A 57545-nucleotide genomic window follows, 5' to 3' on the forward strand; every position below is an offset into this window, starting at 1 on the left:
GACCACGAGGTTCTCTTCTGCATGGCGGACCTTCGCGGCGAGGTCCTCGGTACGGCGCGGAAAGAAACCGAGCGACTGCTTGAGCGCCCCGATCGCCGCACGGTAGTCGACGTGGCCCGACGCGGCCTGGACGTCGGGTGGATAGGATGCCTTGACGATGCCGCGCGCGAGCTGCGGCAGCGCGTCGTCGCACGCGGCCGCCTCGCCGCACCACCACGAATGCACGGCCGGCAGCGTCAGCGTTTCGCCGAGCAGCCCTTCCGCGAGACGCGGCATGAAGCCGAGCATCGCCGGCGATTCGAGGAAGCCCGAACCCGGCGCGTTCGCGAGCAGCACGTTGCCCGCGCGCACGGCCTGCAGCAGACCCGGCACGCCGAGCATCGAATCGGGCCGCAGTTCGAGCGGATCGAGCCACGCGTCGTCGACGCGTCGCAGGATGCCATGCACGGGTTCGAGCCCGCGCAGCGTCTTCAGGAAGACGCGGTTGTCGCGCGCGGTCAGGTCGCCGCCTTCGACGAGCGTGAGGCCGAGGTAGCGCGCGAGATACGCGTGCTCGAAATACGTCGCGCTGTGCGGCCCCGGTGTGAGCAGCACGATCCGCGAATTCTTGCGGGCCGGGCTGAGCGCCTGCATGCTCTGCAGCAGCGCGCGGTACGCGGACGCGAGCCGCTGCACGCGCAGCCCGCGAAACCCGCGCGGAAAGAGCCGCGACACGATCAGCCGGTTTTCGAGCAGGTAGCCCAGGCCGGCCGCGCCCTGCGTGTGCTGCGCGACGATCCGCCACTGCCCGTCCGGGCCGCGCGCGAGATCGAACGCGACGACGTGCAGCCAGGTATCGCCCGGCACGCGCGCGCCGCGCATCGCGCGCAGGTAGCCGGGATGCCCGGTGACGAGCGCGGGCGGCAGCAGCCCGCGCGCGAGGATCGTCTGCGGGCCGTACAGGTCGGCCAGCGTCGCGTTGAGCAGCCGCACGCGCTGCAGCACGCCGCGCTCGATCGCGACCCAGTCCTCGGGCGTGACGATCAGCGGCAGCAGGTCGAGCGACCACGGGCCGGCCGCGCCGTCGCCGGCGCGCTGCTCGTGCAGTTGATAGAACAGGCCGTTCTCGCGCATGCGCCGGTACAGCGCGTCGGCGCGGCGATCGAGATCGGCCACGCCGTCGCTGCCGATCGATGTGAAGAAGCTGCGCCACGCGGGCGCGAGCGCAGGCGCGTTCAGGCCGGCCGCGCTGCCGCGCAGCTCGTCGTAACGGCCGGCGGCGGCCGGCGCCGCGAGCGCGGCGGCCAGTTCGGCGGCGTCCGGCTGCGCGCCGGTATCGAAAAGCGTGGGCATCGCGTCGGGGGCGGCGAGATGATCGGTGTCAATGGGCGGCACGATGTCGTTCCGTCGTCAGGGTGCAACCGCGCATGCGCGCCGCCGCACCGGCGGCAAGCTGCAGCGGCGCGCGGCCGCAATCTGCCCGCATCCTAGCATTCCGGCGGGGCCGCCAGCGACCGCCGCACCCGGGTGTCGCGAACCGCGCATGGTCGCCCGTCCTGTCATCGTCCGGTCACGGCCGCCGCAGGTCGAGCGTGAACGGGAATTCGCGGCTCGGCGCGGCAGCCGCGACATCCATCCGCCCCGGCGTATGCCCCATCTCGACGAAGCGTGCGAGCCGGCGGCTCTCGGCTTCGTAGGCATTGACCGGGAACGTCGCGTAGTTGCGCCCGCCCGGATGCGCGACGTGATAGCGGCAGCCGCCGAGCGAGCGCTGCAGCCACGTATCGACGATGTCGAACGTGAGCGGCGCGTGCACGCCGAGGGTCGGATGCAGCGCGGACGGCGGCGACCACGCCTTGTAGCGCACGCCCGCGACGTATTCGCCGACGGTGCCGGTCGGCTGCAGCGGCAGTGCGCGGCCGTTGACCGTCACGACGTGCCGGTTGTCGTTCAGCCCCGTCACGCGCACTTCGAGCCGTTCGACCGACGAATCGACGTAGCGCACGTTGCCGCCGGGCGCACCCTCCTCGCCCATCACGTGCCACGGTTCCAGCGCGCCGCGCAGCGACAGCTGCATGCCGTTCACCGCGATCTGGCCGAACAGCGGGAAGCGGAATTCGAAGTGCGGCGCGAACCATGCCGGATCGAACGCGAAGCCGGCGTCGCGCAGTTCGGCCAGCACGTCGTCGAAATCCATCTGAAGAAACGCGGGCAGCATGAAACGGTCATGCAGCGCGGTACCCCAGCGCGTGAGCGGCGTCGTGTACGGCGCGGCCCAGAAACGCGCGACCAGCGCGCGCAGCAGCAGTTGCTGCACGATGCTCATCCGCGCATGCGGCGGCATCTCGAACGCGCGCAGTTCCAGCAGGCCGAGCCGGCCGGTCGACGAATCGGGCGAATACAGCTTGTCGATACAGAATTCGCTGCGGTGCGTGTTGCCGGTCACGTCGATCAGCAGGTTGCGCAGCACGCGGTCGACGAGCCACGGCGGCATGTCCTGCCCGAACAGCAGCTTGTTGCGCTGGATCTCCGCGAACGCGATGTCGAGCTCGTAGAGCTGGTCGTTGCGCGCCTCGTCGACGCGCGGCGCCTGGCTCGTCGGCCCGATGAAGAGCCCCGAGAACAGGTACGACAGCGACGGATGGTTGTGCCAGTACGCGATCAGGCTCGCCAGGAGATCCGGGCGGCGCAGGAACGGGCTGTCGGCCGGCGTCGCGCCGCCGAGCACGAAGTGATTGCCGCCGCCCGTGCCGACGTGACGGCCGTCGACCATGAACTTCTCGCTGCACAGCCGCGACTGCCACGCGGCGTCGTACAGGAATTCGGTGTGATCGACCAGCTCGTCGAAATTCGCGGCCGGATGGATGTTCACCTCGATCACGCCGGGATCGGGCGTCACCTGCAACAGCTTCAGCCGCGCGTCGCGCGGCGGCGGATAGCCTTCGAGCACGAGCTTCACGCCGAGCGCGTGCGCGGTCAGCTCGATCGCGCCGAGCAGGTCGAGATAATCCTCGAGCGCGGCAAGCGGCGGCATGAACAGGTACAGGATGCCGTTGCGCACTTCGACGCACAGCGCGGTGCGCGTGATCCACGCCGCCGATTCGAAACGCTCGGGGAGGCGACTCGGGTCGCGCGCGGCCGGCCGCCCTTTTCCGGCCGTGCCGTCGTCGCGCCACTGCATCACGGTCTGCGCGGCCGCCTCGCGATGCACGCCGGACAGGTAGCGCGGCGCATCGGCCGGGCCCGCGTAGCGCGCGCGGATCGCGGTGGCGTCGGGCAGCACGTCGCGCGGCGCGAACGGATCGCGCTCGACGAGGTACGGGTAGTCGGCGCGGCTCGCCCACGGCAGCGAATCGAGCGGCAGCCGATAGCCCATCGGCGAATCGCCGGGCATCAGGTACATCCGCTCGTCGCGGAAGAACCACGGGCCCGTCTGCCAGCGCGGGCCGTCGAGGCCCGGCGCATCGTCTGCACGCTTGACCGGCAGCACATAGCCGACCACGCTGTCGAGCTGCTGCTCGAACACCTTGCGCAGCCGCGCGCGTTCGAGCTCGTCGTCGAGACGCGAGTCGAACGGGTCGACGTTGACCGGCAGCCGGCGCTCGCGCCACAGGTAGTACCAGACGTCCTCGTAGCCGGGCCGGATGAATTCGCCGGTCAGGTTCAGCCGCGCGGCCAGCGCGTCGATGAAGCGCTTCGCGTCGCCGGTCGTATAAGCGGACGGCTCGCGCTCGTCGGCGAACAGCGACGGATCGTGCCACACCGGCTGGCCATCGGCCCGCCAGAAGATCGACAGCGCCCAGCGCGGCAGTTGCTCGCCCGGATACCACTTGCCCTGCCCGAAATGCAGGAAGCCGCCGTCGCCGTATTCGGCGCGCAGCCGCTGCACGAGCTCGGTTGCGTAGCCGCGCTTGGTCGGGCCGAGCGCGTCGGTGTTCCACTCGGCGCCGTCGCGATCGTCGATCGACACGAAGGTCGGCTCGCCGCCCTGCGTGAGCCGCACGTCACCGGCCGCCAGCGCGCCGTCGACCTGCGTGCCGAGCGCCAGCACGGCGTCCCATTGCGCGTCCGTATACGGCTTCGTCACGCGCGGCGATTCGTACACGCGCGTCACGCTCATCTCGTGCTCGAACGACACCTCGCACTCGTCGATCAACCCCTCGACCGGCGCCGCGCTGGTCGGCTGCGGCGTGCAGGCCAGCGGAATGTGGCCCTCGCCGGCGAGCAGGCCCGAGGTCGGGTCGAAGCCGATCCAGCCGGCGCCCGGCAGATAGACCTCGCACCACGCGTGCAGGTCGGTGAAGTCGACCGACGTGCCGCTCGGGCCGTCGAGCGACTTCACGTCGGGTGTGAGCTGGATCAGGTAGCCCGACACGAAACGCGCGGCGATGCCGAGATGGCGGCACAGCTGCACGAGCAACCATGCGCTGTCGCGGCACGAGCCGGAGGCGAGTTCTAGCGTCTGCTCGGGCGTCTGCACGCCCGGCTCCATCCGCACGAGATAGCCGATGTCGCGCTGCAGTTGCTGGTTCAGCGCAACGAGGAAATTCACGGTGCCGGCCGGCGTGAGGTCGACACCGTCGAGATACGTGCGGAACAGTTGCGACGCGCTCGTCTGCGGGTCGCACACGAGATACGGCGCGAGCTCGATCTTCAACGCGTCGTCATAGCTGAACGGGTATTGCTCCGCGCTCGCTTCGAGAAAGAAGTCGAACGGGTTGTACACCGACATCTCGGCGACGAGATCGATCGTGATCTCGAAGTGCTCGGTGCGCTCCGGAAACACGAGCCGCGCGAGATAGTTCGAGAACGGGTCCTGCTGCCAGTTGATGAAGTGCTGCGCGGGCTCGACCGTCATCGAATACGCGAGGATCGGCGTCCGGCAGTGCGGCGCGGGCCGCAGCCGCACGACCTGCGGGCCGAGGTTGACGAGCCGGTCGTAGCGATAGCGGGTGGTGTGATGCAGCGCGACGTGGATGGACATGGGAGCTCGGTTCGGGTTGGGCCCGCCGCGCGCCGCGTCGCGCTCGATGCGACGCGGTGGCCCGGCCTGGCGGATTCGGCGAAAGCGTGCGTCGGATCAGACGAGTTCCGGCGTCTGCACGACGCTGATCTCGACGCCGACGGCCGTCGCGCCGAGCCCCGTCACCGGCTGCGCGTCGCGATAGTCGAGGCCGACCGCGATGCGCACGTAGCGCTCGTCCGGGCAGCGATTCATGAACGGATCGAACCCGACCCAGCCGAGCCCTTCGACATAGGCCTCGGCCCACGCATGGCCGGCCGGCTGCTGCATCAGCCCGGCCGCTTGCGGCTGCGCACCGTGCGCCGGCTGCGGCATCCCCTGCGACTGCGATTGCGCGGCATGCGACGCGCCGAGCACCTGCTGCATGCCCTCGCCGCTCTGCAGCGCGAGCGCTTCTTCCTCCTCGTTGTCGCCCGCGTTCTGCTTCGCGTCGGCGATGCGCTGCATCGCGCTGTCCGCCAGCACGTAGCCCGAGATATAGCGCGCGGGAATCTTCAGCACGCGCGCGGCTGCGATGAACGCATGCGCATGATCGCGGCTCGTGCCCTCGCCGCTTTGCAGCGCGGTTTCCGCATCGACGGGCGCTTCGGCGGCCAGGTTCGGCGCATACGCGATGCGGTCGTGCACTTCCGTCATCAGCCAGTGCAGTGCATCGAGGCTGTGCGGCTCGATCGGCAGCGCTTGCGCGAGTGCGCGAACGGTGTCGCCCGCCTTCGTGAGCGCGGTCTCGCGCTCGAAGATCCACGGCGGCGCATAGCCTTCAGGATGACCGAGTATGCCCGCGCGGTCCTGCGTCTCGACGACGCCGGCCGCGATGACGACGATCTCGGCCTTCGCGCCGCGGTCGTGCCGCACGAGGTCGATCCGGTTGCCGAGCCCGTCGGCATAGGACAGCGTCGGCTCGACGCCGTCGATCGTGACCTGCCACGCGCGCACCGTCTGCCCGGGGCCCGACTGCGGACGCAGCCGCAGCCGTTGCAGGGCGTGGGTGGCTTGATCGTCGAACTGATAACGCGAGATGTGTCGGATGGCGAGTCGCATGGCAAGTCTCAGTCGAAGTTGTAGGCCTGGGCGATTTCGAGCCCGAGGCTGTTGTTGCGGCCGATGAAGTCGGTCAGGAACTCGTGCAGGCCGCTCTTGAAGATCCGCTCGACCGAGGTGTCGGACAGCATCTGCAGGATCTTCGCGGCCGTGTCGTGACACGGATGTGTCACGCCGTAATCCTTCGCGAGCAGGTTCAGGCTCGACACGACACGCCCGTAGCAATAGCGCAGCGAGCGCGGCATGCGGCCGTTCAGGATCAGGTAGTCGGCGATGTTCATCGGCTTGTACTGCACGTCGTACACCCAGCGGTACGAACGGTGCGCGGCGACGCAGCGCAGGATGGTCTCCCACTGGTAGTTGTCGAGGATCGTGCCGACGTGCGACACCGACGGCAGCAGCAGGTGGTATTTGACGTCGATGATCCGTGCGGTGTTGTCCGCGCGCTCGACGAACGCGCCGATCTGCGCAAAATCGAAGATCTCGTTGCGCAGCATCGTGCTGTAGAAACTGCCGAGGATCAGCGCGGTTTCGCGCTTCACCTGGTCGAGCACGGCCGGCAGCTCGCTCTCCGGCACCGGCTGCGCGAGTGCGCGGCGCAGCGCGAGCCACGCGCCGTTCACGCTCTCCCACGCCTCGCGCGTGAGCGCCGTGCGCACCATCCGCGCATTCGAGCGCGCGGCCTCGATGCACGACAGCACGCTCGACGGGTTGTCGCGGTCGCGCAGCAGGTAGTCGGTCACGGTATCGGCCGCATACGCATCGTATTTCTGCCGGTAGCCGTCGTCCGTGCCCGAGCTGACAAGCACCGACGACCATTCGGCCGGCGCGTCGGACGTGCGCGTGAGCGCCATCCGCAGCCCGGCATCGACGATGCGCGCGATGTTCTCCGCGCGCTCGATATAGCGGTACATCCAGTAGAGACCGCTTGCAGTACGTCCCAGAAGCATCTCGTGTCCACTCCGTCTTCGTTCGGTTGGCGCGCCGGTTCCGGCGCGCGCGGTCGCGTCCGGCTCAGTCGGCCAGCACCCAGGTGTCCTTGGTGCCGCCGCCCTGGCTCGAGTTGACGACGAGCGATCCCTCCTTCAGCGCGACGCGCGTGAGCCCGCCCGGCGTGATGCGGATCCGGTCCGACACCAGCACGAACGGCCGCAGGTCGACGTGGCGCGGCGCGAGGCCGGCTTCGGTCAGGATCGGCGTCGTGGACAGCGCGAGCGTCGGCTGCGCGATGTAGTTCGCGGGGCGCGCGCGCAGCTTCGCGGCAAAGGCTTCGAGCTCGGCCTTCGACGCGCATGGCCCGACCAGCATCCCGTAGCCGCCCGAGCCGTGCACTTCCTTCACGACCAGTTCGTCGAGATGGTCGAGCACGTACTTCAGGCTGTCGGTCTCGCCGCAGCGCCAGGTCGGCACGTTCTCCAGCAGCGCCTTGCGGCCCGTGTAGAACTCGACGATCTCCGGCATGTACGAGTAGATCGCCTTGTCGTCGGCGATGCCGGTGCCGGGCGCGTTCGCGATCGTGATGTTGCCCGCGCGGTAGACGTCCATGATCCCCGCGACGCCGAGCACCGAATCGGGACGGAACGTGAGCGGATCGAGGAACGCGTCGTCGACGCGGCGGTACAGCACGTCGATCGGGCGGAAGCCCTCGGTCGTGCGCATCGCGACGCGGCCGTCGATCACCTGCAGGTCGCTGCCCTCGACGAGATGCACGCCCATCTGGTCGGCGAGGAACGAATGTTCGTAGTACGCGGAATTGTGGATGCCGGGCGTGAGCACGGCGACGGTCGGGTTGTCGGCATTGCCGCCCGGCGGGCACACGGCCGCGAGCGACTGGCGCAGCATCTGCGGATAAGTTTCGACCGGGCGCACCTTCACCTGCTGGAACAGCTCCGGGAAGAGCTGCATCATCGTCTCGCGGTTTTCCAGCATGTACGACACGCCGGACGGGGTGCGCGCGTTGTCTTCCAGCACGTAGAACTCGTTCTCGCCGGTGCGCACGATGTCCACGCCGATGATGTGCGTGTAAACGTTTCCGGGCGGCCGGAAGTCGATCATCTCCGGAATGAATGCTTCGTTGTGCGCAATCAGGTGCTTCGGCACGATGCCCGCGCGCACGATTTCCTGGCGATGGTAGATGTCGTCGAGGAACGCATTGAGCGCCATCACGCGCTGCTCGATGCCGAGCGACAGCCGGCTCCATTCAGCGCCCGAGATGATGCGCGGGACGATGTCGAACGGAATCAGCCGCTCGGCGGCCTCCGCGTCGCCGTAGACGGCGAACGTGATGCCCGTCTTGCGGAACACGCCTTCCGCGTCGTGGGCTTTCTGGGCGAGGCTCGCGGGATTCTGCGTGTCGAGCCACTGCTTCAGGCGCGCGTAGGGCGCCCTTACCATGTCGCCGGATTGCAGCATTTCATCGAATGGCTTCATCGATCTTTTCTCCATCGATCGTTTTCCCCGGCATTGCGCATGCCGGACCGGCGTAACGACTGCGTCGCAAGGAACGTGCCTTGCGCGATCCCCTCGATAATCCCCCCTTTTTGCGCCGCGCCAGGCACGCCTGCGCGGCATGACGCACCACGGCGGTGCAGCGCCCGACACGACGGGCGACGACGGTGCGTCGCAGGCGCGCGTGCCCCATGCTGCGCTGCGACTTTCGAACATAGTTCCCCCGCGTGTCACGAATGTGCAATCTGCACTGCACAAAAAACGGCCCGCCCGGGCGCGGAAACGCGCCGCAACGAAAGGATGGGAAGGCGGGCCGGTACGCGCACGGCGCAACCGGCCCTGGGGGGAAGTACCGTCTGCGGCCGCACCGGCAGTTCGACGCGATGAACTGTCCGGTTAGCCGGGTCCGGCACCTCAACGCTATGCAGCCGTAATCCCGCCGACAACGCCCATGCATATTTCGACTGACACCCATCGAAAAAAAACATCGGGTCGCCGCATGCGAGGCGCGGTACGCTAGAACGTTCGTGCAGCGAAGCGGCGCCGCCCTTCAGGCGCCCGACTATAAAAAGCGAAGATCGAAATGGAAGCAAAGTGGCTGGAAGATTTCCTGAGCCTTGCGGATACCAAGAGCTTTTCCCGGGCCGCGCGTAACCGGCACCTCACGCAATCGGCATTCAGCAGACGAATTGCCGCACTCGAAACCTGGATGGACGCGAAGCTGGTCGACCGGAGCATCAACCCGATCACGCTGACGCCGGCCGGCCAGATGTTCCGCGGGCTCGCCGCGGACATCCTGCGCAGCATGTATGCGGCGCGCAATCTCGTGAACGGCTACGACCAGTTCGCGGCCAGCGATCAGGTCGTGCGTTTCGCGGTTGCCCATACGCTCGTCTTCACGCTGTTTCCCGAATGGCTCAAGCAGCTCAACGGCGAGGTCGGCCACGTGACCGCGCGCGTCAACGCGGTGAACGTGCCGGAAGGCGTGCAGCAACTCGTCGAAGGTGAATGCGACCTGCTGCTCGGCTATCACCATCCGCAGTTGCCGATCGTGCTCGACCCGAACCACTTCCCGTTCGTCAGCCTCGGCGTCGAACGGATCCTGCCCGTGTCGACGCCCGACGCGCGCGGCAAACCCGTGTTCCAGTTGCCGGGCACCGCCGATGCGCCGCTGCCGCTGCTCGCGTATTCGTCGGGCGCGTTTCTCGGCAACATCGTCGAGATGCTGCTGCTGAATGCCACCGAGCCGTACGTGCTGCACCGGTGCTTCGAGACGCACATGTCCGAGGCGTTGAAGGGCATGGTCGTGGCCGGGCACGGGATCGGCTGGCTGCCGGAAAGCTGCGTCGCGAAGGAACTCGCGGAAGGCACGCTCGTGTGCGCGGGGGCCGGCGACTGGATCACCGAGCTCGAAATCCGCCTGTACCGGTCGGCGCGCAAGCGCGGGCTCGCGGCCGAGCAACTGTGGACCTACATCATGAACCGGCCGCGCGCGGCGGTCGACGGTGCAGTCGGCGCGACCGAATCAGCGGCCGCGCCGGCGATGCGCATCGCGCGGCGCAGCGCGGGCGGCAGCCGCTGATCTTCGCGTTCGCGTCGCGCCCGTCGGCGACGCGAATGCGGGTACGATTTGCAGTGATCCGAATGCGCATGCATCGACGTCGCGTCGTCTCTCAGCGAACGCGCCCCGCTCTCCGGTAGCAAACCGCGATCCCGCTATCGCCTGAAAAATTACCGCGCCAGACCCGGAATCGATATCAGACGAATCGCAAACGTTTGCACTACCGAGATGAATTCTTTACGCCCGCGACAGTGTCCCGGCATTTTCCGTCTGATTATCAGGACAGAAATACCCTGTTACAGAACAAATTAAAAGTTTCGATTTACCTGTAACAATCTAAAATACCAAAAACTCCGCCCCCTCATTTCACATCGTGTGACCTGTATCCGGGACGATATCAATTCTCCTGAAACACAGCCGCAAAAATTCCTTTTGTCAGTCGTTATTTTTCGGCACGAATGTCGATACCTCCGACATGATTCAATCCGTGCTGGATCATCGCTACCGAATAGCAATAATCATATTCGGCAATAACGACTTTCTTCTGCGTCAAGAGAATCATACGAATCCGTCGTTATCCTATTTAAATAGGATATTTCACCGACGTGCCATTCCGGCCACACGCGGTTGTTGGTTCAAAAACCATCGTGTATCAATAGCGTGTCGCAAAAAGAACGCTGGCAAATCTGACTCGGAATAAATGCTCGTCATTGATTCCGGACGGGAGGTTGCAATGTCTTCCTCGTTTCGACAGCATGCTCGCCCTTACCTGAGCGCATTCATCTCCGCGCTCTGCATGAATGCGATGGCCCAGACGCTCGCGTCCCAGCCACCCGCCCCCGCCCCTGCCCCGGCATCCGACCCGGGTGCGGGCCGCTACGTCATTTCGTATATCTGCGGCGATGCGCGGATCGACGGTACGGCACCGCTGCCCCCCGACGGACGGCCGTACAACCTGGGCGTGTCGTTTGCTTCCGCCAAGACAGGGCAGCCGCTCGCCAACGTCCAGGTGCGCCTGCGACGACATGGTCGCGTACTCGTCGAATTCAATGCATCGGGGTCGCGCTGCCTGTTCAGCGTGCCCGATGCGAGCTACCGGGTCGAAGGCACCTATCAGGGCGCGACCCAGTTCGCGATCGTCGAAACGGGTGCGCTGACCACGCAGTTGCGATGGTGAACGCCACCTGACCCCGCCCGAATCGCGACTTTCACCGCAACGTATCGAATCGAGGAGCTTTGCATGACTCGTGGAGAACGACCGGACGGTTCGCCCGCCCACCCGCCGAAACCCTCCTGGGGGCCCGGAAAGAACGCGGCGCTCAGCTTCGTCGCATTCGCCGCGATCTTCGGCATCTTCGCCTATGTCGAACGGGACACGACAGTCAGCCATGCAAGCGTGACGCACGACATCTCCGGTGTGATCAGAACCGCCGTCGGGAAAACCCGCCACGCAATCGTAGCCGCCACGGCGCGCGCAACCAGCGCGTCCGGCGCGCCCGGAACGTCGACCGCCTCCGACCCCGCCCCCATGCCTGCGCCGGCGCTCGCGCAGGCCACGCCCCCCGTCACACCGCAGCCATCCGCGTCGGAAGCGCTCGCGGTATCGACGGTGCGCCCCGTCACGCTCGCGGTCGAGCCGGAAGCGGCGCCACCGGCACGGCCCCACGCCGTCGCGAAGCACCGGCAATCGTCGCATGCATCGCCCGTGATGCTGGCGGCCAACTCGCGTGCCGCGCCGGCCCACAGCCGCGCCGCCATACGGCCCGGCGCCGCGCATCGCGCACCGCGAACCGAAACGCTGGCCGGCACGAAAAAGCGCATGGACCTCGCGCCGAAACCGCAGTCGTACGGACCCGATTCGGCCCGCATGCAGACGGCAAGCGTCACGCGCTCGGATCTGGAAAGTGCACGTGCGCTGGCGAAGGCGCGCTCGTGCGCGGTGATCGACGAATGGAACTGTGTGGAACAAAACGCGAGCCGGGTGCTCGCGATCGACCCGAAGAACAGCGAATCGCGCGCGTTGCTTGGGCAAGCGATCCGCAACCGGCTGTAAGCCGGATCCGCATCGCCGGGCACTCGCAGCCCGGCCACGCGATGCGCGCCGACGCGCGTCGTCAGGCGTGCAACCGATGTGATCGTTTCGAAAGGAGGACACCTCGTGGACAACAATCGTAAACAACAATGCACCACCGACGCTCCGTCCAACCGGCGGATCCTCCTGCATGCGCCGCTGGTGTTGCTGCTCGTCGCGTCCGGCCCCTGCTTCTCCGCCGACGGCGATACGGAAGCGGGCGGCGTCAACGCAATCGCCGGGACCCACGGCGCGCCGGATGCGCCGCCGCGCGCCATGCAGCCCACGGTCGTGTCGATCCAGATTGCCGACGCTGCGGGCGCCCCGCCCCCTCATGCGCCGACGCCGATCGCGCAGGCTTCCGATGCATCGATGCAGATCGCGCAGGCATCGAACCCGCAGCAGCCGACCACGGTCGTGGTCGAACCGGAGGCGCCGAAATCGAGCGACCCGGTGCCGGTCGCGCGAACGCCGGATACGCCGACGACGCCGAATACGCCGGCACCGGTCGCGCAGACACCGGACACGCCGATGCTGCTAGCACAGGCCACGACCGCCCGGCCGCCCGATGCGCCGACGCTTCCTGCCGCGACGACGTCCGACACGCCGGCATCCCCTTCGCCAGCACCGATCGCGCCCACGCCGGACGCCCCGCCGACAGTCGCACAACCTGCGCCCGCCGTACCGTCGAATACGCCGACGCAAACCGCGCAGGCCTCCGGCACCCCGATGCCGAACTCGCCTGCGCCCGTTCCCCAGATGCCTGGCGCGCCGCCGCCGTCGCCCCCGGCGCCGAACGCGCAGACGCCCGGCGCCCAGCTACCCGACGAAGGGACACAACGATCGCAAGGGCCCGACGTCGAGACCCCGAATGCCCAGGCACCTAATCTGAGCACCGCCGACGTCGCGACCGTACGCAACGACGTGTTCGGCCTCGCGGCGAGCGGCGGCGCGATCAAGGCGCTCGACGAAGCCAAGGCACGGCCCGACGCGTTCTCCGCCGTCGATATCGCGCAACTCGAAGAACTGGCGATTCGCCAGCAGGTGCGCGGCGGACGCGACAAGTCGCGCTCGATGACGAGTTCCGACCGCTTCGACGGGATCGACAACGCGCTGCGCGCGGCGGACGACCTCGACAAGCGGATGCCGGCCACGCCCGAGTACACGCCGGTCCGGACGGCGCTCGCGGGCGACCGCACGGTCGCCTACGCCGCGCGCGGCGACATGAAGCAGGCCGTCTCGACGTTCGAGACCATTCCGTCCAACGCGGAGATCTCGATCGACGCGCTGTCGGCCGTCGGCGATGCCTACCTGTACCTGAGCGAGCCGGGCAAGGCCAACGCCGTGTACCAGCGCGCGCTGAAGCAGGCAACCGCATCGCCGACGGACCGCGCGACCCGAGGCTTCCAGTACGGCGCACGCACGCGCCCGATCGAACTTCGCGAAGGGCTGTTCTGGTCGTACGTCGACCAGGGCCGCGCGGCGGACGCGAAACAGGTGCTCGATGACATGGGCGCATCGCTGCCGCCGGCCAAGGAGGTGCAAACCGTCGGCCCAGGGGAAAGCGACTATCTGCGCTACTACCGGCTGCGCGCGCAATACCTGATCTTCACGGGTCACGTCGATCAGGGGATCGCCGCGCTCGAGGCGCTCGAGAAGCAGGTGCCGTTCAACGCGGAGATCCGTGCCGCGCACGCCGACGCGGTGTCCGGCCAGTCGCATCCCCGCCAGGCGATCGCGATGTATCACGCGTCGCTGACCGACCACCCGGACAGCGTCGAAATGCTCGCGGGCCTCGGCCGCGCATCGCTCGCGGCGGACGACTACGCGACCGCGAAGAACGTCGACCAGACCCTGGACAACACGTTCCCGGACAGCGGTGCCGTGCGCAGCTTCAAGCGCGACTACAACGCATACCGCAGCCCCGTGTTCACGACCGACCTGAGCTACGAGCACGGCAACAGCGCACTGGCCGACAACAGCTTCACGTCGGACAGCTATGTGTATTCGCAACCGTTCGGCGACAACTGGCGCGTCTTCTCGCACACGTTCTTCGGCTATGCGCAGACCGACGCCGGCAACCTCAGCCGCACGCGTACGGGCGTCGGCGGCGACTACCGTCACGGGCCGCTCACGGTCCAGGGCGAAGTCACGCGCTCGCTCGGCTCGGACGGCCGAACCGGTGGCCGCGGGTCGATCGCGTACGCGCTGAACGACTACTGGACCGTCAGCGGCTCGCTCGACACCAACGACAACGCGCTGCCGTGGAAAGCGTATGCCGCGCACATCTGGGGCCGCACGGCGAACGTCTCGGTGGTGTATCGCCAGAACGACCGGCGCGAGGTCAAGCTGAGCTACGGCGTGAGCCGCTACAGCGACACGAACCTGCACCAGGAAATTTCGGCGACCGCCACGCAGCGCGTGTACACGACCGCCAACCAGCAGGTCAACGTCTCGCTGGATCTCGGCACCGACAGCAACACGCGCCAGAACGCGCCCTACTTCAACCCGGGCCGCGACTATGCGGCCGCGGCGACCGTCATGCACCAGCTGACCCTGTGGAAGAAGGGCGACATGGGGCTGCAGCAGCGTGTCTCGGTGTCCGGCGGCGTGTACAACGAGCGCGGCTTCGGCACCAGCCCTCTGTGGAGCGCGCGCCTCGAGCACGCGTGGACGTTCAAGCACGACATCACGCTGAGCTATGGCGTCGAGGTCAGCAGCCACGCGTACGACGGCGAGCGCGAACGCTCCGAAACCGGCTTCATGTCGGTCAACCTGCCGTTCTAGCAAGGAGATCGGGTAATGCAATCCAGACGGACCTTCATGTGCGGATGCCTCGGCACGTTTGCCGCCTGTTCGCTGTTTCCTGGCGTGACCAACGCCAAGATGATCGACCTGCTGCCGCCTTCCGACCCGGCCGACGGCAAGACGTTTCGCGTGATCTGCATGCATGACGTGCGCGACAACCTGATGGCGTCGTTTTCGTCGCCGTCGACGTCGGCGTTGATCGATCCGTTCGCAGTCGATACCGGCACGCTGACCGCAATCTTCTCGTGGCTGCAGACCAACAACTACCACACCATCACGGTCAAGCAGATCGAGGAGTCGCGGCACGGCGGCAAGCCGCTGCCGCCGCGCGCGGTGCTCATCACGTTCGACGACGGCTTTCGCAGCCACTACACGAAGGTGCTGCCGCTGCTCGAGCGGTTCAAGTATCCGGCCGTGATGGGCATCGTCACCGCGTGGATCGATACCCCGCCGGATACGCCGATCCGCCTCAGCGACAAGGTCCAGGTGCCGCGCGACTACTTCATGTCGTGGGACGAGGTGAAGCGTCTCGGCCAGTCGCCGTTCGTCGAACTCGGCTGCCACACGCACAACCTCCATCACGGCGCGATCGCGAATCCGCAAGGCAACGAATTGCCGGCGACCACGTCGCACCTCTACCTGCAAGACGAGAAGCGCTATGAAACCGACGCCGAATTCGAAGCGCGCGTGCACAACGACCTGCAGACATGCGTGCGGCAGATCCACGAACACACCGGCATCGTCGCACGCTCGATGGTGTGGCCATACGGCGCGGAAAACCAGCCGGTGCGCCAGATATCGACGTCGCTCGGCATGGACATCCAGTTCAGCCTCGATTCCGGCCCGAATACGCCGGACGTGCCGCTGGACCGGCTGCGGCGGATCCTGATGATGTACGACGTCGACATCGGCGGGTTCGAGCGCTCGATGCGCGAGCCGGCGTCGAACCGCGGCGACGTCGACGTGCCCGAGCGCACCGTGCAGGTCGACCTGGACCAGGTCTACGATCCGGATCCCGCGCGGCAGGAAGCGAATCTCGGCAAGCTGATCGAGCGCATCTACCGGATGCAGCCGAAATCGGTGTACCTGCAGGCGTTTGCGGACCCGAAAGGCACGGGCGTGGCCGAAGCCGTGTATTTCCCGAACCGGCACCTGCCGATGCGCGCCGACCTGTTCTCGCGCGCCGCGTGGCAGCTCAACACGCGCTCAAACGTGCAGGTGTACGCCTGGATGCCGGTGCTCGCGTTCCGGCCGCCGGCCGACAAGCTGCGCGGGCTCGAAGCCGTGAGTGCCTACGGCGGCGCACCGGCCCGCGAGAACGGCACGCGCACGTTCCGGCTGAGCCCGTTCGATCCGGATGCGCGGCTGATGATCCAGCAGGTCTACGAGGATCTCAGCAAGCACGCGTCGTTCAGCGGCATCCTGTTCAGCGACGACGCCGTGCTCGACGATTACGAGGATGCGGGCCGGCATGCGCTGCGCACCTATTCGCAGTGGGGGCTGCCGGCCGACGTCGGCAAGATCCGCGAGAACCCCGACCTGCTGAAGCGCTGGACCCGGCAGAAGTCGCGCTACCTGATCGACCTGACCCGCCAGCTCGAACAGATCGTGCTGGCCCACCAGAACGTGGGCGACGTGCTGACCGCGCGCAACATCTTCGCGCTGCCGGTGCTCAAGCCCGAATCGGAGGCGTGGTACGCGCAGAACTACGACGATTTCCTCGCCACTTACGACTACGTCGCGCTGATGGCGATGCCGTACATGGAGCAGGCGAAGGATCCCGACGGCTGGCTGGACCAGCTCGTGAAGGCCGTCCGTGCGAAGAAGCTCGGGCTGCGGCGCACCGTGTTCGAGCTGCAGTCGTACGACTGGCACGCGCGCAAGGAGGTCCCCGCCAGCACGCTGCTCACGCAGATGCGGCGGCTGCGCAGCGAGGGCGCGGTGAATTTCGGCTACTACCCGGACAACTTCCTGAACGGCCTGCCGGAACTCGATGCGATGCGCGACGTGATGTCGCTGAAGTCGCGCCTCGACCCGACGTCGATCAACGCATTGATGCAGATGCAGAAACCGCAGGGGACGAAGACGCCATGACCACCCACAGCATCATCCAGCGCCTGCAGGATTTCGTCTTCTACTACCCGTTCTTCATGTCGTACCTGTGGATGATCGGCGGCGTCGTGCACTACTTCCTGCTCGAGGAAGGCCGCGAGCTGTCCACGCGGACGATCGCGTCGAGCGGGATCCCGAAGATCTCGATCGTCGTGCCCTGCTTCAACGAAGCCGCGAACGCGCGCAGCGTGATCGGCCACCTGAACGGGATGCAGTATCCGAACTACGACATCATCGCGGTCAACGACGGCAGCCAGGATCGCACCGGCGAGATCCTCAACGAGCTGGCCGTCGAGATCCCGCGGCTGCTCGTGATCCATCACGCGCGCAACGAAGGCAAGGCGGTCGGGCTCACGACCGCGGCCGCCGTGTCGAACGCGGAATACCTGCTGTGCATCGACGGCGACGCGCTGCTCGCGCACGATGCGATCGGCTGGATGCTCGAGCATTTCCTGACCGATCCGGGTGTCGGTGCCGTGACCGGCAATCCGCGCATCCGCACGCGCACGTCACTGCTCGGCCGCATGCAGGTCGGCGAATTCTCGTCGATCGTCGGGCTGATCAAGCGCACGCAGCAGGTGTACGGCCGCATCTTCACGGTATCCGGCGTGATCACGATGTTCCGCAAGACCGCGCTCGCCGACGTCGGCTACTGGAGCTCGGACATGCTGACCGAGGACATCGACATCAGCTGGAAGCTGCAGTGCCGCGACTGGCGCGTCGTGTACGAGCCGCACGCGCTGAGCTGGATCCTGATGCCCGAGACGCTGAAGGGCCTGTACCGGCAGCGGCTGCGCTGGTCGAAGGGCGGCATCCAGGTACTGATGAAGTACGCGGGCACGCTTGCGCGGCCGACGCAGATGATGATGTGGCCGCTGTTCGCCGAGTACCTGATCGGCATCGCGTGGGCGTACTCGATGTCGTTCATCCTGCTGCTCGCGCTGATCGATGTCGTGTACCCGCTGCCGCAAAGCTGGCACGTATCCGTCGTGCCGCACTGGCACGGGATGCTGCTGGTCGCCACCTGCATCCTGCAATTGATCATCGGCAGCATGATCGATCGTCGTTACGACGAAAAACTCCTGATGTATTTCCTGGACACCGTCTGGTATCCCGTCGCCTTCTGGCTGATCAGCATGATCACCACCGTCGTCGCCCTGCCTGCCATCGTGCTGCGGGGCCGCGGCAAGCGGGCCGTATGGGTCAGCCCCGACCGAGGCATTCAACATGAAGAACGCGCCGATTATTGACCTCTCCCTGCGCGCACCGCGCGAAATGATCGCCGAACGCGGCCGCATCGTCGGCTCCGTGCTGGTCGTCTGGTTCCGGCTCTTGCGGCCGGCGCTGGTGGGTGCCGTCTGGGCATCGATCTGCATCTACACGTACCGCTACCTGCTGCCGTTCAACCCGGCCGAGATGCCGATCGAACAGATGGTGTTCTACGCGACCAGCATCGCGCTCATCGCGGGCACCATCGTCATGTGGCTGATCGCCGGACGCGTCGTGCATCCGCTGGCCTACCGGCTGCGCGTGTCGAAGATGCTGCGGCGCTCGGCCAGCGCGAAGGTGCGCTCGGTGCCGCCGACCGTGCTGGCCAGCGCCCGCCGGCGCGGCGCGCGGCGCACGACGCGCATTCTCGTCGCATCGCACGACGCGAACGGCTCGATCTCGGGCATCGAATGGGTCGCCCACGCCGGGCCGCCGCCCCGCGAGTAGATCAGCGGAGCCGCGCCGCCACGCACGGCACCCACCCGGTGCCGTGCGGCGCCGTTCCTGACACCGTGCTGCCGCGCATTGCCGGCAGGCCGGCAACCTTTTGTGGATGAGGTGAATCATGTGCGGAATCGTCGGAGCAAGCGGCCTGAACAATCAGGTGCCGCAACTGGTCAATGCGCTGAGCCGGCTCGAGTATCGCGGCTACGACTCGTGCGGCATCGCCGTGCAGGACGACGGCCGCCTGCGCAGCGAACGCACGTTGCGGCGCGTGACCGACCTGCAGGCCCGCGTGCTGACGCTGGGCCTCGAAGCGCAGACCTGCATCGCGCATACGCGCTGGGCGACGCACGGCGCGCCGTCGGAAATGAACGCGCATCCGATCATGTCCGGCGACACGATCGCGGTCGTGCACAACGGCATCATCGAGAACCACGACGCGCTGCGCGTGGAGCTGCGGGAGCGCGGCTACACGTTTCGCGGCCAGACCGACACCGAGGTGATCGCGCACCTGATCCACAGCCTCTACCGCGACGACCTGTTCGACGCGGTCGTGCGCGCGGTCAAGCGGCTGCATGGCGCGTACGCGATCGCGGTGCTGAGCGCGCGCGAGCCGCAGCGTCTCGTCGCCGCGCGCGCCGGTTCGCCGCTCGTGATCGGCATCGGCGCCGAACAGAACTACCTCGCGTCCGACTGCGCGGCGCTCGGCGACCTGACCGACCGCTTCGTCTATCTGGAAGACGGCGACGTCGCGCTGATCACGCCGGACCGCATCGCCGTGGTCGACTCGGGCGGGCACGAAGCCCAGCGCCCGCTGTGCCAGGTGAAGGCGCGCGACGGCGATGCCGCGCTCGGCCCGTACCAGCACTTCATGCAAAAGGAGATCTTCGAGCAGCCGAAGGCGATCGACAGCACGCTCGACGGCATCGACACGATCTCGCCGGCGCTGTTCGACGCGACCGACGGCACGCGCGCGCTGCTGTCGCGCGTCAGGAGCGTGCTGCTGCTCGGCTGCGGCACCAGCTACTACGCGGGCCTGACCGCGAAATACTGGCTGGAGGCCATCGCGGGCGTGCCCGCGCAGGTCGAGATCGCCAGCGAATTCCGCTACCGCGATACGGTGGCCGATCCGCGCACGCTGGTGGTCGGGATTTCGCAATCGGGCGAGACGGCCGACACGATCGGCGCGATCGAGCGGGCGCGCGACATGGGCCAGCAACTGTCGATGGCGATCTGCAACGTGGCGACCAGCACGATCGCGCGCAACGCGCCGCTGCGGTTCCTGACGCGGGCCGGCATCGAGCTCGGCGTCGCGTCGACCAAGGCGTTCACGACGCAGCTCGTCGCGCTGTTCGTGCTGACGCTGACGCTCGCGCAACTGCGCGGGCGGCTCGACGCGGCGCAGGTCGCGCTGCACCTGAAGCAGCTGCGTGCGCTGTCCGAGCGCATCGGCCACGCGCTCGCGCTCGAAACGCAGATCATGGGCTGGGCCGCGAAGTTCGCCGGCACCGAGAACGCGCTGTTCCTCGGGCGCGGGATTCATTTCCCGATCGCGATGGAAGGCGCGCTGAAGCTCAAGGAGGTGTCCTACATCCACGCGGAAGGCTATGCGGCCGGCGAACTGAAGCACGGCCCGCTCGCGCTCGTCACGAGCGCGATGCCGGTCGTCACGATCGCGCCGGACGATCGCCTGTTCCAGAAGCTGAAATCCAACATGGCCGAAGTGCGCGCGCGCGGCGGGCGGCTCTACGTGCTGGCCGGCGATCAGCTCGGGATCGACGCCGATCGCGACACGCACCTGATCCGCGTGCGCGAATCGGGCGACCTGCTGTCGCCGATCGTCAACGTGATCCCGCTGCAACTGCTCGCTTATCACGTCGGCTGCGCGCGCGGCGCCGACGTCGACAAGCCGCGCAACCTCGCGAAATCGGTGACCGTCGAATGAAGCGGCGAGCGCGCCCGGCGCAGGCGGTCGCGCAGTGCGTCGCGGCCGCGCTGTGCGGCGCATGCGGCATCGTCACGGTGCCGCCGCCGACTTTCGCCGCCACGCCGGCCGTGCATACGGTCACCGTGCCGGACGCCCCGTCATCCCGCCCGGCCGTCGATCCGCGCAGCTTCATGCACGGCATCGGCGTGGCCGACGCCGGCAACGGCAAGCGCTGGGTGTTCTTCAGCAGCTCGGGCATCGTGCCGCGCGGCGCACTGCGCAACGGCAACTGGCCGCATGACGTGTACGTCGGCGAATGGCTGCCCGGCAAGCCGCACCTGCTGCACGTCCATACGTTCATCAGCCGCCCCGAGGCGCAGGAGCCCGTGTCGATCGCGCAGAACGCGCGCGGCGACATCTTCGTCACGTTCGAGGACGGCTGGAACGCACCGCAGGAGGTCAGCCAGCGCTACGGCGTCTATCGCCGCGACCTGAAGCCGATCAAGCCCTATCCGAACGACGTCGAATCGGGCGGCCACTCGGGGCATGTCGCGACGGCGGCCGACCGCTTCGTCGTGTTCTATTCGGCCGACTGGATCGACGGCGGCGGCGTCGACAATCTCGGCACCGGCAACGGCGTCTACGTGAAAACCTACGACGCCGCCGGGCGCGTGCTGAATCATGTCGAGGTCGCGCCGCACCGCCGCGAATGGTGGCCCGTGATCGCCGGTTCGCCGCACAAGGCGCTGCTGGTCTGGCAGAAGTTCATCGACGACAGTACCGATGCGAAGCTCGAGTACGCGATGTTCGACCCGGTGACCGCGAAGCTGGAGATGCTGGGCGAGCTGAACGACGCCATCCAGTATTACGTCTATTCCGCGGCCTACGTGCCGGCGATCGACCGCTTCATCGTCACCACGACGACCGCGAACGGCCGCGGCGTCGCGATGCTGATCGATCCGAACGGCCAGCGTACCGCGACGCTCGACTGCCTGCCGGCGACGGTGCGCGAATCCAGTATCGGTGTCGCCGGGGCGCGTGCGTACGTGCCGATCCGCGACGGGCGGCTCCTCACGCTCGCACTGTCGCCGGCCGGCATCGCCGCGAGCGGCGCGCAGCCTTCGCCGATTCCGTGGGGCACGACCGGTATCGCCGGTTTCCCGGCGCGCGGCGACGCGATGCATTTCGTGTCGCTGACGCCGTCCGGCGCGCGCGAAGCCGATTTCGAACCGGCACGGGACAAGCCGCTGCCCGAGGCAGAGTTGCGCTGCTCGGGTCAGTGAGGACGGCGCGGCCCGCCCGTCGGTCGCTACCCTCGAACGACTCGATCGCGGTGAACGCTAACGCCCGGCCGTTTCGCTGCCAGGCTCGTCCTGTCCGAAACGCGCCACGCAGTGCCACACCCATTTGGCGGTCTGGTAGTCGAGCAGCCCGTCGCGGGCACGGTCGAGCGTAGCGGGCGTCACGACGCGATCGACGCCGATGCGTGCGATCGCGTCGGCTGCCGCGTCGCCACGAAACTGCCGGCACGCCTCCAGCCGTGCCAGCGACAGCCGAAAGCCGTCGTGCCACTCGACCCGGCAACCCGAGCGGCGAGCGATGGCCTCGACCGTCGTATCGCGATAGCTGGGATCGAGCACGATCGCCTCGACGTCGTCGGCCAGACTGACCACGCCGTGCACGTGCGCTTCGATGTAGTTGTCGAGCTGCGGATCGAAACCGTCGCGATTCTCGGTCGCCAGCGCGACCAGCGGCGTGCCGTCGTGGATCGCGAAATACCGCGGCTCGTAGTAGCTGTCGGGATAGCAGAACGTCGTCCGTTCGAGCACATGGCTGCGCAGGCGCAAGTGGCACGAACCGAAACGGCGCGATCCGCCGGCAGGATCGCGGCGATGATTCAGCGCGCCGTATTTCGGCCGCCAGACGGGATCGGCGGCATCGTAGGCCTGCCCGAACATCCGGCTTTCCCACAACCAGCGCGCGCCGCCGGGATGCGCAGTCAGGCCGCCGTTGCTCGTCGCCGTTTCGAACTGGGATCGGTAGAGGCCGTCGCGGACGATCCGCTCGAGGGTGCCGACACCGTCGACCTGCGTGTCCGGATGGAAGTTGAGCGTCACCGGCCAAGCGTCGGACGGACGGCCGGGCGGCCAGGCCTGCCGGATATGCGCGAGCGCGCGGGTGACGGAAGGGTCCATGTCGTGTTGTCCGGCCGCACCACGCGGCGCATCGGAGCACGATACACCATCGCCTGACGTCCGTTTCCCGTGCCGGCCGCGCCCGTACCGGATAGACTGTCGCCCGACTCATGCCATCGGCGCGCCGCGCGGTATCCTCCCGCCGTTGCCGACCCTGCCCTCCCTGGAGAACGAATGCTGAAGCGCCGGTTGTTTCCGCTGTTGCTGCTGACGGTTTGCCTGCTCGGGCAGCGCGCATTCGCCGAGTCCGCGCTCGAACTCGCGACCGGCGACACGCCCCGCTCTTTCACGCCGCAGGCGCTGCTCGCGCGCCCCGACGCCGCGACGATCCGCGTGCCGCGCGACATCGCGTACGGCAAGCCGATGACCTTCCGCGCGGTGCCGTTCGCCGACCTGCTCGGCGACACGCTGCCGGCCGACGGCGTGCTCGAAACCCGCGCGGCCGACGGTTTCGCCGCGCAACTGCCGCTGGAGCTCGTGCGCCACCGCGCGCCGGCCGGCGCCGTTGCATGGCTCGCGATCGAGGATCCCGCGCACCCGTGGCCGAAACTGCCGGGCAAGGCGGTCAGCGCGGGGCCGTTCTATCTCGTCTGGCTCGGGCCGAAAGCGTCGTCGGTACGCGGCGAGCAATGGCCGTATCAGATCGTGCGCGTCACGATCGAATCGTCGCCGCTCGCGCGCTGGCCGTCGCTTGCCGTCGATGCCGCGCTGCCCGCGAACGACCCGGCCCGCGCCGGCCAGCACCTGTTCGTCACGCAATGCCTCGCGTGCCACCGCATCGACGGCGCGGGCAGCAGCCATGCCGGCCCCGACCTGAACACGCCGATGAATCCGGTCGACTACTTCCAGCCCGCCGCGCTGCGCCGCTACATCCGCAACCCGGCGTCGGTGCGCGACTGGCCGGGCCGCAGCATGCCGGCGTTTCCGCCCGATCAGCTGAGCGACCGCGAACTCGACCAGATCGTCGCGTATCTCGCGTACATGGCACGGCGCAAGGCCGCTCAGTAACGCGCGGCCGGACTCCACAAGGAACGTTGATGACGTCACACGACACGCTGTTCACCATCGCATCGATCGAAGCCGCGCAGACACACCCGCTCCGGGCGACGATCCTGCTGAACGGCGATCTGAACGCGTGCGAACTGGCTGGCGACCATGCGCCGACGACCCTGCACGTCGGCGTACGCGACGCATCGGGCATCGTCGCCGTTGCGTCGCTCTGCGAGGAGTGGCGCGACGACGATCGTGCGCGGCCGGCGTGGCGGCTGCGCGGGATGGCCGTCCACCCTGCGGTTCGCGGCCTGGGCTTCGGGCGCGTGCTGGTGCAGGTGTGTGTGCGGCATGCGGAAGCACATGGGGCCGCGCTCGTGTGGTGCACGGCACGCGAAGCCGCGTACCGGTTTTATGAAAAGCTCGGCTTCGCAGCCGATGGCGCGATGGTGACGATGCCGGGGCGCACCGATACGGCGTTCCATGTGATGCGGCGATATCTCGATCGACACTCGCCGGCGGCCTGACGCGAACCGCGCGTTCGCGTCGTCAGGCGCGAAACGGCGCGATCCGGCCCGGAGAACACGCTCCCGCCAGACCGCCGCCGTCACGCCCAGGCTCAGGCTTCCTGCGCGCTCTGCAGCACCGCACGCAACAGCACGTCGGCGCCCGCCGCCGCCCACTCGGGCGTAATCGCTTCGGCCTCGTTGTGGCTCAGCCCGTCGACGCACGGCACGAAGATCATCCCCGTCGGCGCGACGCGCGCGACATAGCAGGCGTCATGACCCGCGCCGGACACGATATCCATGTGCGACAGCCCGAGCGCCTGTGCCGCATCGCGCACCGTGTCGATGCAGCGCGGCGCGAACGGGATCGGCGCATACGTGAAGATCTGCTCGATCTGCGCGCCGAGGCCCGTTTCGTCGGCCACGCGCGCCAGTTCCGCACGCAGCGCCGCGTCCAGCTCGTCGAGCACCGCGTCGTCGGGATGACGGAATTCGACCGTGAAGAAGCAGCCGCCCGGCACCGTGTTGCGCGAGTTCGGCCGCGCCTCGATCATCCCGACCGTCGCGCGCGCGTACGGCGCGTAACGGCGGCCGAGCACTTCGACGAACGAGATCAGCCGCGCGGCGCCGACCAGCGCATCGCGGCGGAATTCCATCGGCGTCGTGCCCGCGTGCGCGTCGACACCGGTGAGCGTCACCTCGTACCAGCGCTGCCCCTGCCCGGCCGTCACGACGCCGATCGTCTTGCCGGCCCGTTCGAGAATCGCGCCCTGTTCGATATGCAGCTCATACGCCGCATGCACCGGATAGCCGCCGACGGGCTCGGCACCCGCGTAGCCGATCCGCGCCAGTTCCTCGCCGATCGTCTTGCCCGCACCGTCAGTGCGCGACAGTCCGTACTCGAGCGTATAGACGCCGGAAAACACGCCGGCCGACACCATCGCCGGCGCAAAGCGCGAGCCTTCCTCGTTGGTCCAGATCACGACGTCGATCGGGCGCTCGGTCTCGATGCCCGCGTCGTTCAGCGCACGCACGACCTCAAGCCCGCCGAGCACGCCGTAGATGCCGTCGTAGCGGCCGCCCGTCGGCTGAGAATCGGCGTGCGAGCCCGTCATGACCGGCGCGGCGTCGGGATGGCGGCCCGCGCGGCGCGCGAACACGTTGCCCATCTGGTCCACGCGCACCGTGCAGCCGGCGTCTTGCGCCCATTGCACGAACAGGTCGCGCGATTCGCGATCGAGATCGGTCAGCGCGAGGCGGCAGACGCCGCCCTTCGGCGTCGCGCCGATCTGCGCCATCCGGTCGAGCGACGCCCACAGGCGGTCGCCGTCAACGCGCGGCGCACTCGCGTTTGCCGCATTGGTATGGGCGGTGTCGTTACGCATCGCCGTTCTCCGGCGCGGCTTGCAGCGCGTAGCGGAAATCGCAGCGCTTGCCGCCCTGCATGATCGTGCTCGTGCGCGTGAGCGCGACGTCCGGCGCGTAGCCCTGGATGAAATAGCTGTCGCGCGCGCAGCTCAGCAGGTGGCCGATCTCGCCGAGCCCCATCGCGTGATACATCTCCGCGTAGCTGCAGCGATGCACGTCGTAGTCGTAGTGCGCGTCGTCCGCGCGCCGCACCTCGACGTCGAGCGCATCGTCCTTCTCCCACAGCACCTGCAGTGCGATGAACGACTTCACGCTCGCGCCGTCCGGCTCCTGCGCGGCGAAGGTGCGGCCGGCGTCGACGGCCGCGCCGCGCACGGCTTCCGCGATCACGGCCTGCGCGCGCTCGGCGCCGAACTCGCGCTTCATGATCTCGTAGATCGGCTTGATGATTTCCGCTTCGATGCGGCGTCGCGCGAGGATGCCGAGGCGCGTGTCCTCGGGTGCGGCGGCGGGTGTCTGGGTCGCTTCGGTCATGGGGATCGTCTTGGTTTTTTACGCTGTTTCGTTTACTTGGCCGCGGTGCGCGAGCCGCCGAGCACGTCGACGACGGTCCACTTGCCGCCGCGCACCTGATAGATCGTGAAGGCCGGGTCCTTCAGGTTGCCTTCGTTGTCGAACGCGACCCGCCCCGTCACGCCGGGCCGGTCGATCGCACGCACCGCCGCGACCAGCTTCGCCGGCTGCGTCGTGCCGGCCTTCTGCGCGGCCGCGATCAGCGTGGCGGCCGCGTCGTACGCGAACGGCGCATGCAGTTCGATCGGGGCGTGGAAGCGCGCCTGGTATTGCGTGTCGAACGCCTTGCCGCCCGGCATCCGGTCGAGCGGCAGGCCCGGTTCGAGCGCCGTCACGCCGTCGCCGTCCTTGCCCGCGAGCGACAGGAAGGTCTGGCTCACGAAGCCGCCCGCGCCGAGCAGCGGCGCGTTCACGCCGAGCTGGCGCATCCGGCGCGAGATCGGCGCAGCCTGCGCATCGAGGCCGCCGAAGAACACGAGATCCGCGCGCTTGCCCTTGATCGCGGTCAGCACGCCGCTGAAGTCGGTCGTCTTGTCGTTCACGTACTGGCGATCGACGATCGCGCCGCCGTTCGCCTGCACGCCCTTGATGAACTGATCGGCGAGCCCCGAGCCGAACGACGTGCGATCGTCGATCACCGCGATGCGCTTCGCCTTCAGCGTCTTCACCGCGTACGCGCCGGTGAAATTGCCGCCCGCATCGTCGTGACCCATGATGCGGAAGGCCGTCGCATAGCCCTGCTGCGTGTACTGATGGCCGGTGGACGCCGGCGCGATCTGCGGGATGCCCGCATCGCGATAGACGCGCGACGCCGGCACGCTGCAGCCCGTATTCCAGTGGCCGACGACGCCAATCACGTGCTTGTCGACGAGCTGCTGCGCAACCGCAACGGCCGTGCGCGGGTCGGACTGGTCGTCGGCCGCGACGAGCTTGTAGGCGACCGGCTTGCCGCCGATGGTCGGATGCTTCGCGTTCGCGTCGTCGATCGCGAGTTGCGCGCCGTTCTGCAAGTCCTTGCCGATCCGCGCGGACGGGCCGGTGAGCGGCGCGGCGAGACCGATCAGGATCGTCTGCGGAGCGGATTGCGCGAACGCGGGAACGGAGGCGACCAGGGCGGCCGCCGAGAAGGCGAGGCTGGCGGGGAGAAAAGCGATTTTCATGTGCGAGGATCGGTAAATCGGATCAAAACATGAAAAATATTAAATATTCATCACCCAAACCCCAAATACCCAATTGTTGGATGCTTATGCCGTTCTCGACACATTAACTTAAATCGCTGTAATTACAGGATATTTTCATGTTGGCGCTTACCCTGACTTTTCGATAAAATTCGACACATGAAAAATATCGAACAATTGCCGTACGATCCGCCGCTGCGCGCGGTGCGTGCGTTCGAAGCGTTCGCGCGTCTCGGGTCGGTCACCGCGGCGGCGGGCGAGCTCGACATCACGCCGTCGGCGGTCAGCCATCAGCTACAACTGCTCGAAGCGTTCATCCAGACGCCGCTGACGGTGCGCGAGGGCCGGCTGCTCGCGCTCACCGACGAAGGCCGCGACTACTACCGCTCGATCAGCGCCGCGTTCTCGGTGCTGCGCAGCGCGACGCGCTTCGTGCGCGACCGGTCGTCGCTGCGGCAGATCACCGTCAGCCTGATTCCGCTGCTCGGCATCGGCTGGTTCATTCCGCGGCTGCACACGTTCCTGGCGGACAACACCGACGTCGACGTGACGGTGCTGTACGCGCATCACCGCAACTACCGCAGCGATGCGTCGGACCTGTCGATCCGCTTCGGCACCGGCGACTGGCCCGGCTACCGCTGCGAACGGCTGCTGCCGGGCGCGATGGTGCCGATGTGCAGCCCGCCGTTCCTGAAGCGCCACGGGCCGTTCCGCACGCCGGCCGATCTCGCGCGCGCCCCGCTCGTGCATGACGAGGATCGCAGCACGTGGGTCAACTGGCTGCAGGGCGCGGGCGTGAAGCACGTGTCGCATGCGGTGGGGCCGATGTTCGAGGACGGCCAGTTGACGCTGAGCGCCGCGCGCGCGGATCTCGGCGCGGCGTTGCTGCGCGCGCCGCTGGTCGAGCGCGAGCTGGCGAATGGCGAACTCGTGAAGCTGTTCGATCACGCGCTCGACGACGGGCGCGATTACTACCTGTGCACGCGCGAGGACGCGGACATGCCGGACGGGGCGCGGCGCCTGGCGGAATGGTTGAGGAAGATGGCGGGGATTTGAGTGGAGCGGGACGACGTCGAGTCGACAGCCGGGCGATTCTGGAACCCGCATTCGCGTCGGACGTGCCGTGAACTTGCGCCTGTCCCGCCGGATCGCCACGATGACCGTGTCACGTCACGGAGGTTGCAATGAACAGAATTCCGGTCGATCTATCAGATGACCAGCATGCCGCGTTGGCCCGCATCGCCGCGCACCAGAGCCGTTCCCCTGCAGAGATCATCCGGGACGCGATCGATGCCTACATCGCGCTGCAGAACCGGACACTTGCTGACAATGTGTTCGGCCTCTGGAAGGGGCGCGTCGTCGCATACCAGGAAGACTTCCGCTCGGAGTGGTGAACGCGCGCCCCAACATCCGCCACCCGAGCAACCTTCGGCACCGCCCGGAGTCGATCCACCGCGGCCTTTGACGTTCGATGTCATCCCTCTCGCCGCGTCTCCGCCCGGCTGCCGCGCGTCCACGCACCCGCACGTCAATCACCTCCCCCGCACACCCCACCCAATCAAGGGCCGGAAGCAGATAGAAATTCCCGATGCCCCGGATTGAAACAAGCAATTTCACAAACTCAGGGTGAACCCGGATACTGGGAACACTTCATCAACACCACCGCAAAGGAACTCGCAAGATGCCGATCATCAACACCCAAATCAAGCCGTTCAAGGCAACCGCTTACCACAATGGCGATTTCGTGCCCGTCTCGGAAGAGAACTTCAAGGGCAAGTGGTCCGTCGTCGTGTTCTACCCGGCCGACTTCACGTTCGTCTGCCCGACCGAACTGGGCGACCTCGCCGACCGTTACGCGGAATTCCAGAAGCTGGGTGTCGAAATCTACGGCGTGTCGACCGACACGCACTTCACGCACAAGGCGTGGCACGACACGTCGGACACGATCGGCAAGATCAAGTACCCGATGATCGGCGACCCGACGCTCACGCTGTCGCGCAACTTCGACGTGCTGATCGAGGAAGAAGGGATGGCCCTGCGCGGCACGTTCGTGATCAACCCGGAAGGCGAGATCAAGCTGTGCGAAATCCACGACAACGGCATCGGCCGCGACGCAGGCGAACTGCTGCGCAAGGTGCAGGCTGCGCAATACATCGCGGCGCACCCGGGTGAAGTGTGCCCGGCCAAGTGGACGCCGGGTGCGGAAACGCTGACCCCGTCGCTCGACCTGATCGGCAAGATCTGACGATCGCTCCGCGCGCCTCGCACGAGGCGCGCGAGACACACCAACACGGGCCGCTGCAGCATGCGGCCCGCGCCCTCCTCCGGCACGACGTGCCCGACCAGAATCATTAATACGGAATCCGAAACGCCATGCTCGACGCCAACCTCAAGAACCAACTCAAAGCGTACCTCGAAAAGATCACGCGCCCGATCGAACTCGTCGCCTCGCTCGACGACAGCGCGAAATCGCAGGAACTGCTGGCGCTGCTGAACGAGATTGCGTCGCTGACGGATCGTGTGACCGTGACCGAACGCCGCGACGACGCCGAGCGCAAGCCGTCGTTCTCGATCGGCGAGCCCGGCAAGCCGGCCGGCATCCGCTTCGCCGGCATTCCGATGGGCCATGAATTCACGTCGCTCGTGCTCGCGCTGCTGCAGACGGGCGGCCACCCGATCAAGCTCGACGACGACGTGATCGAACAGATCCGCGCGCTCGACGGCGACTACGCGTTCGAGACGTATTTCTCGCTGTCGTGCCAGAACTGCCCGGAGGTCGTGCAGGCGCTGAACGTGATGTCGCTGATCAACCCGCGCATCCGTCACGTCGCGATCGACGGCGCGCTGTTCCAGAGCGAAGTCGAGTCGCGCCAGATCATGGCCGTGCCGACGATGTTCCTGAACGGCGCATCGTTCGGCCAGGGCCGCAGCAGCGTGAAGGAAATCCTCGCGAAGCTCGACACGGGTGCGAGCGCACGTGCCGCGAAGTCGCTCGAGAACAAGCCGGTGTTCGATACGCTGATCGTCGGCGGCGGCCCGGCAGGTGCGGCGGCGGCAATCTACTCGGCGCGCAAGGGCATTGCGACGGGCGTCGTGGCCGAGCGTTTCGGCGGCCAGGTGCTCGACACGATGGCGATCGAGAACTTCGTGTCGGTGCAGGAAACCGAAGGGCCGAAGTTCGCGACCGCACTCGAACAGCACGTGAAGCAGTACGACGTCGACATCATGGACGTGCAGCGCGCCGACGCGCTGATTCCGGGCGACGTGCACCAGATCCGCCTCGCGAACGGCGCGGTGCTGAAAGCGAAGACGATCGTCCTCGCGACCGGCGCGCGCTGGCGTGAAATCAACGTGCCGGGCGAGCGCGAATACCGCAACCGCGGTGTCGCGTACTGCCCGCACTGCGACGGCCCGCTGTTCAAGGGCAAGCGCGTCGCGGTAGTCGGCGGCGGCAACTCGGGCGTCGAGGCCGCGATCGACCTCGCCGGCATCGTGAAGGCCGTCACGCTGATCGAATACGGCGCGCAACTGCGCGCGGACGAAGTGCTGCAGCGCAAGCTGCGCAGCCTGCCGAACGTGACGATCGTCACGCAGGCGCAAACGACCGAGCTGACCGGCGACGGCAGCAAGCTGAACGGGCTCGTCTACAAGGATCTGCGCTCGGGCGACACGCAGCGCATCGATCTGGAAGGCGTGTTCGTGCAGATCGGTCTCGTGCCGAACACCGAATGGCTGAAAGGCACGGTCGAACTGTCGAAGCACGGCGAGATCGTCGTCGATGCGCGCGGCGCGACGTCGGTACCGGGCGTGTTCGCGGCCGGCGACGTGACGACGGTGCCGTTCAAGCAGATCGTGATCGCCGTGGGTGAAGGCGCGAAGGCATCGCTCGGCGCGTTCGATCACCTGATCCGGCAGGACGTTGCACCGGTTGTTGCCGCGCAACCGCAGGCCGAGGAAGCGGTCGCCGCGTAACGCGCGTCAGCCCGTCGGCACAACAGTTTGTCTCTCTTGGCCCCGCATGCTTTGGTCGGCGTGCGGGGCCCTTTTTATTCCGGAAGCGATCGCGATTACTTGGTCGTGGTCGGGCCGCCGTTCGCGGGCGCCGCTGACGGCGACTTCAAAGTGCTCGACTCCCTGACCAGTTGCTCGGTCATCGCGGCAGCAACCGGATTCGCACCCGCGGACGAGTTGCCCTGCCGGTACGAACCGCTGCTCGACGGCGTCGACGGCGGCGGCAACGACGGGTCGAGCTTCGCCGATTCCCTGACGAGCGCCGCCGTCTCCGGCGTCTCGGATTTCGTTGCCGCAGGCGCCGCGGCCGCGTGGCGCTCGAGGCCGTCGCGCTTGCGCGGCGCGCGTTGCGTGACCTGCGCGGGGGCGGGTGCGGCCTGCTGCACAGCTTTGGCGGCCGGCGGTGGTGACGGCGGGGTCGAATCCTGCGCATCGACGGTCACGACATTGACCTTCGGCGGCGGTGCGCTCGGCTTCGTCACCGGCTGCGGTTTGTCGCTGACAACCGGCACGGCAGGAGCAGACGCAGGCGCTGCGCTGACGCGTGCAGTTGTGGCCGGCGCAGAAGGTGCCGGTGCGGGAGGTGGCGACGCGACAGCCGCCTGTTTCGGGGCCATCGCGGCGGCCGGGGCCGGCGGCGCGATGGTGCCCTGCACTGCGTGATCGTTGCTGGCAGGCGCCGTGGCAACGGGCGCGGCCGAATCGCCGATGCCGGCATCTTCGATCGCGCGGTGGTCCGCGCGCAGGAGCATCACGTAGGCAGTGCCGGCTGCGGCTACCAGGAGCCCACCGGCGATCATCAAGGTCTTGCGGGTACTCGTCATGCTTGCTCACCGCTCATATCGACGTGAACAAGCCATCATACGCGGCGATCGGCCATCGATCCCGCATGAATACATTTGGTTGCATTGTGCCGGGAACAGGTCGGCGCGGTGTTCATCAGACGTATCGCCGCCCTGCTCCGGCACTGTCGAAACGCGGCGGTTACTCCGGAAACGGCAATTCGGTCTGCCCTTCCGCGCGCATGCCGAACGTGTTCAGCGTCATCGCGACGAGCGCGTAGTAGCCGAGCAAGGCCACGAGATTCACGACGGTTTCGTGGCCGAAGCGTGCTTCCGCCCGCGCGAACGTCGCATCGCTCACGCGCCGCGTATCGTACAGCTCGCTCGCGAACGCATGGATCAGCGCATCGTCGTCCGACTCGAAGGCGGGCACGACGCCGCGCCGGATCGCGTCGGCCGTCGCGGCCGGCACGCCCGCGTCGACGGCGATCGGATGGTGGATGTGCCACTCGGCCTGCGAGCGCCAGCGCGCGGCCGTCACGAGAATCGCGAGTTCCGACAGGCGCAGCGGCAGGCCCGTGCGATAGCGGCAGAACGCGCCGAGCTTCTGCGCGTGCTGAGCGAGCTCGGGGCTCGCGATCCAGCCGAGAAACGGCCCGTTCAGGTTGCCGCGCGGGCCGCTGAGAATGTCGGCCAGCACGGCCTTCTGCTCATCGGTGGCCGATGCGGGATCGAACGGAGGCAATCTGTTGGTCATGGCGAGCTCCGGAGAAGGTTCGACGAATGCGCTCACGCGCCGGCCGACGCGAGCGCCGCACCGATCGCGCCCGACAGCCGCTCGACGATCGTATCGATCTGCTGCGCGGTGCAAATGAAAGGCGGCGCGACCAGGATGTGATCGCCGTGCACGCCGTCGATCGTCCCGCCCATCGGATACACCATCAAGCCGCGCTGCATCGCTTCGCGCTTGACCGCTGCGTGCAGCTTCAGCGCCGGATCGAACGTCGCCTTGCTGTCGCGATCGCGCACGAGCTCGACGCCGACGAACAACCCGCGGCCGCGCACGTCGCCGACGTGAGGATGCGCGCCGTAGTGCTCGCGCAACGACGCACGCAGTTGCTCACCGCGTGCCTTCACGTTGTCGAGCAGCTTCTCTTCGGCGATCACGCGCTGTACCTCAAGCGCGGCCGCGCAGGCGGTTGCATGGCCGAGGTACGTGTGGCCGTGCTGGAAAAAGCCCGAGCCGTCGACGATCGTCCGGTAGATGCGGTCGCTGACGAGCGTCGCGCCGATCGGCTGGTAGCCCGCGCCGAGCCCTTTCGCGATTGTCAGCAGATCGGGCGCGACGCCGTCTTCATCGCATGCGTACAGATAGCCCGTGCGCCCCATCCCCGACATGATCTCGTCGAGGATCAGCAGCACGCCGTACTTGTCGCACACCGCACGAATCTTCTTCAGGTACGTGCGCACCGGCGGCACCGCGCCGGCCGTTGCGCCCACCACCGTCTCCGCGACGAACGCCGCGACGTTGTCCGCACCGAGTTCGACGATCTTCTGCTCGAGTTCGTCCGCGAGACGCTGCGCATACGCTTCGTCGGTTTCGCCGGCCTGCTGGTCACGGTACGCGAAGCACGGGCTCACGTGGTGCGCTTCGATCAGCAGCGGCAGGAACGGCTCGCGCCGCCACGCATTGCCGCCGATCGCGAGCGCGCCGAGCGTGTTGCCGTGATAGCTCTGGCGCCGCGCGATGAAATGGCGGCGCTGCGGCTCGCCCTTCTCGACGAAATACTGGCGCGCGAGCTTCAGCGCGGCCTCGACCGCCTCGGACCCGCCCGACACGAAATACACGTGTTCGAGGCCGGCCGGCGCGGCGTCGACGAGCCGGTCGGCCAGCTCCTCGGCCACGTCGGTCGTGAAGAACGACGTATGCGCGTACGCCAGTTGCTGCGCCTGCCGCTTGATCGCGTCGATCACGCGCTGGTTGCTGTGGCCGAGGCACGAAACGGCCGCGCCGCCGCACGCGTCGATATAGCGTTTGCCGGTCGAGTCGATGATCTCGATGCCGTCGCCTGCGACGGCAACGGGCAAGGTGGCGCGCGGTGCGCGATGGAAAACGGTCGTCATGCGTTGCCTCATGGATCAGGATGCGTCGTGCGCGTGTCCGGACGGCACGATGCGCGTCGCGAAACACTGCGCGCCCTGTTGGTGAATGGTGAAATCGATCGATGCCGCGCCGATCGCGAACACGGCCGTGGCCAGCGTGTTCTCGTCGTCGGGGTCGGCCGGATCGTCGCGATAGATCGGCAGCCCTTCCGGTGCGCGATCGCCGAGCACGCGCAGCAGCGCGCCTTCATCGATTGCGTCGATGGCGGGCGTCAGCGCATCGACGCGGCGCTGGCGGTCGGCCGACGATTGCGTGACGATCTGCGCTTCCGCGTCGCAGCCGGGATGCACGAGATGGTTCGCATGCCCTGTGAGCCGCGCGACGTCGATCACCGAACAGCGCGCGACGCTCGCCTCGATGCTCAGCAGCCGCGCATCGCCGGTCGCGCCCAGCGTGTGATGAAAACCGCTTGCACGCGCATGACCGCGCAGCACGTCGGCCGCCGCGTCGAGCGACGTCGCGTCGAGCACGGCGCGCGCGAGGATCATGCGCGGCACGCCCGCTGCCGGCGTGCGGATCCGCAGGTTGTTGATCGCCTGCGCGATGCCCGCCCGGTTCGCGGCAAAGGTATGGCCCGGCAGCGAACCGGGGTAATAGAAGCTGATGAAGCCCGGCTTGCCCACCGGTTGCACATCGACGAGCAGGCAGCGCTCGCGCAGGTACGGATCGCCGTCCTCGTTGTGCGCGATCCAGCGCGTGCCATTCCCGTCGCGCGCGGCAAGCGTCGTGCAGCCGTCCGGCGCGTTGTGGATCAGCTCGCCGCGACAGTTCCACAGAAAGATGTCCTCGGCCGGCCAGCCGACGCCCGCCGCGATCCCGTCCAGTTCCGCGACGAGATCGGGATACGCGGCCAGCGCGGCCTGCCGCAGCGAAGCGACGAACGGATGGCCGCGCCAGCGGCGCACGGCCTGCCACGCGCTGCTCTGCTGCATGTAGGCATCGAACACGGGACGGGCGAGCTCGCCGAGGCGCACGCCGATGTCGAACGGCGCGCCGGCGATGACGGGGGAAAGGGAAAGCGGCATGTCGGAGGGTTCGGTTTCGTTCAGGACACGTGTTTCAGGAAATCCTTCAGGCGCGGGGTCGGCGGCCGGTCGATCAGGTCGACCGGATGGCCGTCCTCGGCAATCCCGCCCTGATCCATGAACAGCAGGCGCGTGCCGACCCGTTTCGCAAAGCCGATCTCGTGCGTGACGACGATCATCGTCATCCCTTCGGTCGCGAGATCCTGCATCACTTTCAGCACTTCGTGGCGTAATTCCGGATCGAGCGCCGAAGTCGGCTCGTCGAACAGCATCAGCCGCGGCCGGATCGCGAGCGCGCGTGCAATCGCGACGCGCTGCTGCTGGCCGCCCGACAGCTCCGACGGGTAATGATTCGCGCGCGATTCGAGGCCGACCTTGTCGAGCAGCGCCATCGCCTGGTCGCGCGCGTCGGCACGCGAGGCGCCGCGCACCTGGATCGGCCCGAACATCACGTTCTCGAGCGCGGTCATCTGCGGAAACAGGTTGAACTGCTGGAACACCATGCCGGCTTCGAGCCGGATGTTGCGGATCGTCGTCGCGTTGCCGCGCACGCTCTGGCCGTCGACCAGCAGCTCGCCGCCGGTGATTTTCTCGAGCGCGTTGATACAGCGCAACATCGTCGACTTGCCCGAACCGGACGGGCCGATCACGACGACCACCTCGCCCGCATCGATCTTCAGGTCGATATGCTTCAGCACCGGCACGTGGCCGAAGCTCTTCGACACGTTCTGGAATTCGATCATGCTCATAAGATGCGCATCCTCTTCTCGACGAGCCGCAGCGTCAACGTCATGGCGCCGGTCAGCAACAGGTAGATGACGGCCACGGCCGTCCAGATCTCGACCGCCTGGAAATTGCCCGCGATGATTTCCTGCCCCTTGCGCGTCAGCTCGCCGACGCCGATCACGATGAACAGCGACGTGTCCTTCAGGCTCACGATGCACTGGTTGCCGAGCGGCGGAATCAGCCGCCGGAATGCAAGCGGCCCGACCACCTTCAGCAGCACGCGCGGCATCGACAAGCCCATCGCGAGACCCGCTTCCGTCAGCCCCTTCGGGATCGACAGCAGCGCGCCGCGCACCACTTCCGCGAGATACGCGCCGGAATTCACCGTAATCGCGATGATCGCGGCCGTCAGGCCGTCGATGCGGATATGCGCGAGCAGCGGCAGCGCGAAATACAGGAACATCACCTGCACGACGATCGGCGTGCCGCGGATCAATTCAATGTAAACCTGTGCGAGCACGTTCATCGCCTTCGGTCCGTATGCGCGGAACATGCCCGCGATCATCCCGACGATGAAACCGCCCACCAGCCCGAAAAATGCGATGAACACCGTCAACCGGACCCCGTCCATCAGGTCCGGCAACGCCGCCCAGATCGCCGACCAATCGAAATTCACTTGTCGCTCCCCGTTCGATTCAAGACCGGCGCGGCCACCCGGCCGCGCACTGCTGCGGCGTCACGCTCACATCTTCGGCGGTTCGGCACCGAACCACTTCTTGTAGATCTGCGCGTAGCGGCCATCGGCCCGGATCTTCACGAGCGATGCGTTGACCTTCGGCACGAGCGGGCTGCCCTTCGGGAAGCCGATCCCGTACTTGTCGCCGCTGACCGGCTGGCCCGCAACCTTCACCTTGCCCTTGCCTTCGTTGTTCACGAAGAACAGCACGTTCGGCGTGTCGTGCATCGCCGCGTCGACCCGGCCGGCTTCGAGCGCGAGGTAGGCCTGGTCGATGTTCGGGAACTGGCGGATCTCCTTCGGCTTCAGGTGCGCCTTGATCCAGTCGATCGTCGCAGTGCCTGTTTTCGCGGCGATCACCTTGCCGTTCAGGTCGTCGATCGACTTGATCGTCGTGTTGCCGGTCTGCACCATCGCCGCGAGGCCGCTGTCGTAGTACGGCGCGGAGAAGTCGATCGCCTTCTTGCGCTCCTCCTTGATCGTCATCCCCGACAGCGCGACGTCGATGTTCTGCGTCTGCAGCGCCGGGATCAGGCCCGCGAAATCCATCGGCTGGATCGTGTATTTCCAGCCCTGGTCCTTAGCGATCTCCGCCCACAGGTCGAGATCGAAGCCGACGTACTTGTCGCCCTGCTTGAACTCGAACGGCATGAACGACGTGTCGGTCCCGACGACGAGCGTCTTGGTGTCCGCGTGCGCGAGGCTTGCGCCGAGCGCGGCAACCACCGCGACGGCTTTCAGGAAGGAACGGCGACTCATGGTTTCTCTCCGCATGATTGAGCGATGTGACCGGCCAGCCGGCCGGCGGAACGACGACATCAAGCCGCACCGCAACATGCGATGTCGAATTAGACCTTAGTGCAACAAGTGTTGTCAATGGCGATACTACGACAACAAAAAAGTCCGCAACGGGTAAATGCATCGAGACAAACCCGGGGCGCGTGGGACGGATAAATCGGAGGAAAAGGAATGCGACCCGGGGCGAAGTGCCCGGGCCGCATCGTGCTGCGGCGGCCGATGGCGGCGCTTGAGGAGCGGTTGGCGGTGACGGTGGGCTGGTCGGGCGGGGTTGCCGTCCAGGACATCACGCCCGAGAGGATGATGACGGCGCGACCGCACGGCGCGGATCGCCGCCGTTCACGCGTTTGTCAGCATGAATCGTCGGCGATTCGACGCGGCGTCATGCCGTGCCGGGGCGGCTACCCTCCGCGATGCCGGCAACCGCCGACACGATTCAACGCAGGTTGCGGAATGCGCGCGGCCCCGCCAGCCGGCCGCGCGCCGATGCTGCGTCGCTTACGCCGCCACCCCGCTCGCCTGATGCGAAACGAGCCGCGCATACGCGCCCTGCCGTGCCATCAGGTCCGCATGCCGGCCGGCCTCGATCACGCTGCCGTGCGCCATCACGAGGATCAGGTCGGCATTGCGCACGGTCGACAGCCGGTGCGCGATGATGATCGACGTGCGTTGCGTCATCAGGTCTTCCAGCGCCGCGCGGATCTGCTGCTCGCTGATCGTGTCCAGATGGGACGTCGCTTCGTCGAGGATCAGCACGGGCGCATCCTTCAGGAACGCGCGCGCAATCGCGACACGCTGACGCTGGCCGCCCGACAACTGCACGCCACGTTCGCCGACGCGCGTCGCGAGCCCGTCCGGCAGCCGCGCGACGAAGTCGCCGAGCGCCGCATGGTCGATCGCGCGCTGCACGTCCGCGTCGGACGCGTCGTTCGCGGCGAGCCGGATGTTCGCTTCGAGCGTGTCGTTGAACAGGTAGGTATCCTGCGCAACCAGCGCGATGTGCTGCCGCAAGTCGTCGAGCCGCAAGTCGCGCAGATCGACGCCGCCGAGCGTCACGCGGCCCTGCTGCGGATCCCAGAAGCGCAGCAGCAGGCTCGCGACCGTCGACTTGCCCGCGCCCGACGCACCGACCAGCGCGACCGTGCTGCCCGGCGGCACCTCGAAGCTCACGCGGTCGATCGCGGGCACGCTGCGGCCCGGGTACGTAAAGGACGTGGCTTCGAAACGCACCGCCGGATTGGCCGGCATCGCCTCCGCGCCGTCCGTCACCGGCACGGGCTCCTTCTCCAGCGCACGCAGGCGGCGCGTCGACGCGATCGTGTCGGCAAGCTGGCGCGCGACCTGGCCGATCTCGGCCACCGGCATGAAGGCGGCCACCGCAATCAGCACCAGCAGCGGCAACGACTCGCGCGGAAACCAGCCGCGCGCGCACAGCAGCGCACCAAGCGCCGCGACGGCCAACCCGCCGAGCCCGCTCGCGACTTCCAGTGCGGCACTCTGCGTCGACAGGTCGTCGAGCAGCTTCGCACGCTGCTTCCGGTACGCATCGACTTCGGCCACGAACGCTGCGCGACGGCGCGCGACGGCCTGGAACGCGGTCAGCTCCGCGAGCCCCTGGATCGTTTCGGTCAGGTGCGCGCCGAGCTGGCCGAGCGCTTCGCGCGCGCCGGTGCCGAGCCGGTCGACGTCGCGCCGCGCCAGCACCGGCGCGAGCCCGGCCCACAACAGGAACGGCAGCAGCACGAGCGCGAGCGGCCACGCGACCGACGCAAGCAGTACCAGCACGGCGGCCGGCACCAGCACCGCGACGAACGCGGGCGCCAGCGTGTGCGCATAGAAATATTCGACGGTCTCGACATCCTGCGTCGCGAGCGACACGAGATCGCCGGAGCGGCGACGCAGCAACCCGGCCGGCGCGAGACGCTCGAGCGTCGCGAACAGCGCGATGCGCATTTCCGCGAGCAGCCGGTACGCCATGTCGTGCGCGAGCCACGATTCGAGCCAGTGCAGCACGGCCGCCACCGGCGCGATCACGAGCAGCGCAGTAACGAGCGTCGGGTTCACGTGGCCGCCCGGTACCGCGCCGACCACCAGCGCGCCGATCACGCCGACGCCGATGAACGCGAGCACACGCCCGATCCCGAACAGCACCGTCAGCACGACCTTGCCCGTCCACGGACGCACGAAGCGCAGCAGCGTCTGCAGGGTTTCCGGCCAGCCGATCTCCGCCGCATCGTCGTTCAGCGGCCGCACCTGCGGGCCCGACGACGCGCGCGCGGTCGCGCCGGCCGTCGTGGCCGTGCCGACCGACTCGACGGCCGCTTCCAGTTGCGGCCCCATCAACCGGCGATACGGGCCGTCGCGTGCGATGAGCGCCGCGTGCGTGCCCTCGTCGACGACCTGCCCCTGGTCGAGCACCAGGATGCGGTCGGCGCCGATCACGCTGGACAGCCGGTGCGCGAGCACGAGCGTGGTCCGCCCGCGCGTGAGCCGGTCGAGCGCCTGCTGGATCAGCGCTTCGTTTTCCGCGTCGACCGACGACAGCGCCTCGTCTAGCAGCAGGATCGGCGCATCGCGCAACAGCGCGCGGGCAATCGCGAGGCGCTGGCGCTGGCCGCCCGACAGCATGAGCCCGCGTTCGCCGATGCGCGTCGCGTAGCCGTCGGGCAGCGCCGAGATGAAATCGTGTGCGTTGGCCGCGCGCGCGGCGGCGATCATGTCCGCGTCGCTCGCGTCGGGGCGGCCGAGCCGCAGGTTGTCGGCGACGCTGCCGTCGAACAGCGTCGCATCCTGCGCGACGACCGCGATCATCTCGCGTACCTGGCCGGCATCGAGCGTGCGCACGTCGTGGCCGCCAATGCGGATCGCGCCGCCCTGCGCATCGTGCTGGCGCAGCAGCAGGCGCACGATGGTCGACTTGCCCGCGCCGCTCGGCCCGACGATCGCCACCGTCTCGCCTTCACGAACCGAGAAGCTCAGCGCCGCATGCGCGTCCGCGCGGCGCCCCGGATACGCGAAGCTGACGGCGTCGAACGCGATCTCCGGCCGCAGGCCCGTCACACGCGGCGCGTCGTTGGCCGGTGCATGGCTATCCGCTTCGAGCAGCGCGTGAATCGCATTCGCCGCCGACTGGCCGATCATGCCCTGGTGCAGCACGGAACGCAGGTCGCGCAGCGGCCGGAAGATTTCGCTGCCGGCCATCAGTACGATCAGCAGCGCCTCGAGGCTCATGTCGCCGTGCCGCACGCGCCACGCGCCGACCGCGATCGCGGCGGCCGCGCCGAGGCCGGTGCCGAGATCGGTGAAGAGCCGCGTCAGCAGGCCGAGCGCGAGCACCCAGAACGTGCTGTCGGACAGCGCACGCGCCTTCGCCGCCAGCTTCGCACCGAACGCCGTGCTTTGCCCGAACGCCTTCAGCGTCGGCAGGCCTTGCACCGCGTCGAGAAACTCCTCGCCGAATGCCTTGAAGGCGGCCGAACGTGCGAGCGCCGCGCGCTTGTCGGCGCGATGCACGAGTTGCGGCAGCGCGAGCGTGACGAGCGCCGCGACCAGCAGGATCGCGGCCGTCGGCACGTCCCACCAGGCGAGCACCGCGAAGATCATCACCGGCGCGCAGGCGGCGATCACGAGTTGCGGCAGATAGGTGCCGAAAAAGGTCTGCAGCTGCTCGACGCCGTCGACGACGGCCAGCATCACGCCGCCCGTGCGTTCGCCGCTGAACCAGGCGGGGCCGAGCGCGGCGATCCGGTCGAACAGCCGCGCGCGCAGCGTGGCCTGCACGCGCCCGGCCGTGTGCTGCGCGAGCACCGTGCGGCGATGGTCGAGCCATGCGCGCAGCAGCACGCAGGCCGCCGTTGCAACGACGGTTTCGCCGATGCTGCGCGCCGGCGCGCCGGAAAAGACCAGCGCCAGCACGCGGCCGAGAAACACGAAGCGCAGGATCCCGACACCCATCGCGAGCAGCCCGAGCGCGACGGCCGCGGCGACCCGCCAGCGCAGTCCCGCCATCATTGCCCATAGTCGTCGGTCGAAATACATGAAGCCCTCCGGTAGTGTCCGATGATGTTTTTTCTTGACCGGATCGAGGCTACCCGCGCCACCCGTGCGCGGCAAAAGATGATTTTTCAACGGGTGTTGAGTCAACTACAATACCCCGCATGTCGCACCTCCCTCCCCTCAGCGCATTGCGGGCTTTCGAGGCGGCCGTCCGCCTCGGCGGGTTTGCGCGCGCGGCCGTCGAGCTGAACGTGTCGACGAGCGCGGTCAGCCACCAGATCCGCGCGCTCGAGGAATCGCTCGGCGCACGGCTGCTCGAACGCAGTACGGGGCTCGGCGGCATCGGTCTCACGCCGGCCGGCGCGCGCCTGCTGCCGGCCGTCAGCGATGCGCTGTCGCGCCTGACCGACGCCTGCGCCGAGATTCGCGGCACCGCGCAACGGTTGACGGTATCCGCCAACGCGTCGTTTTCGTCGATGTGGCTTGCGCGCCGCCTCGCGGAATTCTCGTCGAGCCATCCGGAAACGCCGCTGCACGCGGTCGCGCTCGACGACGAACCCGATTTCGCGCGCCACGGCGTCGATCTGGCGATCGTGAACGTGCCGGCGCACCGCCTGAAAACCGACGACGACGTGCTGCTGCAGGAAACCGTGTTCCCGGTCTGCAGCCCCGAGCTGCATCCGTTCGCGTCGGGGAACGTGTGCCGCTGCCGGCTGCTGCAGGAGATGAACGAATACACGCCCGAGATCGACTGGCGCAACTGGTCGGCGGAATTCGGCCTGCCGGGCGACTTCGAAACGAAGATCGTCCGCTACAGCAGTTTCAGCCAGGTGATCGGCGCGGCCGTCGGCGGGGCGGGCATCGCGCTCGGCCGCACGCCGCTGATCGAACCGGAACTGCGGAGCGGGCGTCTCGTGCCGCTGCGGCCGGGCCTCGAACGCGCTGCATCGTGGCGCTTCGTGCTGCGCCGCAATCCATCGACACGGCACCGGCTGCTCGATCCGCTGATCGCCTTCCTGCATCGCGAAGCCGCAGAAGAAGCGGACGCCGCGCCGTTCGCCGGCACGATCGTTGCGCCCGCATCGAATGACCGTCTCGTGCGCGGCACGGGTGGCGCGACCGGCAAGTAACCCACCGGCCGCACCTGCACACGCGGCTTACGGCGCAGCGAAGAACAACGCGACCACGCACGCCATCCCGCCAAACCACACGAGCGAACGCAGCGATGCCCAGTTCAGCAGGTACATCAGCGTATAGACGATCCGGATCGCGACGAACGCCATCGCAAGCTGGTCGACGCGATGCACGTTCGCGCCGTTGTGCCACGCCACCACCAGCGCGGCCGTGAACAGCGCGAGCGCTTCCCATGCGTTCTGGTGCGCGGCCTGCGCGCGGGCGCGCCAGCCTTCGAGTTTCGCCAGATAGTCGCGCGGCACGCGGTTGTCGTAGCCCTTGCGGGCCTTCGCGAGAAACGTCATCGGGAACGGCAACAGCGCCACGATGAACAGGCACAGCTGGGACGTCGTCATCAACAGTCTCCTCCTTTATGATTACATTGATCAATGACAAGATCGCCGAGAGCTTAGCATCGCGCCGCGCTGTTCGCGCACCGGTTTTCTAGACGGGAGACTCGGCTGCAAGGCCCGCCGACCGCCGCGGACAGCCCGGTCAGACACCAAAATTTCCACCAAATCGTCGACAAAAACGTTAATTAAAACTGGTCGAACACCAATAAGATAGCGCTCAACACTGGCTCGGTGCGTTGTCGCACCAGCCTGCCGAACCCGCGCCGCCGCGCGCGCCAAACGACATCCGATCCGAGACATCGCCATGCCCCGTCCCATCGTCGCCCATATCCGCCCTGACGCCGTCCGCCACAACCTCGACTTCATCCGCCGCACCGCCGCGCAATCGCGCGTGTGGGGCGTGGTCAAGGCCAATGCCTACGGCCACGGCATCGAGCGGATCTACCCGGGCCTCGCGGCTGCCGACGGCATCGCGCTGCTCGATCTCGACGAAGCGGTGCGCGTGCGCGAGCTCGGCTGGAACAAGCCCGTGCTGCTGCTCGAAGGGATCTTCGAGCCGGCCGACGTCGAGCTGGCCGACCGTCACCGCCTGACGGTGGCCGTGCACTGCGACGAACAGCTCGACCTGCTGATCGCGGCCAAGCCGCAGCAGCCGATCGACATCCAGCTCAAGATGAACTCCGGGATGAACCGGCTCGGCTACCGACCCGCCGCTTTCCGTGCCGCGTGGGAGCGTGCAGCCAGCGCGCCGTCGATCGGCAAGATCACGCTGATGATGCATTTCGCGAACGCCGACGAAGGCGAAGTCGACTGGCAGCTCGACCAGTTCGATGCGGCGACGGCGGGGATTCCGGGCGAGCGCTCGGCGTCGAACTCGGCAGCCGTGCTGTGGCATCCGCGCGCGCACCGCGACTGGGTGCGGCCCGGCACGATCCTGTACGGTGCGTCGCCGACGGGTGCGTCGCGAGATATCGCCGACACGCCGCTGATGGCCGCGATGACGCTGACGAGCAAGATCATCGGCGTGCAGACGCTGTCGCCGGAAGAAACCGTCGGCTACGGCCGCCGCTTCACGGCCGACCGGCCGATGCGGATCGGCGTCGTCGCGTGCGGCTACGCGGACGGCTATCCGCGCCACGCACCGACCGGCACGCCGATCGCGGTGGACGGCGTGCTGACGCGCGTCGTCGGCCGCGTGTCGATGGACATGCTGACCGTCGACCTGACGCCGTGCCCGAACGCGGGCATCGGATCGAATGTCGAGCTGTGGGGCGACCAGGTGAAGGTGGATGACGTGGCGGAAGCCAGCGGCACGATCGGCTACGAGCTGATGTGCGCACTCGCGCGCCGCGTGCCGGTCGTGATCGTGCCGCCGGGTGCGTCGAGCGAACAGCCGACGCTGCGCACCGGAAGCTACGGGCGCTGACCGGCGTCGAGGCGGCGGCGCGCGCTCGCGTCGCTTGCGTACCGCTGGATTGGCGGGCCGCCTCGGGCGGCCCGTTTGCTTTGCGGCGGGCGGAAACGGCGTGGATGACGGCCCTGCCGCGCCGTTCAACGCCCCCTTCGACAACGCACTACGAACGCCACGTAGGCTTCCGTTTCTCGAGAAACGCGTCGATCCCTTCGCCCGCATCCTCTTCCATCATGTTGCGCGCCATCACGTCGCCCGCATACGCATAGGCTTCGTCGAGCGACAACTCGCGCTGGCGATAGAACATCTGCTTGCCAACCCGCACCGCGGCCGGGCTCTTCGCGACGATCTCGGCGACCTTGCGTGCGACGGCCGCGTCGAGCGCGTCCTCGGGCACCGCCTCGTTGACGAGCCCCCACGCGGCAGCCGTCGCCGCATCGACGAAGCGCCCGGTCACGAGCATGTCGAACGCGCGCTTCGCCGTGACGTTGCGGCTCAAGGCAACGGCCGGCGTCGAACAGAACAGCCCGACGTTGATGCCCGATACCGCGAAGCGCGCGGTATCGGCCGCGATCGCCAGGTCGCACGCGGCGACGAGCTGGCAGCCGGCCGCCGTCGCAATGCCGTGCACGCGCGCGATCACCGGCACCGGCAACGCGCGCATCGCGAGCATCACGCGGCTGCACTGCGCGAACAGCGTGCGGTAATAGTCGAGCTCGGGCTTGCTGCGCATCTGCCGCAGGTCGTGGCCCGCGCAGAACGCCTTGCCTTCGGCGGCCAGCACGACGCAGCGCACGTGCGGATCGGCTGCCAGCGTGTCGAACGCATCGTGCAGGCTGGCGAGCATCGCCTCGGACAATGCGTTGAACTGCTGCGGACGGTTCAACCGCAGCGTGACGACGCCGTCGTGCGCGTCGCGCAGCAGGATCGGCTCGGCAGTCTCTTGATCGGATTCCATGTTGTTCCGCTCGTTGGGGTTCGGCACGATTCGATGCGGCGCAAACGCGCGGCGTTGATGCACACACGTTCACGGCATCGTGGTGATCAAATGGTCCTCCACATTCCGTGTGGCGTCCAGTCACGTGCCACTCGCCTTGCCGGCCGTCCGCGCGGCAAAGGCGGCGATCGCATAGGCGACGCAACCGACCGCGGCGATCGCCCACAGCGCCTCGGTCAGATCCGGCAACAGTATCGTCGCGGCGCCTGCGATGGCCACGCCGAGCAGGCTGCCAGCCTGTCTCGCCGCATTGAGAAATCCTGACGCGACGCCCGCCGCGTCCGCGGGCACCTGTTCGAGCACGGTCGCGATCATCGGCGCCACCGACAGCGCGGTTCCGGTGCCGAATGCGGCCATGACCGCCCAGACCACCGGCCACGGCGCGCGCAGCGTGAGCGCGATCGCAATCGCAGGGATCGCCAGCGCCGCCACCCCAAGGCCGTTCGCCATCAACCGGACCGGGCGGACGCGGCCATGCAGCTTTCCCGACAAGAGGTTGCCCAGCGACAAACTCAGCGCGAACGGCAACAGCGTCAGCCCCGTCTGCCGCGCACTCATGCCGAAGCGTCCGTGCAGATACAGGCTCAGTACGAACAGCAAGCCGAAGTAGCCGACATAGACGAGACTGCCCATCAGGTTCATCGCGACGAAGACGGGATTGCGAAACCACGCCAGCGGCACCATCGGATTGCGCGCACGCCGCTCGACGATGATCAGCACGACCGATGCGAGCCCGGCGACCAGCAACGCGCCCCAGACGTCCGCAGCGCCAGCGCCACGCGTCGGCAATTCGATCACGGCAAAACACAGTGCGCCGAGCGCCGTCGCACCGACACCCTGGCCGGCCCAATCGAAGTGGCGCACATGCTGCGCGACCGATGCCCGAACGAGTGCCGCCGCGCCGGCAAAAGCGACCGCACCGGTCGGTACGTTGATCAGGAATGCGCTGCGCCAGCCGAAATCGTCGACGAGGATGCCGCCCAGCACCGGCCCCACGGCGACGGCCACCGACGCGATGCCCGCCCAGACCGCAATCGCCCGCGCACGCTCGGCGGGCACGTCGAAGGTGCTGCGCACGACCGCGAGCGACGCGGGCAGGAAGAGCGCGGCGCCGATGCCCTGCGCGAAGCGCGCGGCCACGAGGATGGCCACGGACCCCGCGACGCCGCACGCCGCCGATGCGCCGACGAACAGCGCCAGCCCCGCGAGATACACGCGCTTCGCGCCGAACCGGTCGGACAGCGCGCCGCCCGCGAGAATCAGCGCGGCGAAGCTGAGCGTATACGCGTCGACGATCCACGCGAGTTCGGCAACCGTCGCGCCGAGGCTGGTCCGCATCGCGGGCAGCGCCACGTTGACGATCGTCGAATCGAGGACCGCCATGAACATGCCGATCGCGACAAGCGCCAGCGTGAAACGCTGTTCGCGCGCCGTGGGGCGATGCGCGGCCGTCATCGGCACGGGGACGGATACAGGATTGCAATCGGACATGAAACCTCCAGACGGATGCCGGGAGTCTAGAAACGGACCGCGATGCAGAAAAGTGGTAATTTCGCATTTACCTGATGCAGATTTGCATCACCCTCCCCGCACACCGCCCCGCCCGATGACACAGTCGACCCGCATGAACTGGGACAACGCCCGCTTCTTCCTGGCCCTGGCGCGCACCGGCACGCTGCGCAGCGCCGCGGCGCAACTGAACGTCGACCAGGCGACGGTGGGACGCCGGATCGCCGCGCTGGAAGATGAACTCTCCGCCCGCCTGTTTCTTCGAACGCCGACCCTCTATGTGCTGACGACCGCGGGCGAAGCCCTGCTCGAACCGGCCGAAGCGATGGAACGGGCGTCACTCACGATCGAACGCCGCGTGATGGGGCTCGACGAGCAGTTGGCCGGGTCCGTGCGCATCGCCACGACCGACTCGCTCGGCAAGCGCTTCGTGGTGCCCGCGATCGCCCGCCTGCGGCGCAGGCATGCAGGCATCGACGTCGTGTGCGTGACATCGGCCGAGATCGCCAACCTCACACGCCGGGATGCGGACCTCGCGATTCGCACGTTGCGGCCGGATTCGCCGGATCTGATCGTCAGGCGGCTCGGGCATCTCGAAACGGGCATCTATGCTTCGCGCCGCTATCTGGCCGAGCGAGGCGAACCGGTCGCGGGGAGCGCGTTCGATGGACACGATCTGGTGATGTACCAGCAGCCGGTGGTGCCGACGATGTGGGATGCGCTGTGCGGCGAACCGACTTCGCGCGGCCGCGTGATGTTCCAGACCTCGTCGACGATGATGCTGGTCGAGGCTGCGATAGCGGGGCTCGGCATTGCAGAGCTGCCGTGCTTCCGCGCCGACGCGGAGCCCGAACTGGTGCGTCTCATGGCGCCGCGATGCAATCATTTCGACGTGTGGCTCGTCGCCCATGCCGATCTCTACAAGACCGCGCGCGTGCAGGCCGTGATCGAAGCCGTCGTCGAGGAATTCGCGACGGCCGGGCCCTCTGCCCGGTAGCGCGCCCGTGTGTCAACGCGCGGCCGGCTTGCGCCCGCTGCGCCACGCGCGCACGCCCGACCGCAGTTCGCCGACGCCGAGCAGGAAAAAGACGGCGCCCATCCCGCCGATCATCAGGGCGTCGCCCCAGATCGCGCCAAACGTATTCATCCGTGCGCTCATGCGCGGTTCCGCAGGCAGGTAGCGCACCTCGACCGCCTCGCCGAGATGGACGTCGACCGCGCCGCCTTGCGGGTATTCGACACGTTCGCCCGCGCGCGTCGTGAATACGATGTCCGGATGATGCGGCCCGTAGGTCAGCCGGACCACACGCCCCGGCACGACGATCGACTCACGCATGAAATCGCGGGTCGACTGGCAATCGAAGACCGCAAAGGCCAGCAGCACCGTGCCGGTCAGCACGGCGAGGCCGCCCTTGAATACCTGCATGCCGGATGTCTGCGTCATGTTCGAAGCGCGTGGCCGTCGACGATCGCGCCGCTTCAGCGCGGCTGATACTCGCCGTCGGCCGGCGACCAGCGAAACGTCTGGCGCCATTTGCCGCCGCGCTGGCGCAGTTGCAGGTCGTGGAAGCCCTCCGTCGACGTCGGCAGCACGTTCAGCGTATTGCTGGCCTCCGTGATGTCGTGATCGCGCGTGCCATCGCGATGCCAGTCGCCGGCGAGATCCTCGTAGTACATCATCGGCTGCGCGAACACGACGCGCAGCGTCTTGCCGTCGATCCGGAACAGGTACAACGCCTCGAACGATGCGCCACCGCCCGAATAACCGGCCGACCAGCCTGCCCGCACGCCGAATGCCGCATCGCCCGCCCGCAGCGCGTAGGGGGCGAGATCGAACCGCAACCACCGCTCGGGCCGTATTGCGACGTCGTCCGTCCTGGCGGGGTCGGGACTCTCGATATTCGTCTGGCTCCAGTCGATCGCCTGGTCGAGCGGCTGTTCGGTACGTGCGACGAGGTGCGGCGCTCCGTCGGGACCGCGCTCGAACACGCCCAGCCAGACCAGTTCCTTCGTTTCATCGGCATCGGTGTGGCGCTCATAGCCCTCACAATCGGTGGGCGCACGGAATTGCAGCACGTCGCGCGCGAGGCCGTCGGTCGGTGCCGCGCAGACGATCGCGACAAACGCACCGGGGCGCTGCGGCCACGGCTTCGCGCCGACCAGCACGACGCGCCCAAGCGGCTGGCCGGGTGCAAGCTGCGCGACCAGCGCCTCTTTCGTGAAGCCGGGCGGCAGGTGTACGCCGAAACCGTCCTGTTCGGGCGCGCCGCTCATGTCGCGCGCGTACGCGGCGCGTGCTTCGGGCGAACTGAACTTCCCCGGCACCTCGTCAAGCGAATGCGCGGTGCCCGCCGCGTGTGCGGCCAGGCCCGCACATGCGGTGCCGATCGCGATCAGCCACGGTATCAAGCGGATGGTCATGTCGGAATGCTCTTTGAAGTGACGAGGCAGCCTGCAGCGATGTCGCGCACGCGAGCGTTCGCGCGTCAACCAGATCGGCCCGGCAGTCTCGTGCAGGCGTTTCATAATGTTCTGCTCGACGGAGTTCGGCAGGATTCGGTGCGGCGCCAGCGGTCACGCGCGCTTGCGGCCGCTGCGCCACGCGCGCACGCCCGACCGCAGTTGACCGACGCCGCCCAGGAAAAAGACGACGCCCATCACGCCTAACATCAGTACGTCGCCCCAGATCGCGCCGAACGTATTCAACCGCGCGCTCATTCCGGGCTCGTCGGGCGTGTAGCGCACCTCGACGGTCGCGCCGTCCTGCTCGCTCACCGAGCCGCCCTGCGGGTATTCGACCTGCTCGCCCGCGAGCGTCGTGAATGCGATCTCAGGATGATGCGGGCCCGCGTTCAGCTTGATGACGCGCCCCGGCACGACGACCGACGTGCGCAGGAATTCGCGCGTCGACTGCGCGTACAGCGCGGTGCCGACCAGCATGCACGTGCCCGCGATGGTAAAGACGATGCCCTTCGCGATCAGCGTCTCGGTCTGCTGCGCGGCGGTGCGGCCGGATCCGGACACCATCCCGCCCACCCTACTTGCGTGACTGATAGAACGACACCTCGATCTTCGACTGCGTCTTGCAGCGGTACATCACGCCGCGCCCCGTTTCGTCGGTCACGCCTTCATACGGGCCGTTGCAGCCCGTGACCTTGTATTGCGCGAACGGAATGCGCTTGCCGTCCTGCGGCCGGACCAGCACCGGGATGCGCCCCATCGGGCCGTCGCCGACCGTGCGGACGAGCACCATGCGCGCCGCATCGATCGGCGCGGCGGAACGCACGTAGACCGTACGCCCCTGCGCGTCGGTCGTGCCTTCGACCTCGAGTTCCTGGTTGTCCTGGGCTGCGCTCGTGTAAAGCGCGAATGCGTAGTGCGTGTTCGGCAGCACCTGTTTCGTCGCGGGATCGTGCAGCACGAAATAGCACCCGTTGGCGCCCCTCCCGGCCGTCGCCTGTCCGTCGGCCTGCGTGGGGTTGCACGTGTACGACGAACCGCCGCCAACGGCGGCCTGTTGTGCCTGCTGCTGCCCGGTGCCGGCGCACCCGCCTGCCAGCGCAGCCATCAGCATCACGCATGCGCCGCGCGCGAGCGGTGCCCGCTCGATCTTGATTTTCATGGGAAGGTGTCCCGTTCCTGATTGTTGTGGATGCCGGGCGTGCTGCGCCTGTCGCGCCGCCACGCCGCCCTCGGCATTCCGCAGGATACGGATATCGCGGCGCGCTGTAAATTGCGCGCCCTGCCGGCCGCGCCGCGCGGCTACCCGCCGCTCGCGACGCGCGCGATCGTCTGCCGCAGCCAGATATGCGCGGCGTCGCCGTGCCGGCGCGCGTGCCAGTACTGGGAAAACTCGAACGAATCGATCGGAAACGGCGGCTCGAACACGCGCAGGCGCGCGTCGTCGCGCACGCGATCGAGATTGCGGCGCGCGACGGTCAGCACGAGGTCGGTGCCGGCGATCAGGTCGTTCGCGACGCTCCAGAACGGCAGGATCACCGCGATGCGCCGCTCGTGCCTCAACCGCGCGAGCGCGCGATCGACTTCGTTGTCCATCCCGTCGCGCATCGCGACCAGCGCGTGCGGCCGCGCGAGCCAGGCATCGAGCGCGAGTTCGCCGCCAGCCGGCAGGCGGCTCGCATCGGCCAGGCACGCGAACGATTCGACGAACAGCGGTTGCGCGTGCAGGTCGCGCTGCAACGCGGGCAGCACGCCCAGCGCGAGATCGACCTCGCCGTCCATCAGCTGCATCCGCATCGCCTCGCGCGTGGCCTGCGACACGATCAGCTCGATGCCCGGCGCATCGGCGCGCAGCGTCTTCACGAGCGCCGGCAGCACGATCCGCGCGCCGTAGTCGGACATCGCGATGCGAAAGACGCGCGTGGCCGCGGACGGATCGAACGCCTGCGGCTCGATCAGCGCGCCGAGCCGGCCGAGAACGTCGTTCAGCGGTTCGACCAGTTCGTTCGCCCGCGCGGTGAGCTCGAGCCGCCCCGCGCGCCGCACGAGCAGCGGATCGCCGAAGATTTCGCGCAGGCGCGCGAGTGCATGGCTCACGGCAGGCTGGCTGCGGTGCAGCCGGACGGCCGTGCGCGAGATGTGTTTTTCGCTCAGCAGCGCGTGGAGCGTCACGAGCAGGTTCAGGTCGATGCGGGCCAGATTATTCATGAAAAGAATATGAAGCATCCGAAGAACGAATTTCCATTCGCGATCTTAATGGATAACAATCATTTCAACATCCTTTCATCACCGACCAAGATGACGACTTCCCTTTCCTTCGCCACCCTTCCGCTCGCCGCCGCGGCTTTCGTCGCCGGCGCGCTCGTGCCGCTGCAAGGCGGCAGCAATGCCGCGCTCGGGCGCGCGCTCGGCCACCCGCTGTGGGCGAGCGTCGCGTCGTTGACGGTCAGCCTGCTCGCGGTGCTGCCCATGCTGCTGGCCACCCGCGCGAACGCGCCGCTCGTCGGCGACGCGCTGCAGCGCCCGCTGTGGATGTGGCTCGGCGGCCTCGCGGGCGTGATCTACATCACGCTCGCGCTGATCCTGACACCGCGGCTCGGCGCGACGACCTTCATCGTCTGCGTCGTCGCCGGGCAAACGCTCGCGTCGCTGCTGATCGACCACTACGGGCTGATGGGGCTCGCGCAGCGGCTCGCGACACCCGGCCGCATCGCGGGCGTCGCGCTGATCTTCGCGGGGATGATCGTCGTGCAATGGCAGACGCCCGCGCCACGCGCGCCGGCCGCAACCGGCGACGCGGCGGTCGCGCAGCCGGAACCGCAGCGCTGAATGCGCGGGCGGCAGCGGGCGCGCGAAAGCCCGGTGTGCGTCAGCCCGCGAGCTTCTTCAGCGCGTCGAGCACCGCGTCGCCCTTGAACGGCTTCACGATCCAGCCCTTCACGCCGGCGGCCTTGCCGCGCTCCTTCATCGCCGGGCTGCTTTCGGTCGTCAGCATCACGACGTTGACCGTCGAGTTCGCCAGCTCGCCGCGGATCTTCTCGACCATCGTCAGGCCGTCCATGTTCGGCATGTTCACGTCGCTGATCACGAGGCGCACGCCGGGCGTCGCTTTGAGCTTCGCGAGCCCGTCCTTGCCGTCGACGGCCGTCGCGACGTCAAGCCCGTGATTGCGCAGGAAGCCCGCGACCTCGTCGCGCACCGTGCCCGAATCGTCGACCACCAGAATCTTTGCCATGTCGTATTCCCCTTCCTTTCCTTGTTGCTGACTTCACTATTCAAAACAGTTCGAGTTCGCCCGATTCGACCATCGGCCCCACGTCCTGCACCGATTCGCGGAAATCCTCCGGCGACCAGCTGAGGCTGAACACGAAACGCTGGTCGAGGCAGACGGAGCGCCCCGATGCCGGGTCGGTCATCCGGTACTTGAAGCAGAGCTGCGGGCAGTCGCCGCCGAACGAGATGAACTTCTGCTTGTGATTGACGACGAGCGGCACCTGCACCGGATGGCGCGCCAGTGCCTCGGCGTCGCCGAGATAGCGGTTCTTGAACGCGCCCCACACGAGGTTGGTCAGCTCGCCGAGCACGCTGTTCACGTCGCGGAAATCCGGCGCGCGGCCGGCCTCGCGCGTGCCGCCGATCATGTCGAGCAGCGGTTGCTCGCTCGTCTGCAGCAGCATGTAGCCGCGGCACCACGCGCTTTCGAGCGCGATCAGGCTGAACACTTCACCGAAGATGATCTGGTCGCGCACGATGCACGGCGTTTCGTGCTCGATCGTCATGCCCGGGAACAGGCTGTCGATGCGCGCCTCGGTGATCTCCGAGATGCCGCGCACGAGTGCGTTCGGGTAATCGCGGCCGAACAGGTATTCGTCGATCGCGCGCTTGAGCGGCGTCATGTCGTCCGCGACGTAGGCCGCGCACGCGACGCGCGCGAGCGCCTCCGGCAGCCCGTCGCGCGACGCGAGCGATTCGCGGCGCAGGATGATCGGCAGCTCGGGGCGCAGTGCATCGATCTGCGTCGCGATAATCGCGCTCTCGGCCGGCGAGCCGCCGTAATCCTCGGCCAGCAGGATCGCGCCGAGGTCGATGTTCGAGCGCAGCACCTTCAGCAGCCGGTTGCGCCGCACGGTCAGGCCGACCAGGTTGTGCTCGTCGCAGAAACGCTTGATCGCGTCGGCGTGCGCGCGACTGTCGTCGAGTACGAGCACCTTGCTGACGGGTTTGTCCAGGGTCATCTCAAGGGTTCCTAATGGTCGATCAGGGTCGGTCAGAACAGTTCGAGCTCGCCGCCGGTATCCACCGTGGCCGTTTCCGGCATATGGAAATCGACCGGCGCGTTCGCGCACACGCACAACGTCGCACCGACCCGCACGTCGCCATCGAGCGTCAGGTCGTAGGCGGCCACGTGATTCGGCGCCAGCGCGTGCAGGTAGTCGATGCTCGATCCGCTCAGCAGATAAGGCGTCGACATCCCCAGGTCGGGAAACGGCACGGTCAGCGCCTGGTTGATCGCGCCGCAGCACAGGTTCGCGACTTCCATGAACGCTTCGGGCAGCGGCCGCTGGCTGCTCGTGCCCGCCGTCGCGCCGGCGAAATGACGGCGCGTCGCGTCGTCGTCGCTGAAGCGCAGTGCGAGCAGCAGGCGGAAATGCAGCGCCGAGATCGTCAGCACCGCGACATGCTCGGGCACCTTCGGCTTCGCACGCGACTTCGCATGCGCGTGATCGTGCCCGTCGTGCACGGGGCCGGCGGACGGCCGGATGTCGCACGCGCCGCCGGACGCGAGCCGTGTGCGCGCCGCGTCGAAGAAGATCCGTTCGAAGCCGGCTTTCGCCTGCGCGCTGATCACGCCGCGCCTCCTTCGATCCGCGCGTGCAGTTGCCCGGCCAGCGTCTCGACGGTCGCGAGCGCGGCCGTGATCATCTTGCCGCCGGCCTGGATGTCCTGGAACGTCGCGGCCGTCACGAGATCGTTACGGTTCAGGCTGTCGCGATAGCTGTTCGACAGTTGCTGCGAGCGCGCGGCCAGCCCGCGCACCTCGCTCGCGACGATCGAGAAGCCGCGCCCGGCCGTGCCGGCGCGCGCGGCCTCGATCGATGCGTTCAGCGACACGATCGACACGTGCGCGACGATCGCCGACAGCTCCAGGTTCTTCGTGCGCATGTCCTGGTTCTGCGTGGTCAGCGAGATCATCTGCTCGTGCCAGCGCTCGAAGGTGCCCGCGAGCCCGCGCAGGCGCGCGGCTTCGTCGGCGATCTTCATCGCGTGCTGCGCGAGCGCAGTTCGATCGGCCGACAGCGCCTGCATGGCGTCGCGCTGCGTGCCGGCGGCGGACGTCTCGCGCGCCAGCGCATCCTCGAGCTGCGCCTCGCGCTGCGCCCATGCGTCGGCCGCCTCGGCGTGCGCCGACGCCGCGTCGGCGACGCGCGCATCGGCTGCGTCGAGCGCGCCGCGCAACTGTTCCGTATCGCGTTCAAGTGCCGCGACGAGCCGCTTGCGCGTCACGCGAAACACGACCGCCGCCACGATTGCGACGACGGCACCGCCCGCCAGCGCGGCGGCCATCTGAATCATCCACGCCTGCACGATCACGTCGTCACTCCGCCGCACCGATATCCGCGCTGCGCGCACGCTCGTGCGCGACGCCCTGCGCAGCAGCGTCAGCCGCGAAGCGGGCCGGCAACGACACGATCGTCTCGAACGCGCGATACGGCGCGCCGACGCGATCGTCGGTGAAGCGCAGCGCGATATCGCCGCCGTCGCGCTTCAGGAAGTTGCGCACCGCGTCCATGCCGACGCCACGCCCCGACACTTCGGTCACGGCACTCGCGGTCGAGAAGCCCGGCCGGAAGATCAGCTCGGCGACCTCGTCATCGGACAGCGCCGCATCGTGGTCGGCGTCGATCCAGCCGCGCTCGCGCGCGATGCCGCGAATCCGGTCGAGCGCGAGGCCGCGGCCGTCGTCGCTCAGCACGAACCACAGCTCCCCGCCGCCCACGCCGACCGCGATGTCGATCGTGCCGGAGGCCGCCTTGCCGGCCGCACGCCGCTCGTCCGACGATTCGATCCCGTGGTCCATCGAGTTGCGCAGCAGGTGCATGAATACGTTCTTCAGCGTCGCGGCGATTTCGCTGCGCACGCGGTGGCCGTGGCTGTCGATATGCACGACGGGTGCCGGCTTGCCGAGTTCGGCCGCGAGCGACGGCAGCGACTCGATCACGCCGCCGAGCGCATCGCCGATGCCCTGCGTGCCGAGCTGGCCCAGCATGCGGCGCACGGCGTCGCGCGCCGCGTGCCAGTCGGCCGCGTTCGCCGGATCGGCGCCGTCGAGCACACGCAGGCTCTCGCTGATGTGCGCGCGCTCGACCATCAGGAAATCGGCGCCCTGCACCGCATCGCCGCTGCGGCCAAGCGTGACCGCGTTGATCGTCGCGTAGTGCTCGACGGCCTCGCGCACGCGCGCCAGGTCGTCCATCAGCGCGTCGCGGTTCCACTCGGGGCCGCCGTCCGCGCGGCGCAGCGAGTCGTAGGCCTGCTCCGCTTCGTGGACGATGTTCGTCAGGTGCTGGAGGCTGTACGTGCGCGCATTGCCCTTGATCGTGTGCATGTTGCGGAACAGCGCCGCGACGATCGAGTGATCGGCGCGCTCGTGCTGGCGGATCATCCGCTCGTTTTCGCTGAGGAAGCCCTTCGCGCTGTGCACGAAGTCGTGGAACTTGTCCTGGCTGATCGACAGGATCTCGCCGATCATTTCGAGGCGGCGCTGCTGCTCGCCGGCCTGCGCGGTCAGCTCGCGAATCTCGGTCACGTCGCGCACGCACAGCATCAGGCGCACGACCGTGTCGGTCTCGTCGGTGATCGCCGACCAGCTCAGGTCGAGCCACTTCTCGCGGCCGTCCGGCATCCGCTTCGCGACTTCGTTCACCAGCAGGTGCTCGTTGAACTCGAAGTTCATGCTGTCTTCGCCGAGGCACGCGTGCACGGCCGCGTCGACCTGCGAGCGTGCATCGGAACCGATGTTCGAATCGTCGAACACGAGCGCCATCAGGTCGCGGCCCGCGATGTCGTTCGTCTCGAAGATGGTTTCGAGGTACGCGGAATACTCCGCATGCACGACGCCGCCTTCGACGACCGTCAGGATCCCCTGCTGCATGTTCTGCAGCATCGCCTGGATGTCGGCCGTCTTCTGCTTGAGCTGCGCCGCATTCTCCTGGATCTTCTCGATCATCCCGTTGAACGCGACGATCGAATGACCGATTTCGTCCATCCGGCCCACCGGCACGCGGCGCGTGAAATCCTGGCTCGTCGCGATCTCGCTCATCGCCGTCTGCATCCCGCTCAGCGGGCGCGTGATCTGCCGATACAGCAGCAGGCCGAGCGCGGTCAGCAGCACGATCACCGTGCCGGCGACACCCGCGATCGCGGTCGCCGTCGTCGACAGCATCCCGTTCAGCGCGTTGATCGCGTCGTCCTTCTGGCGGTTCTTCTCGACGCGCATCGTGTCGACGATGCTTTCGAGTTCGTCGCGATACTGTGCGACGTTCGCGAACAGGTACGCCTGCGCCATCTCGGGCTTGCCGTCGGTCTTCATCTTCACGGTGTCGTCGATCGCCGCGAAGTAGTTCGTGGCGCTGTCCTTCGCCTGCGAGACGAGCCCGACCTGCGCCTGCCCGACCGCCGACTTCGCCTGCACGTCGAGTGCGGCGCGCAGCGCGGCCTGCTTCGCCTTCAGCTCGTCGCGCGCCTGCGCGGCGGTATTCGCGTCGGGCGCGTAGATGAGCGTCATCGTCGCGATCTGGATGTTCTTCACATCGGCGACGAGATCCGCCGACGCGAGCGCGCTCGGCACGATTCCCTGGGTGACCTGGCGCACCTCGGACGCGCTCTTGCGCGTCTGGTACACGGCATAGA

Annotated in this window: 49 protein-coding genes (1 of these 49 running past the window's edge); 19 read left to right on the forward strand and 30 right to left on the reverse strand. The window is 67.8% G+C overall.

What is annotated here, in order from left to right:
• The 5 genes from G3N61_RS11515 to G3N61_RS11535 all read right to left on the reverse strand — a co-directional run.
• Positions 1 to 1332, reverse strand: a 1332-nt coding sequence (locus G3N61_RS11515; protein ID WP_241017700.1) for a circularly permuted type 2 ATP-grasp protein, incomplete at its 3' end; no start/stop codon positions are given.
• Positions 1333 to 1549: 217 nt separating this feature from the next.
• The gene (locus G3N61_RS11520) at positions 1550 to 4963 is read right to left on the reverse strand and encodes a transglutaminase family protein (protein ID WP_205822441.1); all 3414 of its coding nucleotides are present in this window, start codon (positions 4961 to 4963) and stop codon (positions 1550 to 1552) included.
• Positions 4964 to 5059: 96 nt separating this feature from the next.
• Entirely contained in the window at positions 5060 to 6043 is a 984-nt protein-coding gene (locus G3N61_RS11525; protein WP_089453220.1) for a transglutaminase family protein, read from the reverse strand.
• Positions 6044 to 6051: 8 nt separating this feature from the next.
• A complete protein-coding gene (locus tag G3N61_RS11530) occupies positions 6052 to 6993 on the reverse strand; it encodes an alpha-E domain-containing protein (protein ID WP_043183282.1) in 942 nt (313 codons plus the stop codon).
• Between the two features lie 64 nt (positions 6994 to 7057).
• On the reverse strand, positions 7058 to 8473 hold the full coding sequence (locus tag G3N61_RS11535) for a circularly permuted type 2 ATP-grasp protein (protein ID WP_179258821.1): 1416 nt from the start codon (positions 8471 to 8473) through the stop codon (positions 7058 to 7060).
• A 601-nt stretch (positions 8474 to 9074) separates the two neighbouring features.
• On the opposite strand from G3N61_RS11535, the gene G3N61_RS11540 reads away from it, so the two are divergent.
• From G3N61_RS11540 to G3N61_RS11580, 9 genes are all read left to right on the forward strand, one after another.
• Positions 9075 to 10073 carry a LysR substrate-binding domain-containing protein gene (locus G3N61_RS11540; RefSeq protein ID WP_043183279.1) on the forward strand — a complete coding sequence of 333 codons (999 nt, stop codon included), beginning with the start codon at positions 9075 to 9077 and terminating at the stop codon, positions 10071 to 10073.
• 712 nt (positions 10074 to 10785) lie between these two features.
• Positions 10786 to 11229, forward strand: coding sequence for a hypothetical protein (locus tag G3N61_RS11545; RefSeq protein ID WP_205822442.1), 444 nt, complete (start codon positions 10786 to 10788; stop codon positions 11227 to 11229).
• A gap of 63 nt (positions 11230 to 11292) precedes the next feature.
• A complete protein-coding gene (locus G3N61_RS11550; RefSeq protein ID WP_205822443.1) occupies positions 11293 to 12105 on the forward strand; it encodes a hypothetical protein in 813 nt (270 codons plus the stop codon).
• A 105-nt stretch (positions 12106 to 12210) separates the two neighbouring features.
• Positions 12211 to 14910, forward strand: coding sequence for a poly-beta-1,6 N-acetyl-D-glucosamine export porin PgaA (gene pgaA, locus G3N61_RS11555; RefSeq protein ID WP_205822444.1), 2700 nt, complete (start codon positions 12211 to 12213; stop codon positions 14908 to 14910).
• Between the two features lie 15 nt (positions 14911 to 14925).
• Positions 14926 to 17025 (forward strand): poly-beta-1,6-N-acetyl-D-glucosamine N-deacetylase PgaB, encoded by a 2100-nt coding sequence (pgaB, locus tag G3N61_RS11560; RefSeq protein WP_205822445.1) that lies wholly within the window; start codon positions 14926 to 14928, stop codon positions 17023 to 17025.
• Entirely contained in the window at positions 17022 to 18293 is a 1272-nt protein-coding gene (pgaC, locus tag G3N61_RS11565; RefSeq protein WP_043183271.1) for a poly-beta-1,6-N-acetyl-D-glucosamine synthase, read from the forward strand. The genes pgaB and pgaC overlap by 4 nt, the downstream gene beginning before the upstream one ends.
• Positions 18271 to 18759 carry a Biofilm PGA synthesis auxiliary protein PgaD gene (locus G3N61_RS11570; RefSeq protein ID WP_205822446.1) on the forward strand — a complete coding sequence of 163 codons (489 nt, stop codon included), beginning with the start codon at positions 18271 to 18273 and terminating at the stop codon, positions 18757 to 18759. Before pgaC ends, G3N61_RS11570 begins: the two co-directional genes overlap by 23 nt.
• 118 nt (positions 18760 to 18877) lie before the next feature.
• A complete protein-coding gene (gene glmS, locus G3N61_RS11575) occupies positions 18878 to 20701 on the forward strand; it encodes a glutamine--fructose-6-phosphate transaminase (isomerizing) (RefSeq protein ID WP_089453229.1) in 1824 nt (607 codons plus the stop codon).
• Complete coding sequence (locus G3N61_RS11580; protein WP_205822447.1) at positions 20698 to 21966, forward strand: hypothetical protein; 1269 nt, start codon at positions 20698 to 20700, stop codon at positions 21964 to 21966. Before glmS ends, G3N61_RS11580 begins: the two co-directional genes overlap by 4 nt.
• Before the next feature lie 57 nt (positions 21967 to 22023).
• Here G3N61_RS11580 and G3N61_RS11585 read toward each other — a convergent pair whose 3' ends face one another.
• Entirely contained in the window at positions 22024 to 22878 is an 855-nt protein-coding gene (locus tag G3N61_RS11585) for a DUF3626 domain-containing protein (protein ID WP_205822448.1), read from the reverse strand.
• A gap of 174 nt (positions 22879 to 23052) precedes the next feature.
• Between G3N61_RS11585 and G3N61_RS11590 the strand changes: the two genes are divergently transcribed.
• Both G3N61_RS11590 and G3N61_RS11595 read left to right on the forward strand, forming a co-directional pair.
• Positions 23053 to 23886, forward strand: coding sequence for a cytochrome c (locus G3N61_RS11590; protein WP_205822449.1), 834 nt, complete (start codon positions 23053 to 23055; stop codon positions 23884 to 23886).
• Between the two features lie 29 nt (positions 23887 to 23915).
• Complete coding sequence (locus G3N61_RS11595) at positions 23916 to 24395, forward strand: GNAT family N-acetyltransferase (protein WP_205822450.1); 480 nt, start codon at positions 23916 to 23918, stop codon at positions 24393 to 24395.
• A gap of 92 nt (positions 24396 to 24487) precedes the next feature.
• On the opposite strand, the gene G3N61_RS11600 is transcribed toward G3N61_RS11595, so the two are convergent.
• The 3 genes from G3N61_RS11600 to G3N61_RS11610 are packed head-to-tail and all read right to left on the reverse strand — an operon-like array spanning position 24488 to position 27475.
• Positions 24488 to 25759, reverse strand: a complete 1272-nt coding sequence (locus tag G3N61_RS11600) for a Zn-dependent hydrolase (protein WP_205822451.1) — start codon at positions 25757 to 25759, stop codon at positions 24488 to 24490.
• On the reverse strand, positions 25752 to 26276 hold the full coding sequence (locus G3N61_RS11605) for an L-2-amino-thiazoline-4-carboxylic acid hydrolase (RefSeq protein ID WP_043183259.1): 525 nt from the start codon (positions 26274 to 26276) through the stop codon (positions 25752 to 25754). Before G3N61_RS11605 ends, G3N61_RS11600 begins: the two co-directional genes overlap by 8 nt.
• Before the next feature lie 32 nt (positions 26277 to 26308).
• The gene (locus G3N61_RS11610) at positions 26309 to 27475 is read right to left on the reverse strand and encodes a branched-chain amino acid ABC transporter substrate-binding protein (protein ID WP_205822452.1); all 1167 of its coding nucleotides are present in this window, start codon (positions 27473 to 27475) and stop codon (positions 26309 to 26311) included.
• 177 nt (positions 27476 to 27652) lie between these two features.
• On the opposite strand from G3N61_RS11610, the gene G3N61_RS11615 reads away from it, so the two are divergent.
• From G3N61_RS11615 to ahpF, 4 genes are all read left to right on the forward strand, one after another.
• Positions 27653 to 28549 (forward strand): LysR substrate-binding domain-containing protein, encoded by an 897-nt coding sequence (locus tag G3N61_RS11615; protein WP_205822453.1) that lies wholly within the window; start codon positions 27653 to 27655, stop codon positions 28547 to 28549.
• 128 nt (positions 28550 to 28677) lie between these two features.
• Positions 28678 to 28887 (forward strand): ribbon-helix-helix protein, CopG family, encoded by a 210-nt coding sequence (locus tag G3N61_RS11620; protein ID WP_089453241.1) that lies wholly within the window; start codon positions 28678 to 28680, stop codon positions 28885 to 28887.
• Between the two features lie 287 nt (positions 28888 to 29174).
• A complete protein-coding gene (gene ahpC, locus G3N61_RS11625; RefSeq protein ID WP_006488685.1) occupies positions 29175 to 29738 on the forward strand; it encodes an alkyl hydroperoxide reductase subunit C in 564 nt (187 codons plus the stop codon).
• A gap of 128 nt (positions 29739 to 29866) precedes the next feature.
• Positions 29867 to 31465, forward strand: a complete 1599-nt coding sequence (ahpF, locus tag G3N61_RS11630; protein WP_205822454.1) for an alkyl hydroperoxide reductase subunit F — start codon at positions 29867 to 29869, stop codon at positions 31463 to 31465.
• Positions 31466 to 31560: 95 nt separating this feature from the next.
• On the opposite strand, the gene G3N61_RS11635 is transcribed toward ahpF, so the two are convergent.
• The 8 genes from G3N61_RS11635 to G3N61_RS11670 all read right to left on the reverse strand — a co-directional run bounded on the left by G3N61_RS11635 (position 31561) and on the right by G3N61_RS11670 (position 41773).
• A complete protein-coding gene (locus G3N61_RS11635; protein WP_205822455.1) occupies positions 31561 to 32328 on the reverse strand; it encodes an extensin in 768 nt (255 codons plus the stop codon).
• A 160-nt stretch (positions 32329 to 32488) separates the two neighbouring features.
• Positions 32489 to 33043, reverse strand: a complete 555-nt coding sequence (locus G3N61_RS11640; RefSeq protein WP_205822456.1) for a carboxymuconolactone decarboxylase family protein — start codon at positions 33041 to 33043, stop codon at positions 32489 to 32491.
• A 32-nt stretch (positions 33044 to 33075) separates the two neighbouring features.
• Positions 33076 to 34410, reverse strand: a complete 1335-nt coding sequence (locus G3N61_RS11645) for an aspartate aminotransferase family protein (RefSeq protein WP_205822457.1) — start codon at positions 34408 to 34410, stop codon at positions 33076 to 33078.
• Between the two features lie 15 nt (positions 34411 to 34425).
• The gene (locus tag G3N61_RS11650) at positions 34426 to 35475 is read right to left on the reverse strand and encodes a C45 family peptidase (protein ID WP_205822458.1); all 1050 of its coding nucleotides are present in this window, start codon (positions 35473 to 35475) and stop codon (positions 34426 to 34428) included.
• Between the two features lie 20 nt (positions 35476 to 35495).
• A complete protein-coding gene (gene glnQ / locus G3N61_RS11655; protein WP_205822459.1) occupies positions 35496 to 36224 on the reverse strand; it encodes a glutamine ABC transporter ATP-binding protein GlnQ in 729 nt (242 codons plus the stop codon).
• Positions 36221 to 36877: a glutamine ABC transporter permease GlnP gene (glnP, locus tag G3N61_RS11660; protein WP_011355557.1), complete on the reverse strand. Its 657-nt coding sequence runs from the start codon at positions 36875 to 36877 to the stop codon at positions 36221 to 36223. Before glnP ends, glnQ begins: the two co-directional genes overlap by 4 nt.
• Positions 36878 to 36943: 66 nt before the next feature.
• A complete protein-coding gene (gene glnH, locus G3N61_RS11665; RefSeq protein ID WP_043183237.1) occupies positions 36944 to 37696 on the reverse strand; it encodes a glutamine ABC transporter substrate-binding protein GlnH in 753 nt (250 codons plus the stop codon).
• A 537-nt stretch (positions 37697 to 38233) separates the two neighbouring features.
• Positions 38234 to 41773: an ABC transporter ATP-binding protein gene (locus G3N61_RS11670; protein ID WP_205822460.1), complete on the reverse strand. Its 3540-nt coding sequence runs from the start codon at positions 41771 to 41773 to the stop codon at positions 38234 to 38236.
• Positions 41774 to 41892: 119 nt separating this feature from the next.
• On the opposite strand from G3N61_RS11670, the gene G3N61_RS11675 reads away from it, so the two are divergent.
• Positions 41893 to 42861, forward strand: a complete 969-nt coding sequence (locus tag G3N61_RS11675) for a LysR family transcriptional regulator (RefSeq protein ID WP_205822461.1) — start codon at positions 41893 to 41895, stop codon at positions 42859 to 42861.
• A 27-nt stretch (positions 42862 to 42888) separates the two neighbouring features.
• Here G3N61_RS11675 and G3N61_RS11680 read toward each other — a convergent pair whose 3' ends face one another.
• A complete protein-coding gene (locus G3N61_RS11680) occupies positions 42889 to 43260 on the reverse strand; it encodes an MAPEG family protein (protein ID WP_043179313.1) in 372 nt (123 codons plus the stop codon).
• A gap of 301 nt (positions 43261 to 43561) precedes the next feature.
• Between G3N61_RS11680 and alr the strand changes: the two genes are divergently transcribed.
• Positions 43562 to 44683, forward strand: a complete 1122-nt coding sequence (gene alr / locus G3N61_RS11685) for an alanine racemase (RefSeq protein ID WP_205822462.1) — start codon at positions 43562 to 43564, stop codon at positions 44681 to 44683.
• Between the two features lie 148 nt (positions 44684 to 44831).
• Here the strand turns inward: alr and G3N61_RS11690 are convergent, their stop codons facing one another.
• Entirely contained in the window at positions 44832 to 45626 is a 795-nt protein-coding gene (locus G3N61_RS11690) for an enoyl-CoA hydratase (RefSeq protein WP_122949759.1), read from the reverse strand.
• A 120-nt stretch (positions 45627 to 45746) separates the two neighbouring features.
• Complete coding sequence (locus G3N61_RS11695; RefSeq protein WP_089453250.1) at positions 45747 to 47156, reverse strand: MFS transporter; 1410 nt, start codon at positions 47154 to 47156, stop codon at positions 45747 to 45749.
• A gap of 133 nt (positions 47157 to 47289) precedes the next feature.
• Here G3N61_RS11695 and G3N61_RS11700 point away from each other — a divergent pair, with 133 nt between their 5' ends.
• Positions 47290 to 48171 (forward strand): LysR family transcriptional regulator, encoded by an 882-nt coding sequence (locus tag G3N61_RS11700; RefSeq protein WP_179258825.1) that lies wholly within the window; start codon positions 47290 to 47292, stop codon positions 48169 to 48171.
• A 12-nt stretch (positions 48172 to 48183) separates the two neighbouring features.
• On the opposite strand, the gene G3N61_RS11705 is transcribed toward G3N61_RS11700, so the two are convergent.
• The 5 genes from G3N61_RS11705 to G3N61_RS11725 form a co-directional block, all read right to left on the reverse strand.
• Positions 48184 to 48618 carry a DUF3592 domain-containing protein gene (locus G3N61_RS11705; protein ID WP_205822463.1) on the reverse strand — a complete coding sequence of 145 codons (435 nt, stop codon included), beginning with the start codon at positions 48616 to 48618 and terminating at the stop codon, positions 48184 to 48186.
• Positions 48619 to 48653: 35 nt separating this feature from the next.
• A complete protein-coding gene (locus tag G3N61_RS11710) occupies positions 48654 to 49595 on the reverse strand; it encodes a hypothetical protein (protein WP_205822464.1) in 942 nt (313 codons plus the stop codon).
• Between the two features lie 153 nt (positions 49596 to 49748).
• A complete protein-coding gene (locus G3N61_RS11715; protein WP_205822465.1) occupies positions 49749 to 50201 on the reverse strand; it encodes a DUF3592 domain-containing protein in 453 nt (150 codons plus the stop codon).
• Positions 50202 to 50211: 10 nt separating this feature from the next.
• The gene (locus tag G3N61_RS11720) at positions 50212 to 50796 is read right to left on the reverse strand and encodes a hypothetical protein (protein ID WP_205822466.1); all 585 of its coding nucleotides are present in this window, start codon (positions 50794 to 50796) and stop codon (positions 50212 to 50214) included.
• A gap of 140 nt (positions 50797 to 50936) precedes the next feature.
• Entirely contained in the window at positions 50937 to 51842 is a 906-nt protein-coding gene (locus G3N61_RS11725) for a LysR family transcriptional regulator (protein WP_205822467.1), read from the reverse strand.
• A gap of 90 nt (positions 51843 to 51932) precedes the next feature.
• Between G3N61_RS11725 and G3N61_RS11730 the strand changes: the two genes are divergently transcribed.
• The gene (locus G3N61_RS11730; protein ID WP_089453338.1) at positions 51933 to 52463 is read left to right on the forward strand and encodes a DMT family transporter; all 531 of its coding nucleotides are present in this window, start codon (positions 51933 to 51935) and stop codon (positions 52461 to 52463) included.
• 40 nt (positions 52464 to 52503) lie between these two features.
• Here the strand turns inward: G3N61_RS11730 and G3N61_RS11735 are convergent, their stop codons facing one another.
• The 5 genes in view from G3N61_RS11735 to G3N61_RS11755 are tightly spaced (at most 40 nt apart) and all read right to left on the reverse strand, a layout consistent with a single transcriptional unit that may run on beyond the window.
• Positions 52504 to 52869 (reverse strand): response regulator, encoded by a 366-nt coding sequence (locus G3N61_RS11735; protein WP_011355572.1) that lies wholly within the window; start codon positions 52867 to 52869, stop codon positions 52504 to 52506.
• A 40-nt stretch (positions 52870 to 52909) separates the two neighbouring features.
• The gene (locus G3N61_RS11740; RefSeq protein WP_205822468.1) at positions 52910 to 53869 is read right to left on the reverse strand and encodes a chemotaxis protein CheX; all 960 of its coding nucleotides are present in this window, start codon (positions 53867 to 53869) and stop codon (positions 52910 to 52912) included.
• 32 nt (positions 53870 to 53901) lie between these two features.
• Positions 53902 to 54483, reverse strand: coding sequence for a hypothetical protein (locus G3N61_RS11745; protein WP_205822469.1), 582 nt, complete (start codon positions 54481 to 54483; stop codon positions 53902 to 53904).
• A complete protein-coding gene (locus G3N61_RS11750) occupies positions 54480 to 55208 on the reverse strand; it encodes a methyl-accepting chemotaxis protein (protein ID WP_089453339.1) in 729 nt (242 codons plus the stop codon). The genes G3N61_RS11745 and G3N61_RS11750 overlap by 4 nt, the downstream gene beginning before the upstream one ends.
• A 22-nt stretch (positions 55209 to 55230) precedes the next feature.
• Positions 55231 to 57545, reverse strand: the 3' portion of a protein-coding gene (locus G3N61_RS11755) for an MCP four helix bundle domain-containing protein (RefSeq protein ID WP_089453256.1). Its footprint extends 67 nt past the window's final position; the window shows 2315 of its 2382 coding nt (coding positions 68-2382); its start codon lies beyond the right edge, outside the window — the gene reads right to left on this strand; its stop codon occupies positions 55231 to 55233.

The sequence above is a fragment of the Burkholderia sp. Ac-20349 genome (assembly GCF_017104865.1).
Taxonomy (GTDB): Bacteria; Pseudomonadota; Gammaproteobacteria; order Burkholderiales; family Burkholderiaceae; genus Burkholderia; species Burkholderia aenigmatica.

Excerpts from the sequence above, each read along its gene's own strand:
- G3N61_RS11530 (WP_043183282.1), bottom strand. The coding sequence starts at position 6,993 with ATGCTTCTGGGACGTACTGCAAGCGGTCTCTACTGGATGTACCGCTAT.
- G3N61_RS11540 (WP_043183279.1), top strand. The coding sequence starts at position 9,075 with ATGGAAGCAAAGTGGCTGGAAGATTTCCTGAGCCTTGCGGATACCAAG.
- G3N61_RS11520 (WP_205822441.1), bottom strand. The coding sequence starts at position 4,963 with ATGTCCATCCACGTCGCGCTGCATCACACCACCCGCTATCGCTACGAC.
- G3N61_RS11620 (WP_089453241.1), top strand. The coding sequence starts at position 28,678 with ATGAACAGAATTCCGGTCGATCTATCAGATGACCAGCATGCCGCGTTG.
- G3N61_RS11695 (WP_089453250.1), bottom strand. The coding sequence starts at position 47,156 with ATGTCCGATTGCAATCCTGTATCCGTCCCCGTGCCGATGACGGCCGCG.
- G3N61_RS11525 (WP_089453220.1), bottom strand. The coding sequence starts at position 6,043 with ATGCGACTCGCCATCCGACACATCTCGCGTTATCAGTTCGACGATCAA.
- G3N61_RS11700 (WP_179258825.1), top strand. The coding sequence starts at position 47,290 with ATGAACTGGGACAACGCCCGCTTCTTCCTGGCCCTGGCGCGCACCGGC.
- G3N61_RS11725 (WP_205822467.1), bottom strand. The coding sequence starts at position 51,842 with ATGAATAATCTGGCCCGCATCGACCTGAACCTGCTCGTGACGCTCCAC.
- G3N61_RS11670 (WP_205822460.1), bottom strand. The coding sequence starts at position 41,773 with ATGTATTTCGACCGACGACTATGGGCAATGATGGCGGGACTGCGCTGG.
- G3N61_RS11585 (WP_205822448.1), bottom strand. The coding sequence starts at position 22,878 with ATGGACCCTTCCGTCACCCGCGCGCTCGCGCATATCCGGCAGGCCTGG.
- G3N61_RS11740 (WP_205822468.1), bottom strand. The coding sequence starts at position 53,869 with ATGACCCTGGACAAACCCGTCAGCAAGGTGCTCGTACTCGACGACAGT.
- G3N61_RS11705 (WP_205822463.1), bottom strand. The coding sequence starts at position 48,618 with ATGACGCAGACATCCGGCATGCAGGTATTCAAGGGCGGCCTCGCCGTG.
- G3N61_RS11640 (WP_205822456.1), bottom strand. The coding sequence starts at position 33,043 with ATGACCAACAGATTGCCTCCGTTCGATCCCGCATCGGCCACCGATGAG.
- G3N61_RS11735 (WP_011355572.1), bottom strand. The coding sequence starts at position 52,869 with ATGGCAAAGATTCTGGTGGTCGACGATTCGGGCACGGTGCGCGACGAG.
- G3N61_RS11570 (WP_205822446.1), top strand. The coding sequence starts at position 18,271 with ATGAAGAACGCGCCGATTATTGACCTCTCCCTGCGCGCACCGCGCGAA.
- G3N61_RS11535 (WP_179258821.1), bottom strand. The coding sequence starts at position 8,473 with ATGAAGCCATTCGATGAAATGCTGCAATCCGGCGACATGGTAAGGGCG.
- ahpC (WP_006488685.1), top strand. The coding sequence starts at position 29,175 with ATGCCGATCATCAACACCCAAATCAAGCCGTTCAAGGCAACCGCTTAC.
- G3N61_RS11610 (WP_205822452.1), bottom strand. The coding sequence starts at position 27,475 with ATGAAAATCGCTTTTCTCCCCGCCAGCCTCGCCTTCTCGGCGGCCGCC.
- G3N61_RS11720 (WP_205822466.1), bottom strand. The coding sequence starts at position 50,796 with ATGAAAATCAAGATCGAGCGGGCACCGCTCGCGCGCGGCGCATGCGTG.
- pgaB (WP_205822445.1), top strand. The coding sequence starts at position 14,926 with ATGCAATCCAGACGGACCTTCATGTGCGGATGCCTCGGCACGTTTGCC.
- G3N61_RS11600 (WP_205822451.1), bottom strand. The coding sequence starts at position 25,759 with ATGCGTAACGACACCGCCCATACCAATGCGGCAAACGCGAGTGCGCCG.
- pgaC (WP_043183271.1), top strand. The coding sequence starts at position 17,022 with ATGACCACCCACAGCATCATCCAGCGCCTGCAGGATTTCGTCTTCTAC.
- G3N61_RS11580 (WP_205822447.1), top strand. The coding sequence starts at position 20,698 with ATGAAGCGGCGAGCGCGCCCGGCGCAGGCGGTCGCGCAGTGCGTCGCG.
- G3N61_RS11650 (WP_205822458.1), bottom strand. The coding sequence starts at position 35,475 with ATGCCGCTTTCCCTTTCCCCCGTCATCGCCGGCGCGCCGTTCGACATC.
- glnH (WP_043183237.1), bottom strand. The coding sequence starts at position 37,696 with ATGAGTCGCCGTTCCTTCCTGAAAGCCGTCGCGGTGGTTGCCGCGCTC.
- G3N61_RS11750 (WP_089453339.1), bottom strand. The coding sequence starts at position 55,208 with ATGATTCAGATGGCCGCCGCGCTGGCGGGCGGTGCCGTCGTCGCAATC.
- alr (WP_205822462.1), top strand. The coding sequence starts at position 43,562 with ATGCCCCGTCCCATCGTCGCCCATATCCGCCCTGACGCCGTCCGCCAC.
- glnQ (WP_205822459.1), bottom strand. The coding sequence starts at position 36,224 with ATGAGCATGATCGAATTCCAGAACGTGTCGAAGAGCTTCGGCCACGTG.
- G3N61_RS11715 (WP_205822465.1), bottom strand. The coding sequence starts at position 50,201 with ATGGTGTCCGGATCCGGCCGCACCGCCGCGCAGCAGACCGAGACGCTG.
- G3N61_RS11680 (WP_043179313.1), bottom strand. The coding sequence starts at position 43,260 with ATGACGACGTCCCAGCTGTGCCTGTTCATCGTGGCGCTGTTGCCGTTC.
- G3N61_RS11690 (WP_122949759.1), bottom strand. The coding sequence starts at position 45,626 with ATGGAATCCGATCAAGAGACTGCCGAGCCGATCCTGCTGCGCGACGCG.
- G3N61_RS11590 (WP_205822449.1), top strand. The coding sequence starts at position 23,053 with ATGCTGAAGCGCCGGTTGTTTCCGCTGTTGCTGCTGACGGTTTGCCTG.
- G3N61_RS11545 (WP_205822442.1), top strand. The coding sequence starts at position 10,786 with ATGTCTTCCTCGTTTCGACAGCATGCTCGCCCTTACCTGAGCGCATTC.
- G3N61_RS11605 (WP_043183259.1), bottom strand. The coding sequence starts at position 26,276 with ATGACCGAAGCGACCCAGACACCCGCCGCCGCACCCGAGGACACGCGC.
- G3N61_RS11550 (WP_205822443.1), top strand. The coding sequence starts at position 11,293 with ATGACTCGTGGAGAACGACCGGACGGTTCGCCCGCCCACCCGCCGAAA.
- G3N61_RS11615 (WP_205822453.1), top strand. The coding sequence starts at position 27,653 with ATGAAAAATATCGAACAATTGCCGTACGATCCGCCGCTGCGCGCGGTG.
- glmS (WP_089453229.1), top strand. The coding sequence starts at position 18,878 with ATGTGCGGAATCGTCGGAGCAAGCGGCCTGAACAATCAGGTGCCGCAA.
- G3N61_RS11675 (WP_205822461.1), top strand. The coding sequence starts at position 41,893 with ATGTCGCACCTCCCTCCCCTCAGCGCATTGCGGGCTTTCGAGGCGGCC.
- G3N61_RS11645 (WP_205822457.1), bottom strand. The coding sequence starts at position 34,410 with ATGACGACCGTTTTCCATCGCGCACCGCGCGCCACCTTGCCCGTTGCC.
- G3N61_RS11730 (WP_089453338.1), top strand. The coding sequence starts at position 51,933 with ATGACGACTTCCCTTTCCTTCGCCACCCTTCCGCTCGCCGCCGCGGCT.
- G3N61_RS11710 (WP_205822464.1), bottom strand. The coding sequence starts at position 49,595 with ATGACCATCCGCTTGATACCGTGGCTGATCGCGATCGGCACCGCATGT.
- G3N61_RS11635 (WP_205822455.1), bottom strand. The coding sequence starts at position 32,328 with ATGACGAGTACCCGCAAGACCTTGATGATCGCCGGTGGGCTCCTGGTA.
- ahpF (WP_205822454.1), top strand. The coding sequence starts at position 29,867 with ATGCTCGACGCCAACCTCAAGAACCAACTCAAAGCGTACCTCGAAAAG.
- G3N61_RS11595 (WP_205822450.1), top strand. The coding sequence starts at position 23,916 with ATGACGTCACACGACACGCTGTTCACCATCGCATCGATCGAAGCCGCG.